This is a genomic window from Bradyrhizobium sp. GW821-FHT13H06 (genome assembly GCF_058803975.1).
This window is the reverse complement of sequence record NZ_JBXAPN010000002.1, coordinates 786,114-843,784: the sequence shown is the minus strand read 5'-3', so window position 1 is coordinate 843,784 and position 57,671 is coordinate 786,114. Positions and strand designations below refer to the sequence as shown.

Below are 57,671 nucleotides of genomic sequence, written 5' to 3'. Positions count from 1 at the left end.
GGGCGCCCTCCATGCCGGACGATCCATTTCGCCTGCTGCGCCTCGCGAGCGAACACGGCGTTACCCATCTTGGCGTCGCGCCCACGTTGGTGCGACAGTTTATGAGAAGCGATCCCGGTCCGCTGGCGCGGTACAATCTCTCCGCACTGCGCATCGTCGCTTCCACCGGCGAACCCTGGACCGAGGATGCCTGGTTCTGGCATCTGGAACACATCTGCCGCCACAGGGCGGTGCCACTCAACATCTCCGGCGGGACTGAGCTTTTTGGCGCAATCCTGACGTCGACCGTGCTGCACATGTTGCGGCCCTGCGGCTTTTCCGGCGAGGCGTTGGGCGTCGGGGCCAAGGTGCTACGACCGGATGGGTCCGAGGCCGGGGACGGCGAGGTGGGCGAGTTGGTGGTCACCAAGCCGCCGCTGGGCCTGACCCCGACGATCTGGCGGGATCGCTCGCGATATCTCGAGACCTACTGGTCCGATTACCCCGGCGTTTGGCGGCATGGCGATTGGGCGCGCCGCGATTCCGACGGAACATGGTTCATTCTCGGCCGTTCGGACGACACACTCAACATTGCCGGCAAGCGTATCGGCCCGACCGAGATCGAGGCCGCACTAACCGCCACTGATAGTGTGATCGACGCCGCTGCAATTGCGGCGCCGGATGATCTAAAGGGCCTCGCTGTGGTCTGTGTCTGCGTCCTCGCCGCCGGCGTGAAAACCGACGGTACCTTGGTGGAGCGATTGAAGGACAATGTAGCCGCCGCGGTCTCCCAATCTTTCCGCCCGCGAAATCCATTTTGTCGAGGCGCTGCCGAAGACTCGCAGTATGAAGACCATGCGCCGCGTCGTCCGCGCGGCGTTTCTGGGCGAGAACCCGGGCGACCTGTCGCCGTTGCAGAATCCCGAGGTCATTGCTCCCATCGCTGCATTGAGGAACAAAGGCCGCTGAACACCGTCTTGGAGGGGAGCGACAGGCTGCAATTCATCGACCGCCCCCGCCGAGAGGATCCGCTCGCTTTGGCATTGTCGATCGATCCATCCAGGCCCGGTGCCCCAACGGGATTCCTCTCGAAAGCTTGGATGCAATGCCGACGGCCCGCAGCGAGCGGGCTAGACTATTGACCATAGACCAATGTCAACAGCCGATATCATCCACCCTTAAAGCGATTGTGCCAGCCGGATGCCCTCGTCAATCGCGCGCAAAGCGTCCAGTTCAGCGGCCTCCTTGGCGCCTCCGACGACAGCGGCCGGAATACCGCGCTCAACCAGTACGGCATGAAGCGCGCGGTTAGATTCCTGCCCGGTGCAAAGCACGATCGTGTCGGCCGCGACGACCTGGCGACGGCCATCGATCACGATGTGTAGGCCCTCATCGCCGATCCGTTCATAGCTGACGCCGCCCAACATCTCGACGCCGTATTTGCGGAGCGCGTTGCGAAGGATCCAGCCTGTGGAAACGCCAAGCCCGTCCCCCGGCTTAGAGGTCTTACGCTGCAGCATGACGACTTTGCGGGTACCGCCCACCGGCGCCTGCGGATCAGCCTTGAGCGCGCCCGGCGCGGAGAAATTTCCATCCACGCCCCAAGTGTCGAAAAAAGCCTCGCTGCCGTTAGCCTCGGCGGCGGGAGTGACAAGAAACTCGGCCACGTCGAAGCCGATACCGCCGGCGCCCATGATGGCGACGGTCTTTCCCGCGACCCGTGCGCCGGACAGGATTTCCGCATAGGTTGCCACCTTGGGGTGATCAATGCCCGGCAGATGGGGGATGCGGGGGCTGACGCCGGTGGCGACCACCACATGATCGAAACCGCCCAGATCCTCTTCGGTGGCGCGTTGGCCCAGATGTAGCTCGACCCCGTGCTTGTCCATCTGGCGGCGGAAGTAGCGCAGGGTATCGTCGAACTCGCTCTTGCCGGGTACAGCGCGGGCGAGCGTGAGCTGTCCACCGAGCGCTTGGGTAGCCTCGAACAACATAACGGCGTGGCCGAGCCGCGCGGCTTCCGCAGCAGTAGCCATTCCCGCCGCGCCACCGCCTACCACCGCAATCTTTTTGCGGACCTCGGCGGGCGTATCGCGCAGCTCGGATTCGCGACCAGCGCGAGGATTTACAAGGCAACTTACCGTGCGGCCAGAGAAGATATAGTCCAGGCAAGCCTGATTGCAGGCGATGCAGGTGTTGATCTCGTCTACTCGTCCTTCTCTGATCTTGTTGACGAAAAACGGATCGGCGAGCATTGGCCGCGCCATAGAGATCAGATCCGCATCGCCGCTTTCGAGGATGTCCTCGGCCATGTCAGCGGTGCTGATACGGTTCGATGCAACAACGGGGATGGAGACGGCGGCGCGGACCCGCGCGGCGGCCTTGCGCCAAGCTCCTCGCGGCACCGGATAGGCTATCGTCGGCACGCGGGCCTCGTGCCAGCCAATGCCAGTGTTGATGATGTCGGCGCCGGCAGCCTCGACCTTGCGAGCAAGGGCGGCGATCTCATCCGCCGGTGCGCCGCCCTCGATCAGATCGGCAGCCGAAATACGATAGATGATCAGTAGATCCGGACCGCAGCGCTGACGCACCGCGCGTACCACCTCGACCGGAAAACGATGGCGGTTCTCAGCGCTGCCGCCCCAGGCATCTTCGCGCTTGTTGGTGTGAGTCACCGTGAATTCGTTGATGAGATAGCCCTCGGAACCCATGATTTCCACGCCGTCAAAGCCTGCTGCCTGCGCGTTCGCTGCCGCTTCGGCGAATTGGCTGATTGTGCGGAGGATGTCGCTATCAGTCATCTCGCGCGGGATGTGGCGATTGATTGGTGCTCGAATTGGGGAAGGCGCTACGCAGCCCGCAATCTTTGCATAGCGCCCTGCATGAAGGAGTTGCGCGCAGATGAGAGCGCCCTCGTGATGTACTGCATCGCAAATCGGGCGAAGCGCCTGAGCCTCTTCGGGATCGTCAAGCCGCGGTCCTTGATCGTCAAGCACGCCTTCGGCGTTAGGCGAAAACCCGCCAGTGACGATGAGCGCAACGCCGCCCCGCGCACGTTCGACATAGAAGGCAAGTTGCGCGGCGATCGGGTCGGGCTTGCACTCGAGCTTGGTGTGCATTGAACCCATGATGATCCGGTTGCGCATTTCGTGGCGCCCGACCTTGAGCGGTGAAAGCACTCTGGCGTAGGTCGACGAAACCGTCGTGTTCATAATTTTCCTCCCTTGGCACTTGCCGTCTATTCTAACGTTTGTTAGGTTTCCTGCAAAGTCGATTTAAGACGCTTCGCGGGAGGATCATTCAATGCCATTTCAGCCGACCGAAGATCAGCTCGCCTTTCGGGAGGTAGCGCGGCGCTTTGCGCGCGAACGATTGGCCGATGGCTATCAAAAACGCGCCAAAGGCCATGTCCTCGATCGGGAACTAATCCGGGAAATGGGCTCACTCGGTCTGATTGGGCCGGATCTTCCCGAGAAGCTTGGCGGAATGGGTGAAAGCTCCGTCACCGCCGGTTTGATCACCGAACAAATCGCCTATGCCGATTTCAACGTCAGCTACGTGCAACTCCTGGGCTCGCTCATGGGCGGGATGGTTGCAAAACACGCATCGGAGGACATCGCGCGCGATTGGGTGCCGCGCGTGATTGCGGGGGACGCGGTGATTGGACTTGGCCTTACCGAGCCGCGGGGCGGTTCGGATGCGGCGAATCTTCAGCTCCGCGCCGAGAAGTCCGGCAATGGCTGGCGGCTGAATGGCGAAAAGACCTCGATGAGCTTTGCCGCGCAGGCAGACGCTGCTGTTGTCTTCGCCCGCACCGGCGATCCCCAAGGCGGGTCGCGTGGCGTCAGCGCGTTTTTTGTCAACTTGGCGGAAAAAGGTATCAAGCGGACCCATTTCGACGATATCGGTACTAAGCCGGTCGGTCGCGGCTCGGTTTTCTTCGATGATGTCCCTGTGCCGGCTGAATGTCTGATGGGTGAACAGGACCGTGCCTTCGGGACCATCATGGCCGGTTTTGACTACAGCCGCGCGTTGATCGGGCTGGAGTGCATCGGTCCGGCGCAGGCCTCTGTCGACGAGACCTGGGCCTATGTGCAACAACGCGAGGCGTTCGGCGCGCCGTTGGCCCAATATCAGGGCGTCACCTTCCCGCTCGCGGAGGCCGAGACGCAACTGACGATGATGCGCCAGCTTTGTTATTACACCCTCGATCTCCGCGATCGCAACATGCCGCATACGGCCGAGGCGGCCATGTGCAAATGGTATGTGCCAAAGACGGCCTGCGAGATCATGCAGCAGTGCCTGATTTTGCACGGGCACTACGGCTACACGACGGATCTACCACACCACCAGCGTTACAACGACGTGCTCGGGCTCCAAATCGGCGACGGTACGGCCCAAATCCAGAAGCTCGTCATCGCGCGCGAGAGGGTTGGGCGTGTGGCGCTCCAATATGACAAGAGAGCGAAGGGGGCGGCGAAATGAGCGTCCCAGTCAATATCCGAACCGAAGGCAGCACCGGGATCATCGAGCTGAGCCGGCCGGAGAAGTTCAACTGTCTCTCGCTCGAGGTGCATGAGCTTATCGATATCGCGCGTGCGAAATTCGAGGCCGACCGTTCGGTCCGGGCTATCCTGATCTGCGCACAGGGCAAACATTTTTGCACCGGTGCTGACCTCGTCGAAGTCAAGGGCAAGATTGACGATCCGGTGGCGCTCGACCACTTCATTGGCTTCGGCATGGGCGTGTTGCGCCGGCTCGAGCAGAGTCCCCTACCGGTGGTCGTGGCGGTTCAGGGGCTGTGCCTGGCGGGGGGGATCGAATTGATGTTGTCGTGCGATGTCTGCTTCGCGGCCGAGACCGCCCAGTTTGGCGATCAGCATGCGCAGTTCGGCCTCATTCCGGGTTGGGGCGGCAGTCAGCGACTGGTCCGCCTCATGGGACTGCGCCGAGCGCTCGATCTGATGTTCTCGGCGCGTTGGCTGAAGGCGGAGGAGGCGAAGGGGGTCGGACTCGTGAACTACGTCGTGGCCGATGATGAACTTCGAAGCGCGGCGTTGGCCTACTGCCAGAAGATCGACACGCGCTCTCGGCAGGGCATTGCGGAGATGAAACGGCTGGGTCGCGACGGTCTGGAATTGACGCTCGATCAAAGTATGCGACTTGAGCGCGATGCTGCGTTACGCCACCTGCCGGGAGCGGACGCGACCGAGGGACTTTCGGCCTTCGCCAATCGCCGCGAGCCGAGATTCGAACAATAACGTCGCGTCGGGGTTCACCATGGATTTCAACTTGAACGATGAGCAGCGCCAGATTTACGAATACGGCGCCCAGCTGGCGCAGCGCTTCGACAACGCCTATTGGCTCGATCATGCGCGTCGGCATGCTTTTCCGCGGGAGATGTTCTCCAAGATCGCCGATGATGGGTTTCTGGGGCTCATGGTGCCTCAAGAGTACGGCGGGGCCGGCCTCGGCATGACTGAGATGGCTCTTTTCATGGAGGGCACGGCCAATCACGGTATTCCGCTTTTGATGATGGTTGTAGGACCGACCATGTCTCTGGCGCATATTGCGAACCATGGAAGCGAGTTCCAGAAGAAAGAGCTCCTGCCGCGGGCGTGTCGCGGCGAAATCCAATTCTGCTTTGCGATCACGGAGCCGGGAGCTGGATCGAACACGATCAAGGCTCGCACCTTGGCGAGGCAAAGAGGCAACCGTTTTTCACTGTCGGGCGAAAAGACCTTTATCACCGGCGCTGATATTGCGGACTACTGCCTGGTGGTGGCACGTACCAAGCCGCACGAGGAAGTCAAACGCAAGACCGATGGCTTCACACTTTTTGCCGTCGATCTGAAAAAGAAAGGCGTCAACAAGCAGCGAGTAAAGGTTTCGATTCCGCTGCCCGAGGAGCAATGGACACTGTTCTTCGACGAGGTCGATCTTGGTCCTGAGGACGTTGTGGGCCAAGTGGACGAAGGCTTCTCGATTCTCTTCGACTCGCTCAATCCCGAGCGCATCATCCTGGCGGCACTATGCTGCGGAATTGGCCGATTTGCGCTGAACAAGGGCGTCGCCTATGCGTCGGAGCGCAACGTCTTTGGCCAGCCGATCGGTGCGCACCAGGGTGTGCAACACCCGATGGCCAAGGCCTATACCGCGGTCGAAATGGCGAGCCTCATGACCCGCCGCGCGGCCTGGGAATTCGATAGCCACCTGCCCGCCGGCGCCTCGTCCAATATGGCGAAATACGCCGCGGCAGAGGCGGGCATCGAGGCAGTCGATGCGGCGCTCCAGGCTCATGGCGGCTCCGGGTTTACCGAGGATACCGGCATCTATGAGCTATACCCGCTGGTGCGCTTGCTGCGCACTGCGCCGGTCAACCGCGAGCTGTGTCTGAGTTTCATCGGCGAGAAGGTCATGGGCCTGCCACGGTCCTACTGAACGCGGCGGATCGGCAAGGAGGCTGAGCAATGAATTTTGGTATGCGATTCCGGCGGGCGGACGCTTACGCAAAGTCGAGCGCGCGCTGCTGGCACGCCATTGAAACGACCCCGCTCGACGAAATCCGGCGCATTCAGGAAGAAAAGCTCATTACGCAGATGACCTATCTGCAGGCCAACTCGGAATTCTACCAGAAGAAGCTGGGCGCGGCCGGTGTCAGCTTCAACGACGTGCGCACTATCGAGGATCTGCAGAAGCTGCCCTACACGTTCAAAGCGGAGATCCGCGACAGTCTTGCCGCTCGCAAGCCCTTCGGCCTCCACCTCGCGGCGAAGCCCGAAGACCTCATTCAGATGCAGGCGTCATCCGGTACCACAGGCAGCCCATCTTACGTGGCTCTGACCGAATCCGACGCCTTAATGTGGCATGAAATGTCCGCACGCTGTTTCTTCGCCAACGGCGTGCGGCCCGGCGACGTGGTGCTGCACGCCTTCTCGCTGGCCAAAGGCTTTGTCGGCGGCATCCCGGTCATGCAGGCTCTGCAATACATGGGCGCCATCGATATTCCAATTGGCGCCGACGGGGGAGCCGACCGGCTCGTCAGGGCCTGCGCCGACATCCGCCCGCGCTGCGTTGTCGGAGCGCCGAACTTCGTCCTGCACCTCGGCGAGAAGGTACCTGAGATCCTAGGTATCCAGGCGTCCGATCTGGGGGTCGAGCGGGTTATCGTGGGTGGCGAACCGGGTGGCGGCATCCCCACCATCCGTCGCCGCATCGAGGAACTCTGGGGTGCGAAATGCACCGAGATGCTGGGTGGCACCGACCTTGGCGTGACCTACTGGGCCGAGTGCGACGAACAATCGGGCATGCACATGGTCAACATGGACTTCATTATTACCGAGCTGCTCGACCCTGACACCGGCATAATTATCCCTTTCGAGGACGGCGCGCGTGGTGAGATGGTCTATTCGGCGATAGGCCGGAAAGCGAGCCCGCTTCTACGCTTCCGCTCCGGCGACTATATCGAGGTCCTGGGCACCAGCTGCTCGTGCGGGCGAACCGGGCCAAAGATCCGCTGTATCGGTCGTACGGACGACATGCTGATCGTCCGCGGCGCCAACGTCTTCCCCTCGGCCATCCACAGCCTCATCAACGAAATGATGCCCGAGACCAACGGGGTGGTGCGCGTTGTCGCCGATTTCGAGGGGCACACGACGCAGTCGGCGCTGAAGGTGATCGTCGAACGCGGACCGCACCGTCCGGCCAGCAAGGACGACGAACTAAAAGACAAGATCGAGATGCGCTTGCGCGATGCGCTGGTGTTCAAGGCCGACGTGCGCATCGTCAAACCCGACACATTCGAGAAGCCCGGCGCGGCGAAGGTTGCGCTTACTCTTCGCAAGTACCCCGATCTGCCATGACAATTCTTAAATCGCTTCTTGACACGAGGTCGGAGGATTTCCGGACCAATGAGGCGCACTACCGCGCGAAAATCAAAAAGCTGCACGAACTTCGGCTGTCGCAACGCGCCGGCGGACCGCTGAAAGCACGCGAGCGACATGAAGAAAGGGGCAAGGTTCTGCCGCGTGATCGCGTCGAACGGCTGCTCGATCCAGGCACGCCCTTTCTGGAACTGGGTGAGCTTGCCGGATTGAACAAATATGACGACGTCCCCCCCGGAGCCAGCATCATTACCGGCATCGGCATGATCGAGGGCCGGCACTGCATGATCATTGCCAACGACGCGACGGTAAAGGGCGGCACGTATTTCGGCATGACCTGCAAGAAACACGTGCGCGCCCAGCGCATCGCCTGGAACAACCGGCTGCCGGTGATCACGCTGGTTGACAGCGGAGGTGCCTTCCTGCCCGAGCAGGCAAACATCTTCCCCGACGAGGGACAGTTCGGCTCGATCTTCCACAACCAGGTGGGCATGTCGGGCGATGGCATTCCACAGATTGCCGTGGTGATGGGGCCTTGTACCGCGGGCGGCGCCTATATCCCAGCACTATGCGACGAGGTGGTAATCGTGCGGGGCCAAGGTTTCATGTATCTCGGCGGCCCCGAATTGACGTTTGCCGCGACTGGCGAGAAAGTCGATGCCGAGACCTTGGGCGGCGGCAAGATGCACTGCTCGATCTCCGGTGTGACCGACCACCTGGCCGAGAATGACGCCCATGCGCTCGCGATCACCCGGCAGATCGTGGCGCATCTGGGTGACAAGGCCAGTCCACGCAAGACCCCTGCCGTACCGAAGCCTCCAGCTTATCCCGTTGAGGAGATCTACGGCATCATCAGCCGCGACGCCAAAGTGCCGACCGAGAACCGCGAGATCGTCGCCCGGCTGATCGATGGCAGCGAATTGCACGAGTTCAAGCCGCTTTATGGCGACACGCTGATAACCGGCTGGGCCCGCATTCACGGCCACGAGGTCGGCATCCTGGCCAACAGCGGAGTGCTCTTTGTCGAGGCAGCTCTGAAGGCGACGCATTTCATAAATCTTTGCGTACAGCGCGACATTCCGCTGGTCTTCCTCGCTGACGTCAATGGCTTCATGGTCGGCCGCGAGGTGGAGCAGGCGGGCATCGCCAAGGCGGGCGCCAAGATGATCACCGCCATGTCGTCGGCCCGCGTGCCGAAATTCACGGTGATCACCGGCGGCTCCTACGGCGCGGGCTACCTCGCCATGTTGGGCCGGCCGTTCCAGCCCGACGCCATGTTCGCTTGGCCGAACGGTCGCGCGGCCATCATGGGACCAGAGCAGGCGGCGAGCGTGCTGGCCCAGGTGCGCGCCCAGATCAATGAACGCGAGGGCAAGAACTGGACGCCGGAAGAGGAAGAGGCGTTCAAGGCTCCAATCCGCCGTGAATACGAGACCTTTCAAGACGCCTACAACTTCGCCTCGCACCTGTGGATCGACAACGTGATCGAACCTGCCGAGACACGTGATGTGCTTGCGCTGTTGCTGGACGTAGCTTCGCGGCGCCCGAAAGCTGAGAGCCACTTTGGCGTTTTCCGGTTTTAGGGCCGAGACACCATGCGTATTAAAACCCTTCTCATTGCCAACCGCGGCGAAATCGCCTGCCGGATCGCGCGCACGGCACGTGGGCTCGGGATCATCCCGGTCGGCGTGCATTCCGATGCCGACGCCAAGGCTCTGCATGTGCGCGAAATCGGTCGGTCGCTGCGGATCGGCGCCGGGCCGGCTGCCGAAAGCTATCTGCGGATTGACGCGGTGATCGCGGCCGCCCGGCAAGCCGGCGCAGATGCAATCCATCCCGGCTATGGCTTCTTGGCGGAAAATGCCGACTTCGCTCGCGCGGTCGAAGCCGCCGGCATGATCTTCGTCGGCCCCACAGCTGGAACGCTGGAGCGGTTTGGCGACAAGGCCAGCGCCAAGAAGGCCGCGATCGAGGCGGGGGTGCCGGTGATTCCTGGCGTCGAGCGTGTAATGTCGGATCCCGTCCAGATTGCCCAAGCGGTGCGCGAAATTGGCCCGCCGGTCCTGCTAAAGGCCGTCGGTGGCGGTGGCGGGCGCGGTCAGCGCCTGGTCGAGAACGAAGTTACACTGGCTGCCGACATCGAAGGCGCGTTGCGCGAGGCAAAGTCCACCTTCGGCTCTGAGGGGCTTTTGCTGGAGCGCTTCTTGCCAGCGGCTCGCCATGTCGAGGTGCAGGTCGCGGGAGACGGCAACGGCCATGTCGTGCATCTCTTCGAACGCGATTGCACGCTTCAACGCCGCCACCAGAAGGTGATTGAAGAAGCTCCCGCCTGGGGCCTGCCGCGACCGCTTCTGGACCGGATCGCGCAGGACGCGGTCCGGCTTGCCGAGGCACTCAACTATCGCGGGCTTGGCACCATCGAATTCCTGGTGACGGGCGAGAAGTATTTTTTCCTCGAAGTCAATCCCCGGATTCAAGTTGAACATCCCGTGACGGAGGCGGTCACCGGGCTAGACCTGGTGGCGCTGCAACTGCGCATCGCAGAGGGCGCAGGTCTGGGCCTGACGCAGGATCAGATCACCTGCACCGGCCATGCCGTGGAGGCGCGGCTCTATGCCGAGGATCCGACGATGCAGTTCGCCCCCTCGACAGGGCGGATCACCGTGCTCTCGCTGCCCGGTGATCTCCGTATCGACAGCGGGGTCGAAATAGGCGACAGCGTCAGCCCATTCTACGATCCAATGATCGCAAAGCTGATCATCCACGGTCCCAATCGGAAAACCGCGCTGGCGCGCCTGGCGCGGGTGCTGGATCATGTGGCGGTGGACGGGGTTGAGACCAACCGCGCCTTCCTTGCCGCGCTGGCCCGCGACGCCGATTTCGCGCGGATGGAGGTCCACACCCGCTGGATCGACCATCGCATCGAGGCGCTGACCGCCGCGCCGCAGCGGTCGGATGCGCGCCTGTGGCAGGCGGCGGCCGGCGTCCTGTTCGTCACCCGCGGTCGCGCCAATGGCGATCCCAACCCTTGGCGCAACCGCGATCGGTTCACCGGCTGGCGGCTAGGTCTTGGTGGCGGTCTGGCAGAAGCTGGGCAGCGCGTGATGCTGGCCCGTCCGGGCGCGCAGGGCGAAGAGCTGCGTGTCAGTCCGGTGGGAAGCGATGGGCGCTTTGTCGTCTATGGGGCCGACGCGACCCCGCTGGCTCTGACCGCAGCTGAGCTTCGGTGTGGCCACTGGCAGATCACGCAGGATGGTGAAACGACGATGATCACCACGCGGATCAACGGTGAGACGATTGAGATCGACACGCCCGACGGACGTCACCTGTTCCAGGCCGCACCGCCGCTTGCCTTCGCCGAGATCGACAGCGCCGCGGACCGTACTCTCTTATCGCCTCTGACCGGCACAATCGTGAAGGTGCTGGTCCGCGAGGGCGCCCCTGTGGCGGCTGGCGAGGTCGTGGCAATCCTGGAATCGATGAAGCTCGAAATCTCAATCAAGGCGATGGTTTCGGGGGTGGCGAAAAGTATATCCATCTCGCAAGGCGCGATGGTGGACCGGGGGCAGCCAATCGCCGAGATAGCTCCCATAGATAGCGAGGGTTCATGAGCGATTTTCCGAAATTTGTCGAGTTCAGGGAAGAAGGGCCGCGTGAAGGGTTCCAGATCGAGAAGAAGATCCATCCGATCGAAGAGCGGATTGAACTAATCGATATGCTCAGCGAGACCGGGTTGAAGCGGATTCAGGTGGGCAGCTTCGTCAATCCTCAAAAGGTGCCCCAAATGGCGGATACGGCGGAGCTGTTTAAGCGCATCAAGCGGGTGCCCGGCGTGAGATACACCTCGCTCTGGCTGAACGACAAGGGTTTCCGCAAGGCGCTTGCGGCGCATCAGGTAGACATCGATCCGCGGCTATTGTTCTATCCCTCCGACACATTCTCGCGAAAGAACAACGACGCTTCGTCGATTGAGATGCGCGAAAAGCAGCGCGAATGGGTGAAGCTCTACAAGCAGGAGGGCCACGCTGTCGACACGGCGTACGTGATGACCGCATTCGGATGCAACTTCGAAGGACCGATCCCGCAGCAACGGGTCCTGGACGATTTCCGCTTTATCCTCGATCTCTGCACAGAAGAAAATATCCCGCTGCCGATCCTTGTTGTCGCCGACACGATGGGGTGGGGCAATCCCGAGGCGATCAAGCGCATGATCGGAGCGCTTAGGGATATGAAGCCCGACGCGCGCATCGGCATGCACTTGCACGACACAAGGGGCCTCGGAATAGCCAACCTCTATGCTGCGCTTTCTATGGGCGTTGACATGTTTGAGAGCTCCGTCGCCGGACTGGGCGGCTGCCCGTTTGCCGGTCACGGCCACGCGCGCGCGGCCGGAAATGTCTGCACCGAAGATGCCGTGTTTCTCTGCCATGAACTAGGCATCCGGACCGATATCGACCTCGACAAGCTGATCGCGGCTGCCGTTTGCGCCGAAAAGATCATCGGCTCGCCGCTGATGGGCCGGGTGATGCATTCCGGCGGGCTCGACAAGTACCGCAAAGCAAGCTGAGCAAGGATCGAGATGAGCAAGGTCCTCGACGGAAAAGTCGTCCTGATCACAGGGGCGGGCGGCGGCATCGGACGGGAAATCGCACTGGCAGCCGCGAAGGTCGGAGCCGCAATTGTAGTCAACGATCTGGGCGTTTCCGTGAAAGGCACTGGCCAGACCGAAACTGCGAGGCAGAAGGTGACCGACAAAGCGAACTTTATCCCGCTCGACGTCTCCGCCGCCGTCTTTTCCTGGGATCCGGTCTGATGGCAAATCGCAAGAGAAAGATCTCCTCCAAGATCGCATGGAGCACGCCTGACAGAATCTGCGTGCGCGGGCTGGATCTGCCGAACGAGATTCTCGGGCACATGAACCTTGGGGATCTTGCATTTCTCCAACTGACCGGGCGCAAACCGACGCTTGAGGAAGGCAGGGTGTTCAATGCCATTGTCATCACGCTGGTGGAACATGGCATTACGCCCTCGGCGCTGGCGGCACGGATGACCTACATGGGCGCGCCCGAGGCGCTCCAGGCCGCGGTGGCTGCGGGGCTGTGCGGACTCGGCACCGTATTCGTCGGCTCAATGGAGGGCGCCTCTAAAATGCTCTACGAGGCGCTGCCGCGCGATAAGCTCGGCAGCCGACAGGATCTCGACAAACTCGCCGACGAAACCGTGGAGGCGTTTGCTGCCCGCAGGGCCATCGTTCCGGGTCTTGGCCATCCAGTGCACAAACCTGTCGATCCGCGCACGCCGCGCCTGTTTCAGATTGCAGCAGAAAACGGCTTGTCAGGCGAATATGTCGAGCTGATCAAAAAAATCCAGACCGCGGCTGAGAAACGCTCCGGCAAGATGCTGCCGATCAACGCCACTGGGACCATCGGAGCGATCTGCTGCGAGTTCGGCTTTTCCTGGAAGATCGTGCGCGGCTTCGGCGTGATGGCACGTGCCATCGGCCTCGTGGGCCACATTCTGGAGGAGAGCGAAAACCCGATCGCCTATGAGATCTGGCAGCGCGCCGAAGAGGAAAGCCTCGAAACCAGCGGCCCGCGCGCAGATTGAGTTATTTTCAGAGGAATTCGATGAAGACATCCGCTCCCGACATCCACAACCTCGGAAGGCCGCCTCTTTCTAAGCGAACCTAATGACCAGAAAGCCCATCCGTCTTCCGTTCCTCGCTGCCGGTAGAGTGGACCGCGCTCTGCTCGAGGCGGATTTCGGCGGCGCGTATCAGGTTGCCCTTGATCTGGAGGATAGTGTCACGCCGCAGAAGACGGGGCGGCGAGCAAGATACGTTGCGGGGCGGATAGTCGATTTATGCAAGGCGCATGAATGGCTGGCAGAGTTGGAACATCTTGGTGATCTGAAATATCCTATCGGAGGAGGTTCTGACGTTGCATTTTCGGGCAACGCTTGGTCAATGGCTCTGGTCGATGCCAGATGACGTCGGGCCACTTGGCGTCCACTGACCCGGCCGGGGCGGAAATCGGTCAGCGCGCGGCTTTCCACTGCTGAAGCGATCAAGGGAGGAATCGATGCGGGATGAAGTCATGGCTGCAGGTCAGACCAGCGTCTATGGCCTGTTCAGAACCTGTGCACGAAGGCAGCCGTCCTACACCGCGATCGACTATGACGGGTTAACCGTTTCATATGGCGACCTTCTGAACCGGGTCGACCGGATCGCTTCCGCCCTTCTCGGTAAAGGAATCAATCCTGGCGACCGCATTGCGATCCTTTCGCATAACTGTCCCGAGTATGTGGAACTGCAACTGGCGGCAGCTGCGATCGGAGCGATCGTTGCTTGCCTGAACTGGCGGCTGGCGCCGGCCGAGCTCAAGCATTGCATCGAACTGGTGGAGCCGGTGATGGCTGTGGTCGAGCCGGAATTACACGCATCGTTCGCGGTCGTGTCCCAATTGCCGGTGATCGAAATCGGCCCTGAGTGGAGCCGCATGAGCACCTCGACCGCCCCCGATCCTCGTCTCGGCACCATGCTTGAAAGCGATGAGCAGGGACTGACCATTCTTTTCACCTCGGGGACCACGGGACTGCCCAAGGGCGCGCTCATCAGTCATCGCGCGCATGTGGCGCGCGCGATGGTTTTTGCCGCCGAATTGATGCTGGCCCCCCTTGATGCGTTCGTCGCCTGGGCGCCGATGTTCCACATGGCGTCGACCGACCATATGCTGGCAACACTCATGCGTGGCGGTACGGTAGTCATCATAAACGGCTTCCAGCCAGAAGCGATCAACATGGCATTGGCCAGCCGCAAGATCGGATGGCTGGTGATGATGCCGGGCGTGATCGATGCATTCATCGAGACGCGGAAAGCCCATCCGGGACCAATCAAGGGGATCAGGATTTGTGGCGCTATGGCGGATCTTGTGCCACGGCACCAAATTGCAGAGTTGACCCGCCTCCTTGACGCTCCCTATCTAAACTCCTTCGGCGCTACTGAGACCGGTCTTCCGCCCGCAAGTGGTTCTGTCATTGAGGTCGGCGTGACGCCGACCGATCTCGCCAAACGTATTTCGTCATTTTGCGAGATTGGGCTGGTCGATCCGCAGGACAATGACGTGCCCGACGGCGAGCCGGGTGAAATGGTGATCCGGGGACCCACGCTCTTTTCAGGCTATTGGAATGCGCCGGAAGCCAACGCCGTGGATTTCAGAGGCGGCATGTTCCACATGGGCGATACCTTTCGGCGCCTTCCTGACGGACGCGTGGATTTCGTCGACCGGGTAAAATACATGATCAAGAGTGGAGGCGAAAATGTTTATCCGGCCGAGATCGAGCGGGTGTTACTGGCTCATCCGGCGGTTTCAGAAGCTGCGGTAGTCAAGGTCAGTGATCCAAAATGGGGAGAAAGGCCAGTAGCGTTCGTCGCTTGTAACGATGCAAACATATTCGCCGATGAACTCATGAGGCTCTGCGGGGAGCGACTCGCCGGATACAAACGGCCGAGAGAGATCCGGTTCATTGCCTTCGAGGATTTCCCGCGTTCGACCAGCGGCAAAGTCCAGCGCCATGTCCTCGAGGATCGATTGAAAGATGAAGGCGCTGCATGACGAATATGACCTGTGATAGTCGGAGCTGACGCTGGAGGTTCAGAAGCTGAGTTTGATTTTATCTTGGGATGGATGGCGATAGCCGGAGCACCTCGGCCAACGCGGATATGAAAGCGAGCGGTGCGCACGTGGCGTCGCAGCCGATCTGACGCACCCGCTGCGGCGCGACAAACTCCCGCCAGCGCGTCGTCGAGGGGTACGTTGGTTTGGCGAACCAAGGCGAGAAAGGCCATCGCGCGCCGTAGCTCGGTGCGATGATCGCGGTCGCGGCCAACACTGCCGCAGACTGCTACCTCGCGGTGTCGAAGGAAAGCAGAACATCCGCCACACTGCGTGGCCTGGCGATCCGAAGCCGCTGCACTCCAGCTCGATTGGCAAGGCCTTGCTTGCCGCCAAGCCGCCGAAGGGGCGCACTGAGACGATGGCAAAATCGCCACTCGATGCGATGACGGGATACACGATCATTGATCGCACGCGTGTTGCCGAAGAGATGAAGCGATCAAGCTCACCCCGGCTCGTGGTTACGCGATCACGCGCGGCGAAAATGTGGCCGACGTCATGGCGGTCGTGAGGGGCGGTAAAGATCGGCGGCGGACGTATGTGGAATCGCTGTCGCCGGGCCACGCACCGGATGACCGAGCGCATCGCATTTCGCGGCCATTGGGGCGATCTATAGGTGAAAGTCTCGGCGCGCGAGGACGTGGCGCTCGCCATTCTGACCGGCTCGGAGACAAGGCGTTTGCTTCGGGGGCGACCTGAAGGAGATGGAGGAGCGGAAGTGCCGGACGGACCAGTCTCCACTCAGACCGGGCGAAGCGCCTTTGCCAGGTCGGCCTGCCGGGTCGGAAGGTTCACCGTCTCGGCGGCGACCAGCCGGTCACCGGAGAACAGACGGATCTCGCGGGCGTCGTCGTCCTCGCTCGTGCTTTCCTGAAGGCGGTCGTAGCCCGCGGCGATACCAAGGCCCTGCACCTTCATTCCCTTGAGGTCCGACCAGAAGCGCGGCGGAGCGGCGGGTGGCAGCGGCTTGCCGCAGATATGGGCCGCAGCAACCAGCGCCTGGGACATGCCATTGTGGATCGTCTCGATCCGGATGGGCGCGCCGAAGAAGGGGTTGACGGCCCTCGCGCAGTCGCCGACAGCGTAGACATGGGGATCCGTGGTGAGCATGGCGCCATCGACCACGATTCCGCCGTCACACCCCAGACCGGCCTGCACCGCAAGCCCGACATTCGGCAAGGCACCGATGCCGGCAACGACGATGTCCGCAGGCACCTGCGCCCCCGAGACCAGCCGCAGGCCGGTTGCCCGGCCGTTTCTTCCCATGATTTCTTCGACCCGCGCGTTGAAGATGAACGCGACGCCTTCTGCCTTCAGCTTCCGGGTAACATGGTTTGTCACCGCCGGCGAGGCGACGCGCGCCATCGGTCGGGCGGCGGCCTCGACCACGGTCACCTGTTTGCCCCGCGCGATCGCGGCGGATCCGACCTCGAGCCCGATCACACCACCACCAACAATGGCGACGGTCCGGCAATCGGCGCGACCGAGCGCCTCGCGCAGCGCGGCGGCATGGCCCAGATCGCGCAGGTAGAATACGTTTTTTAGACCCGCCCCGGGCACTTTGATAGGGCGCGAGCTGGCCCCCGTTGCCAGGATCAGTTTGTCGTAGCCGATCGCGCCGCGGTCGCGCATCGTCACCTGCCTGGCCTCGCGGTCCAGCCGCACGACCTTGCGGCCGCGTTCGAGCGTGATGCGGTTGTCCTGAAAGAACCCGGCCGGCCGGATCGGCGTCGGCCGCGGCGTGTCGGCCGACGTCAGCCAGGCCTTGGACAGCGGCGGGCGTTGATAGGGCAGGGCGGGTTCCTCGCCCAGCACGGTGATCTGTCCGTCGAATCCGTTCTGGCGAAGCGCCGCCGCGGCGCTGACGCCCGCCGCTCCCGCGCCGATGATGACGATTTTCTGCATGGCGATTCCATTCCTCCCGAACTGCTGCAGGGCCTCACAGAAGCCCGCGCGAGCGCGCCGCGGCGATGGCCTGAGACCGGTTAGCAACATCGAGGTCGCCGAAGATCTTTTTCAGGTGCCATTTCACTGCGTCCTCGGTCACGAGCATCTGCGAGGCGATCTGTTTGTTTGTCATTCCAGTGCTGACGCACTCCAGAACGGCGATCTGCTTGACCGACAGACGTGTGCCCCCGGCTGCCAGCGATCCGCGCCGCCGCTTCGACTCTCCGGCGGGCTGGATCTCTGTTCGGGCCGCCAGAAGCGGCGGCTGCGGAATGGCATCGAACAAGTCCTGCGCGACCGGGTGCAGCGCAATGAGTCCGTCCCGGATCCAGCGCGAGGTCGAATGACACCTCATATGGCGGGCGATCTGCTCGGCTTGGATCAGTTTGCGTTTTGCCGTCTTCTCCGATCCAAGTGCGTGGGCTGCCACAGCCTGACAATACTGCGCGATAATTTCCCCGCGCGCGTCGGAAATCGACGCGGCGGCTTGGGCGGCCAGCTTCGCATTGCGTTCGGCCAAGCCGAATCGCCCCCCGGCGAATGCCTCCATCGTCCGCAGGAACGCGATCCGTCCTTGGATCGCGCGGTTCTGATTGGGCAGGAACCGCAATGCGCTTTCATCGGGGAGCGCCAGCCGGTCGGACCGGTCGCCGTAGCACAGCGCCAGTTCGGCCTGCTGAAGCCGCGCGAGAATGTCGAGGCGCAGAAGATGCCGCTCCCGCGCCGCCGCTCGGCATTGCTCCAGCAAGGCCCAGGCCCGCTCGGGATTGCCTTGCCGGCACAACAGGGTCGTGTAGCTGGAGGTAACCCCCCAGAACACGTCGGTCACGCCGTAGTTGAGGCCAAATTCGAAGGCGGCCCCGGCAAGGGCTTCACTAACGAAGTCGGGATTGGCTTCCTGAAGGGCCTGCATTTCGAAGGCGCCGAACAACTTGTCCGAAAAGGCCGAACGCGAAACCGCGACATCCGGGCTGTTGCGGGCGTCCGAGAGGGAATCGAACGCCAGCGGGATGTCCCCCTTGAACAGAGACGCCTGGATCCTGGCCGCGGCGAGCCAGCCGAACGCGTACCGCTGGCGGGCGGAGCGATTGGCGGCAAAGGCCTTGCCGAGGACTGTCTCGTGGCGGTCGAACCGGCGGTCGCTCGCGGCGATGAAGGCAAGACAGGTGAGCGCCGCGCCCTTGCCGACCTCGTTTCGGTCACCGAACTCCCGAATCCAGTCCCGGCAGAGACCCTCGCTCAGCTCCATCTCGTCGTGGGTAGCCTTGCCGATCGCCAGCACAAGCTCGCGCCAACCCTTCCCATCTTCCACCCCGGCCGGTTCGCCCGAGCCGGCCTTCACTTGGGCGCCGAGGATATCTTCCGCTTCGGCGAATTTTTGGCAGAAATACATCGTCCAGGCGTAGCTCAGGCGAAGCGCCGGCAATTGGTGAAGCTTGCTGCGCGGCACCTCGGCGCACCATGTGCGGAGCGCCTCGATCTCACCTTGGCGCAGCGCGAGGTCCAGCATGATTTCCCCGCTCATGCCCTGCGCCCAGCGATGGTCGCGTGCCTCCAGCGCCGCGACAATGGCGTGTTGGAACTCCCGCCGCCGCCAATGCCAGAATGCGATGCGTTTTAGCACGTAGGACCGGCGCGCCCCCTGCTCGATGTCGAACCGGCGGCGCAGATAGGCGCGGAGCGCGGGATGCATCTCCATCCCGAGATCGGGAGCGCTCGACGGGATCAGCAGGCCGTGGGTCTGGCTGAGGTCGACGATGTCGCGCGCGGCATCCTTCGTCTTGAACACGTAGTCGTAGCATTCGGCTGTGATGGTCTTGAGCATGGCCGCGTTGCGCAGAACGCTCCCCGATGTGCCGGGCAGGCGCCCAAGAAGCTCTTCGCTGAAATAGGAGCAGGTTTCCGGCCAGGTCGCGGCGGGCGTATCCGGACGAGCAGTGATGCGCATGAACCCGCAAAGCGCGGGCCATCCCCCGGTGGTCGCGATCATGCCCTTGGCCGCCGGGCCATCCATGCCGGCATAGGCGCGGGCCTCGTCCTCGGTGAAGGCAAGCTCTGCGGCGCCGAACGTCCTGACGCCGGGCAGCAGCGACAACCTCACAAGCCCGTCAGCTGCCCTGGCCGCAAGCACGAGTCGCACGTGATCGGGCGTTTCGCAGATGAGATTTTGGATCAGCTCGAGGCTTTGCGCATCGCCACCGGGACCGTCGAGGCAGATGGTTACGGGACCGGCTGCGCCAGCGAGGGCATCGCGAAGCGGCCGGGTGAACGACGCGGTATCGGCCTCGCTCCGCAAAGCGCGCGGCCCTTCGATCTGGTACAGGATCGCTGCCGCCAGCAACTCTTCCTCTGGAAGGCCTATCAGTGATTCCTGAGGCAGGCAAAGATATGCGAAGGCTTCGTTTCTGGCGCAGGCATCTTCTGCGGCCGTGGCGACCAGCACGGATTTCCCGTATCCCATCGGGGCCCGATACAGGAGGGCCTTGGCTCCGGGCACTCTATCGAGGCTAAGCCGATCGCGCCGGACAGTGGCGCGCACAAGGAATTGCCGTCTTGAGCGCATCCGGTCACACAAAGCCGTGACCTGTGGCGCAATCCGGCGCCCATCCGCCTCCATGCTCCTCCCTCGCGTAACCGGTGGCCAGTCTTTTGAGGCAAGCTAGTGCAAGGTTCTGGATGCCAAAACTACACTAACGTGTAGTTGATCGCCATCGCAATTCCGAGATTTTAGGGAATTAAGTGCCTGATTGGGCGCGGTCGCGGTGTCCGTCCGCCAAGCTCGGACCAGAGCTGCGTACCTTATGATAGGGGGAGGAAGCATGTCGAAAGACATCGCAAACGATTCTGCTACAGCGATCGAGGCTGCGAAAGAACCCTACGTGGACAAGAAGCGCCATTTCTGGGTGCTTTCCGTCCTGTGGCCGGCCACGCCGCTGATCGGACTCTACTTGGTCTCGCAAACCGGCTGGAGCATCTGGTACGGACTGGTGCTGATGCTGTGGTATGGCGCCGTTCCACTTCTGGACGCCATGTTCGGCGAGGATTTCTCAAACCCGCCCGAATCGGCTGTGCCCGATCTAGAACAGGACCGTTACTACCGCGTGCTGACCTACCTGACGGTGCCGATCCATTATGCCTCGCTGATCGGCTGTGCCTGGTGGGTGTCCACCCAGCCTATGAACGCGCTCGAATTCATCGCGCTCGCCCTGTCGATGGGCATCGTGAACGGCCTCGCACTGAACACCGGCCACGAGTTAGGCCACAAGAAGGAAGCTTTTGACCGCTGGATGGCCAAGCTCGTGCTGGCCGTGGTGGGCTATGGCCACTTCTTCATCGAGCACAACAAGGGCCACCACCGCGACGTGGCGACCCCGCTCGATCCGGCGACCTCGCGCATGGGCGAAACCATCTATCAATTCGCGACCCGAGAAATCCCCGGCGCCTTCAGGCGAGCCTGGGACCTGGAGGAGGAGCGTCTGAAGCGCCGCGGGAAAAGTGTCTGGAGCCTGGACAACGAGGTGCTGCAGCCCATGATCCTGACGGTCGTGCTCTATGCCGCGCTTCTGGCGTTCTTCGGTCCAACGATGCTGCTCTTCCTGCCGATCCAGATGGCCTATGGCTGGTGGCAACTGACCAGCGCCAACTACATCGAGCACTATGGTCTGCTGCGCGAGATGCTGCCGAACGGGCGCTATGAGCACCAGAAGCCGCATCACTCCTGGAACTCCAACCACATCATGTCGAACCTGATCCTGTTCCACCTGCAGCGCCATTCGGATCATCACGCGCACCCGACCCGGTCCTACCAGTCGCTGCGCGACTTCAAGGATCTGCCGGCGCTGCCCTCGGGGTATCCGGGAATGTTCTTGGCAGCGCTCTTTCCGACTTGGTTCCGGTCGATCATGGACTCCCGGGTCGTGAGCTGGGCCAAAGGTGATCTGAACAAAATCCAGATCCAGCCCGGCATGCGCGAATACTACGGTCGCAAGTTCGGTTCGATCAGTCCCGCTGCGAACGCTGCGGTTGCGGCCGAGTAATAATGCCTCGGCCTGGTGCCACATGGCAGTTCGGCGACCGAGGATCCGCGCGAGTTCGCCGACGCGTTCCCGCGACGCGAATCTTCAGAACGTAACCGGTGTCGAAAGACCAAGCGAGGATGCCACAGATGGCAAAGTATCGGTGCCCCGACTGTGGGTATATTTACGATGAAACCGCCGGCCACCCACATGAGGGCTTTCTGCCCGGAACGCCGTGGTCCGCGGTGCCCCAAAGCTGGTGCTGCCCGGACTGCGCGGTTCGCGACAAGGTCGATTTCGAGTTGATCGAGCGATCACCGGTCGCGGCGCCGCACTCCGCGGCGATGGTAGCCACGCGGTCCGCGCCCACCACGGCGCAGGCGAGCCCAACCGTGGTCATGGAACGGCCTGTCGCCTCCGCGCAGTCCGATGCTGCGCCGGTCGCCGACGCCGCGTGGCAGCAGGTCGCCGGAGCTGAGGCGCCCGCAGGCGCACTGTACCGCAAATGGATATGCATCACCTGCGGGCATATCTACGACGAGGCGCTCGGCGACGAACGAGAAGGGTTTGCGCCCGGCACGCTGTTTGAGGACATCCCTGACGACTGGTGCTGCCCAGACTGCGGAGCCACGAAAAAAGACTACGTTCATTACGAAGAAAAGTGAGGGGTCGGTATATCGGTCCCTACAATATCCGAGGGAGGAAGAATGAACCGGATCTCCAATCTAAGGCCGGTCGAGCCTGGACAGGCCCCCGGCTCGGGGATCGATGCGGCCTTTGAGGCCCAGCGGCGTGCGCAGCTTGCGCGCCGACCAAGCTTCGACCGCAAGGCACGGATCGCGCAGCTTGACCGCCTGCGTGATACGATCAGGCGGCGCGAGGTCGACATCATCGCGGCCTGTGCCGCCGATTTCCGCAAGCCGGCGTCCGAGGTTAAGCTGACCGAGATGCTTCCTGTGCTCCAGGAAATCCAGCACACCAAGCGGCATCTGCGCAAATGGATGCGTCCCAGGCGCGCCGCTCCCACGCTGGGCGTGTTCGGAACAAGAGCCCGCGTGCGGCCGGAGGCCAAGGGCGTCTGCCTGATCATCGCGCCATGGAACTATCCGGTGAACCTGTCGCTTGGGCCGCTCGTGTCGGCGCTTGCGGCAGGCAACTCCGCCATCATCAAACCGTCCGAGCTGACGCCGCACACGTCGAAGTTAATCGCCGATATCGTGGCCGAGACCTTCTCGCCCGATCTGGTGACCGTGGCGCAGGGCGACGCAGGCGTGGCGCAGAAGTTGCTGGCCTTGCCCTTCGACCACGTCTTCTTTACCGGCAGCCCGATGGTGGGCAAGATCGTGATGGAGGCGGCGGCCAAGAACCTGACCTCGGTCACGCTGGAACTGGGCGGAAAATCGCCCACCATCGTCGGGCCTAACGCCAACATCGGGAAGGCCGCCAAGCATATCGTCTGGGGCAAGTTCGCCAACAACGGCCAGACCTGCATCGCCCCGGACCATGTGTTCGTCTACCGCGACATTGCGGCGAAGTTCAACGAGGCGGTCAGGAAGGAAATCCTCCGCGTCTACGGTAAGACGCTCGAGGCGCAGAAGGCGACGCCCGACTATTGCCGCATTGTCAACGACCGCCATTTCGGCCGCGTCCGCGGGCTGATCGAGGATGCCAAGGCCAAGGGAGCACAGATCCTGCAGGGAGGGCAGACCGACGCGTCACAGAATTTCGTGGCGCCGACGCTGATCGCCAACGTTTCCGACGACATGGAGATCACCCGCGAGGAGCTATTTGGCCCAATCCTGCCCATTATCGAATACGTCGACCTTGACAAGGTGATCGACCGGATCAACGCCAACCCCAAGCCGCTGGCGCTTTACGTTTTCGACAAGAGCAAATCCTTCGTCGAAGATATCACTACGCGCACATCGTCCGGCGGGGTCGGGATAAACTTGACCGTGGTGCATTTCCTGCACCCGAACCTGCCCTTCGGCGGAGTGAACAATTCGGGCATCGGGGCGGCGCATGGCGAATACGGTTTCCGCGCGTTTTCCCACGAAAAGGCGGTGATGGAGGAACGTCATTCCATCACCCACATGCTGTTCCCTCCCTATAGCGGCTTTGTGCAGCGCCTCATCAGCATCGTCGTTCGTGTTCTGGGCTGAACCGGCGGCAACCGACAGGAATATTTACATGTATGATTATATCATCGTGGGCGCAGGCTCGGCTGGTTGCGTCATGGCCAACCGGCTCTCGGCAGACCCCTCCAAACGCGTCGCCCTGCTGGAAGCGGGCCCGCGCGACAAGAGCCCGCTGATCCACATGCCGCTGGGCATCGCCCTGCTGGCCAACAGCAAGAAGCTGAACTGGGGCTTCGAGACCGAGCCACAGGAGCATCTGAATGGCCGGCGCCTGTTCTGGCCACGCGGCAAGACGCTGGGCGGATCGTCCTCGATCAACGCCATGGTCTATATCCGGGGTCACAAGGCCGACTATGACTACTGGAGCCAGCAGGCCGGCACCGATGTCTGGGGATGGGGGCGGGTGAGCGCGTTATTCCGGCGCCTCGAGGACAACCAGCGGTTCGGCGCCGACGAGCATCACGGTCGGGGCGGCGAGCTGAGCGTGAGCGAGCTTAACACGGTCAACCCGCTCAGTCGCGATTTCGTGCAGGCCGGTCGGGAATTGCAGATACCACACAATGGCGATTTCAACGGCGCCTCGCAGGAAGGGCTGGGCCTTTACCAGGTGACGCAGAAGGACGGGCGCCGTTGCAGTTCGGCGCAGGCCTTCCTGCGCAGGGCGGAGGAAAGGTCGAACCTCGAGGTGATGACGGACGCCCGCGTGACGCGCATTGTCATGGACGGAAGCAAGGCCATCGGTGTTACGCTGCGCCAGGGCAAGGAATACCGCCAGCTGCGGCTTAATCCGGGCGGCGAGGTGATCCTGTCCGGCGGCGCCGTCAACTCACCTCAGCTTCTGCTTTTGTCGGGCATTGGCAACGCCGAAGAGATGAAGCGGCATGGCATCCCGGTGGTTCATCACCTGCCGGAGGTCGGCAAGAACATGGCCGACCACCTGGACATAACGCTGATGCATGCCGCCAATTCGCGCCTGCCGATCGGCGTTGCGCTCAGTTTCCTTCCGCGCGGCGTTGCGGGGCTGTTTTTCTATATCTTCCGGCGGCGCGGCTTCCTGACCAGCAACGTGGCCGAGTCGGGCGGGTTCGTAAAATCTTCGCCCGACCGCGAACGGCCCAACGTGCAGTTCCATTTCCTTCCGACCTATCTGCGCGACCACGGGCGCAAGGTATCTTTCGGTTACGGCTACACGCTGCATATCTGCGACCTGCTTCCGAAAAGCCGCGGCCATATCGGGCTGACGAGCCCCGATCCGATGGACAATCCGCTGATCCAGCCGAACTACCTGAGCGATCCGGAAGACATGGAAACGATGATCGCGGCGGTGAAGCTCGGACGCCGTATCCTCGACGCGCCGGCGATGGCCGTCCACAGCAAATACGAGGTCCAGCCGGGCAACGCGGTACACTCGGACGACGAGATTGCCGCGTTCATCCGCGAAAACGCGGAAACGATCTATCACCCGGTCGGCACCTGCCGCATGGGCGCGGACGAGGCCTCGGTCGTGGATCCCGAACTGAAGGTGCGTGGCGTCGAAGGGTTGCGGGTGGTCGACGCCTCGATCATGCCGAGCCTTGTGGCCGGCAACACCAACGCGCCCACGATGATGATCGCCGAAAACGCCGCCGATATCGTACTGGGCAGGGCGCGGATCCTCCCCCGGGCAAGGGCCGTTGCGTGAGCTGTCATGACTGTGGACGCGCAATGTTGTGATGGCTGCGGCTCAACCAGCGGCAAGGAAGCGGTCGAAATACTGAACAGCCCCTGTGCTGCGGTGGTCCCGCCCGCTCCCGAAATGGAAATGGCGACGAAGACGACTGAAAGGAGCCAGGAATGCTCGGTCAGATGATGCGAATGCCGCTCACCATTCATTCCCTGATCGCCCACGGCGCACGGTATCATGGCGATACCGAAATTGTGTCGATCGAAACGGACGGCACGACCAGGCGGAGCAACTGGAGAACGGTTTCGGAACGATCGCGCCAGCTGTCCTCGGCGCTTGGCAGGATGGGGATCGCTCGTGGCAACCGCTGCGCCACGATCGCCTGGAACAACGCGCGGCATCTGGAATGCTACTTCGGCATTTCCTGTGGCGGGATGGTCTGCCACACGATCAACCCGCGGCTGTTCCCCGAACAGCTGATCTACATCATCAACCACGCCGAAGACCGCGTGGTCTTCTTCGACAAGACCTTCCTGCCGATCATCGCCAAGCTGCGCGCGCACCTGAAATCGGTGGAGGCCTTCGTGCTGCTGTCGGGCCGCGACGAAGAGGCCGCCGCGCAGGTTCCCGGTCTTCTGTTTTACGAGGATTTCATCGCGACGGGTGATGTAGATGCGGACTGGGGCGAGGTGAGCGAGAACGACGCCTCGAGCCTGTGCTACACCTCGGGCACGACCGGCAATCCGAAGGGCGTGCTCTATTCGCACCGGTCGACGGTCCTTCATTCCCTGGCCGCCGCGCTTCCCGACACGCTGAACATCTCGGCGCGCGAGGTGATCATGCCGGTGGTGCCGATGTTCCACGTCAATGCCTGGGGCGTGCCCTATGCCGCGGCGATGGTGGGCGCGAAGCTGGTCCTGCCGGGACCGGGGTTGGACGGTGAAAGCCTGGCCCGCCTGATCGACGCCGAAGGGGTGACGATGGCCCTTGGCGTGCCGACGATCTGGCAGGGCCTGCTTGCCGCGCTGAAGAAGCGCGGCTCCAAAGCCGAGACGCTGAAGCGCACGATCGTCGGGGGCAGCGCCTGCCCGCCCTCAATGATCGCGGAGTTCCGCGACAAGTACGGCACGGAGGTGGTGCACGCCTGGGGCATGACGGAAACCTCGCCGCTCGGAACTGCAAACGCGCTTCTTGAACGTCACGGCAAGCTATCTGAGGCGGAACAGGCGAAGATCCGGGAAAGTCAGGGCCGCCCGCCCTATGGCGTAGAACTGAAGATCGTGGATGACGAAGGCAATCGTCTGCCCGAAGATGGGGTGGCCCAGGGCAACCTGCGCATCCGCGGCCATTGGGTGGTGGCAGATTACTTCGGCTTCGAAGCCGGCGAAACGCTCGAAGAAGACGGCTGGTTCGAAACCGGCGACGTGGCCTCGATCAACGCCGAGGGCTTCATGACCATCCGCGACCGGTCCAAGGACATCATCAAATCCGGCGGCGAATGGATTTCAACGGTGGAGCTGGAAGGCATCGCCGTAGGCCATCCGGGCGTCGCGGATGCCGCGGCGATCGCAGCCCGACACGAGAAATGGGACGAACGCCCGATCCTTTTGGCCGTGAAGGCGCCCGGAGCGGACGTGACCGAGGAGGAGTTGATCGCCTATTACGCCGACAAGGTCGCCAAATGGCAGATCCCCGACAAGGTGATCTTTGTTGATCAACTGCCGCGCAACGCCACCGGCAAGGTTTTGAAGAACAAGCTGCGCGAGGAATACGGCGGCGTGCTGACCGGCGCCTAGTTTAGGTGCCGGCCTCGCCATCGGATTGATCCGCCCGCGGACGGATTGGTCCGATGCCGCGGAGGGTTCGAAAACGGAAGGCGGCCATGTCCGCGGCCCCTTCGTCATGGTTGTCCGTCGCTAGCGCGCGAAGGGCAATGCTACAGAAGCGTTCTCATGAGGGGCAGGAGGCGCCGATGTCGATTGTTGGCACAACGTGCATGATCATCGGCGCGGCCGTCGTCCTGGGCCTTTTTTCCGTCTATGCGAACTGGGTCACCCGTTCGATGACGATGATGCCGCCACCCGCTGGTATAGGCATTGGTGTTCAAAATAGAGAGGCAAATCATGAGCGGTTCGTGACGAGCACCAATCTAGACCAGTATTGCAATGGCTGCTTCAAGAATGAACTCTGGCTGTTCGCCGATGTAGACGGATGACAACTTACGTCGGACGACGTCTTGAAGCTTCATTCAACGCGACCACTGCGATCAAGAATGCGCGGCGCGGTTCGTGGGTTGCCTTTCAGACTTAAATCGAATTGAAGATTGCTCTGACCAAAGACAAAGACCAGAGCAGGAATCGCACTCGATTTTCGGAAGATCAGATCATCAGGTGTCTTGGAGGAGCACGAAGCCGGCGTTTCTCCGCAGCCGATATGCGCCGGAGGCACGGCGCCAGTGCCGACTTTATCCACAAAATGGAAAGCCAATTCTGGCGGCATGGAGATCACGGTGGCGACGCGATTAACACAATGATCAGCGCGGAGCAGCCGACGCCTATGACGAATTCGCCCGCGATTATCAGGGTCATGGCCCGACCATGCCTCGTTAATGCTCTGCGCCGGGCGCCTCCTCTCAACCAAAAACGTAGTTGGGCAAGAGCATGGTCAACGACGGCCAATATCTCCTTGATCGCTTCCCCGATCGCGGCGTTTGATAGTCGTCCGTGAAGAACCACTCAAGGCCTTGAGCGGGAGTCGATTTTCCGGGTTGGACGGCATTTGAGATTGCAAGCTTTCGGGCTTTGACGGCGCAATAGCTTGCAATTTCATTTTGAGGATTCCGTCGAATCGCTTGTCGTGATTCCGTCGTCGCATCGGAGGGAGCGATGCGACCCAAGGAACGACGGGACAGCGGGCAGGCCGATCTCCTGCGCTCGCGGCTGGACGCGATCATCGATATGGGCCACCCGCTGGTGAAGCTGGCGCGGACGATCGACTGGTCGTTCCTCGAGGAGCGGTTCGGGGCGGTCTATGAGGACAAGCCGGGCCGGCCGCCGCTGCCGACGCGGCTGATGGCGGGGCTGGCCATCCTCAAGCACACCTACGACCTCTCCGATGAGGTGTTGTGCGAGCGCTGGGTGGAGAACCCCTATTACCGTGTGCCTCGTAGCCGGTGCGTATCTGCCGGCATAACTGTGTTGAAGATGGGAGCTGGCCTCCCGGAGCCGGCCTGCAGGGGCAGGCTTCAAACCACTCCAGGCTGCTGCGTTTAAGAGACGTGGTGGTGAGCGCTGGGGAAAAGGCGGCGGGCTACGCCGTCAGGTGAGTGATGAGAAGATGAGCGCAAGCGAACCGCCGATGACGCATCGAAATGGGTCCAGACGCTGTCAAAACGAGCATCGTGGTAATGATGCTCGGAAGAGTGTGGGCGATACCTGCTTATGGTCCACGCGGCAGCCGGTGTATAGGCGGCATGATCTCATCACAGGCTTCAATCCGGAACGAGGGAACCTGGCTCGGGGTGTTAAGGGAAATCCGCAAGTGGCGCACACCACGAGGGAGAATACCAAAACCCGAGACAGGGGCGGAGCAGCCTGTAGTAGCGTTGAAGTGGCTGTAATGGCCATGGAGCGAAGGGGCTGCGTTATCCTGTCCGACATCGGACGCCAACCGGCTTTGTCGGGAGGAGCGTCATGACGCAGGACAAACCGTTGCCGATCACCAAGCGTATGGTCTGGGAGGCCTACCAGCTGGTGGCAGGGAATGGAAAGGCGGCGGGCGTCGATGGCCAGAGCCTGGATGAATTCGCGCAGGACCTTGGGAATAACCTCTACAAGCTCTGGAATCGCATGGCGTCGGGAAGCTATCTCCCGCCTGCGGTCAAGCGCGTGGAGATTCCCAAAGCCAACGGCGGCATCCGTCCACTGGGCATTCCGACGGTCGCGGACCGCGTCGCACAGATGGTGGTCAAGCAATATCTGGAACCGGGGTTAGATCGAGTGTTTGATCCTGACTCCTACGGCTATCGGCCGGGAAAATCAGCGCATCAGGCGATCGAGCAAACGCGCAAGCGGTGCTGGGGCTATGACTGGGCTTTGGACCTCGACATCAAAGGCTTTTTCGACACGATCGATCATGCCCTTCTGGTGAGAGCGCTTCGGAAGCATTGTCAGGAGCCCTGGGTTTTGCTGTACGTCGAGAGATGGCTGAAGGCTCCGGTGGAGATGCCGGATGGGACTATCCAGAAACGGGAAGCCGGAACACCGCAGGGTGGGGTGGTAAGCCCGTTGCTGGCGAATCTTTTTCTTCATTACGCTTTCGATGCATGGATGCGTCGGACGTTTCCGCGCATTCCGTTCGAACGCTATGCCGATGACGCAATCTGTCACTGCCGGACACGGCAGGAGGCGGAGCATCTAAAGGCGGTTTTGGAGAAGAGGTTGGCCGACTGTCATCTGACGCTGCACCCGCAGAAAACCCAAGTGGTTTACTGCAAGGACAGCAATCGACGCGGGACACATCCGCAGATCCACTTCACTTTCCTTGGCTTCACCTTCCGACCCCGCATGGCGAAGAATCATTGGGGAAAGCTCTTCACGTGCTTCCTTCCCGCAGTTAGTCCGCAGGCGCTCGCGCGCATGCGGGAGCGGATAAGGAGCTGGCGCTTGCCACAGCACGCGCCGCTTCCGTTGGCTGATATAGCTCGAATACTCAATCCGGTCCTTCAAGGGTGGTGGCAGTATTACGGGCGCTTCTATCCAACGGAGCTGTGGAAGCTGTTCACGTACTTCGACGAACGTCTCGGAGCCTGGCTCCGACGGAAGTACAAGCCGCTCAAAAGGCACCGGGGACGGAGCTTGCGGCGGCTGAACGGCATTGCGAAGCGCAACCCCTCGCTCTTCGTCCACTGGGCTCGCCTTGGACACGCAACGGTTGGGTAACAAGAGCCGGATGATGCGAGAGTATCACGTCCGGTTCTGTGAGGGGCTGAGGGTGAAACTCCCTCGGCCCACTCGACAGTTCTTCTGCGGCGAGGAGTTCTTCCAGCACCGCTTGGTGTTCGATCGCTCCTCGCTAACGCGCTGGCGCCAGCGGATGGGCGAGGAGAAGCTGCAGGCCTTGCTGCAGGAGAGCCTCTCGGTCGCCACCAGGACCGAGGCGCTCAAGCCGAGCGACCTCAACCGCGTCATCGTCGACACCACGGTGCAGCCCAAGAACGTCATGTTCCCGACCGATGCGCGGCTTCTGAATCGCGCCCGCGAGATCCTGGTGCGGCTCGCCAAGAGATACGGCGTCAAGCTGCGCCAATCCTATGCCAGGGTGGGCAAGTTCGCCCTCATCAAGCACCAGCGCTATGCCCACGCCAAGCAGTTCAAGCGCGCCAACCGGGCCCTGAAGAAGCTCAAAACCTATCTCGGCCGCATCATCCGCGACATCGGCCGCAAACTCGGTGGCAACGCCGACTTGCTCGGAGGGATCGCATTGGAGCGGATGCGGGCGCGGGCGCGACAAGTGCTCGAGCAGAAGCAGCGCCAGCGCGGCTCGAAGGTCTATTCGCTGCACGCGCCGGAGGTGGAGTGCATCGGCAAGGGCAGGGCGCACCGGCCTTACGAGTTCGGCGTCAAGGTCTCGGTGGCCACCACGCTATCGCCGGCCAAGGGCGGGCAGTTCGTGACCCATGTGAAGGCGCTGCCCGGCAACCCCTATGACGGCCACACGCTGGCAACCGTCATCCCGGAGATGGAAGCCCTCATCGGCAGCATCATCGAGCGCATGCTCCTCGACAAGGGCTACCGCGGCCACAACGCCCCGCCCGATTACAAGTTCAGGGTGTTCATCTCAGGCCAGAAGCGGCGGGTGACGCCACAGATCAAGCGCGAGCTGCGCAGGCGTTCCGCCGTCGAGCCGGTCATCGGCCACCTCAAGTCCGAGCATCGAATGGGCCGCAATTACCTCTGGCACCGCGAGGGCGACGCCGCTAATGCCGTCCTCGCTGCCGTCAGCTACAACTTCCGCCGCCTGATCCGGTGGCTGAGGCTTTTGTTGCGCCAAATCCTCGTCCGGCTCATCCTCCGGCCTCAGTTCGTCCCGAGCTGAAATCCCGGTTCTTTACGGACGACTTGATATCGTGGAGAGCACGAAAAGATTGAGTCCCACAGGCGGATGAATCAGCCCGATCTGGATAGCTTCATACTGGCGACGGTCTCGTTCGTGGTGGAAATTCCGTCGAACGTTCTCTGCGACAGAGCGAGGGGCACGTTCGGCAGTGGCGTCGTTTTCGAAATTTCCCCGACGAACCGCATTACAGTCGTCCTCGTCCTTGCTAAAAAGCCGGACCGCATCGGCTCTTAAGCTACGCCATCCACGTGGGTCCGGATTATCCGGTCGATCCTAGCTTTGGTCCATTCTTTGGCGAGCAGTTCGATGAAGAGATAGCCGTAGCCGCGAATGAAACGGAATGGATCAAGGACAATCGAGACGTCGCTCGGCTCGAATAGATGGCTAACATTCAAGCTCTTGATACTGCGGTCTCGTTCCGCGTCGTACGCCGCTCCTGATAGAATCGCTATTCCCGCGCCCTCCAGCACGAGCGACTTAATGACACTTGCATCCATTGCGCGAATTACCGGATGAATTTCGAATCCCCGACTTCGGAACACGCGGGTCACATCCCATTCGGTCGTAAGAACATTTGAGGGTCGTGTCCCCGGTGATGGTGTAGCTCGGTAGAGTAAAGCCGCCCGGACGCGCGCTCCCAAACAGCGCCGTAGCGGGCGGGCGGCTTTGCGGTGGTCACCGGCAGTTCTCCGGTAGGATCGGGTTGCGACACGCCAACGCAACCGAGGAACCACCGATGACCGACGACATGATGAACCTGCGCACGCTCGTGGAGAAGACCCCTGATGCCGATCTGTTGCGCGAGATGATCGGCTTTGCCGCCCAGCGCCTGATGGAGCTGGAGGTCGAAAGCCAGACCGGGGCGGCCTACGGCGAGAAGAGCCCCGAGCGTCTGGCCCAGCGCAACGGTTACCGTGACCGGATCTGGGAGACCCGCGCCGGCGCGGTCGAACTGCGCATCCCCAAGCTGCGCAAGGGCTCCTACTTCCCGGGCTTCCTGGAGCCGCGACGCATTGCCGAGAAGGCGCTTACCGCCGTGGTGCAGGAGGCCTATGTGCAGGGCGTCTCGACCCGCTCGGTCGACGATCTGGTGCAGGCCATGGGCATGAGCGGCATCTCCAAGAGCCAGGTGAGCCGGCTGTGCGGCGAGATTGACGACAAGGTGAAGGCGTTCCTCGGTCGCCCGATCGAGGGCGACTGGCCGTATCTGTGGATCGACGCCACCTACGTGAAGGTACGCCAGAATGGCCGCATCGTCTCGGTCGCGGTGATCGTCGCGGTCGGCGTCAACAGCGATGGACGGCGCGAGGTTCTCGGCATGGATATTGGTCCCTCGGAGGCCGAGACATTCTGGACGGCGTTCCTGCGCAAGCTCGCCCGCCGTGGCCTGCGCGGTGTCAAGCTGGTCGTGTCCGACGCCCATGAGGGCATCAAGGCTACCGTCGCCAAGGTGCTCAACGCCAGCTGGCAGCGTTGCCGCGTGCACTTCATGCGCAATGCCCTGGCCCATGCCGGCAAGAGCGGACGGCGCGTCGTCTCCGCCTTCATCGCCACCGCATTTGCTCAGGACGATGCCGACGCTGCACGAGCGCAGTGGCGGAAGGTTGCCGACCAGCTTCGCCCCAAGCTGCCCAAACTTGCCAACTTCCTCGACGAGGCCGAAACCGACGTGCTGGCCTACATGACCTTCCCGCCGCCGCATCGGACCAAGCTACACTCCACCAATCCGATCGAGCGCCTCAACGGCGAGATCAAGCGACGCACCGAGGTGGTCGGCATCTTCCCCAACGAAGACGCCATCGTCCGCCTCGTCGGCGCAATCCTGCTCGAACAGAACGATGAATGGGCCGTCCAGCGTGCCCGTTACATGACGCTGGAAACCATCGCACCAATGAGCGATGATCCAACCGTCAGCCTTCCGGCTATCGCCAGCTGACCTGCCCGGCCCTGGCCGGCGAACGCGGTGACCCGCCGCCAGCTACACCACGCCAGGGGACACGATCCATTTGAGAATACCAGCGGGTACCGCGCGATCGCTGCAAGGTCGATTTCCTTTTCAGACAGTAGCGGGTGGTCGTGAGGTAGAAGAAGTAATCGTGGCAATGCCTTTCGCGGAATGAAAGCAAACCGTGGCTGGGCGGCGGCTCCAAGACCACAGCGAAATCGACGGCACCCGCTCTTAACAAATCATAGCTACGACTGGCGGAGGCTTGTTGGATATCGATCGTGACAGATTGGTATGCCGAACGCACGCCGACGATCGCTTTTGGAAGCAGCGATTGAGTTCCAGAATGCAGAGTCGCGATACTTTTCCAGATTGCCTTCCACGAAGCGTCGCTTGGTCCGGTACGCGGTCGAGCCGCCCACGCCGACGCTCCTGGCGATCTCGTCGTCACCGGCCCCGGCATCGGCGGCCAACAAGATCTGTGCTCGCTTGAGCTTGCGGGACGCATGCTTGCCGCCGCTGAGAAGCGTCCTGAGTTCGCTGCGCTCGATTTGGCTGAGGTCGACCCGATAGCGTACATTCATGCCGTGCCTCCGTGTTTGAGGCACGCAGAAACAACTGAATCGGATGGCCGGCGTGAGTCCTTCGGCAAAAACCTTCACGCCCAAACAGGGGCAATACCTTGCCTTTATCCACCTCTATACGCGGCTGCACCGCAGGTCCCCGGCGGAAACCGACATGCAAGAGTATTTTCGCGTCAGCCCGCCTTCGGTTCACCAGATGGTGCTGACCCTGGAACGAGCGGGCCTCATCAGAAGGCAGCCAAGGACACCTCGCAGCATCGAGGTTCTCGTTGATCCCAAAAGCCTGCCGGAGCTAATCTGACCGCACCAGGAACCAACCCGTCAAAATCACTGTGCAGAGCCACTAGCTGCGGTCATTGGTTCATTCCTTCGACAAAGCTCTCACAAAACGGGTCGACTTCGATTGCGGGGCTAATCGTCGCGTGTATCGCCATTACGTTGTGATATCTGCGGTTCTCGAAAGAAACTGACGACGGCTTCAGTAAATGCATCATTTCGATCGCCAACGACCATATGACCCGCGCCGGCAATATCGGTGTACGTAGAGTGGGGAGCAAGTCGAAGAAACTCTTGCGCAGCATACACGCTTACCAAATTGCTTGATCCTCCACGTATCAGGTGAATCGGCAGCTTAAGTGTTTTGGCGGCGTCGGTCAGTCGGTTTTCGGACTGGCTCGCTTTGTCATTTGTCACGGAAGTCATGAAGCGTGGATCCCAATGCCAGCGAAGACGTCCGTCATCGCATCGTCTCAAATAGCGGTCGAGGCTCTCCGAGCCTTTCCGTCGCTGACGATTTGGCAAATAGTTGGCGATCGCCTCGGCGGCTTCATCGGGCGAAGCGAAGCCATCCGCCAAATGTGCCTCATGAAATCCAGGACCTGCGCAACGCCGATCGGCTCCATATTTGGAGTAATATCGACAAGCGTAAGCGAAGTGAAGGATCCTGAGCGAAGTTCACCTTCGGCTATCAAGCCCGCCAGGCCGCCGAGGGAAGCGCCGACGAGAGCTGGCTTCTCGTCCAGTTGATCAGACATCGCAAGGAGATCCATCGCAAAGTCGTCGAGTTGGTAAGAGCCCGATGGCGACCATGCACTTTCCCCGTGGCCACGCAAATCCATCGCAATTGCACTATATCCTGCCTGCATCAAGGCCCGTGCAGTTCGAGTCCACGCCAACCGGGTCTGGCCCCCTCCGTGCGCCAGCAAAATCGGCGAACCCTCACCAAACATGTCGGCTACAATCGCGTGTCCCTGAGCCCCGCAAAAAATCTTCTGTTTTTTCACTTGCGTCCTCAACTATCGTCACACCGCGCTCAAGTTGTTCCTTATCCTTATTGAAACGGCACCTCGAAATAACGCCCAACACCTGGCAATCGCCGAGTCCTCTCTAAGAGTTGTCGAATTTGACTGCGGCGCGATCGATTTCGCCCTTGGCGGTCCTCGGCAGTTGATCGACGAAAACAATGTGCTTTGGCTTCTTGTAGCGTGCGATCTTTCCGGCGACGAAGTCGATGAGCTCGTCGGCGGTGACATTCGCGCCAGTTCGGCGCACGCAGATCGCTTTGATGGCTTCGCTCCACTGGGGATCAGGCACGCCGATGACCACGACGTCGGCGATATCTGGATGTTGCAGAATCGCGTTTTCGACCTCCGCCGGGTAGACGTTCTCCCCACCCGTCTTGATCAGCTCTTTCTCGGGAGCACGGCCGGCATACCAGAGATAGCCATCGGCATCGAAATAGCCGATGTCGCCGGTGTGATGCCAGCCATTACGGAAGGTGTGAGCGGCATCGGCGTCGTTATTCCAGTAGCCTTTAAAAACGGTGGGACCACGCACCACGATCTCGCCGGTTTGTCCGGTGGGCCTTGGCTTGTCGGCGCTGTCGACGACCGTAATGGTGCGCCAGAACAGGGGGCGCCCAGCTGATCCTGGCCGGTTGCGGTAGGGCGACAGCGTTGCGAGGCCCGATGTCTCGGACTGTCCGAAGGCTGCCCAGAATACCGCGTGGGGGCAGGCTTTCTCGAAGCGTTCAATCGTCGCCGGGGTATCCAGTCCGGTCACAGCGCGCAACGTCTTCAATTCGTCGCCCTTGGCCTGATCCATCAGGCCCGCCAGCATCGGCGCGAACTCCGACATGACGGTCACCCTCTCGGCGGCAATGTCGCAAACCGCCTGTTGCGGGTCGAATTTCGAAGCGATGACGCTGGCGCCGCCAGCCTGCTGTACCGTCAGCATCAGGCCAAGGCCGGCGACGTGGAACAGCGGCAGCACACCAAGATTGACGTCGCGCTCGGTCAGGCTCCAGGCCTGCACCAGCGAGCTGTGCGCCGTTAGAAGGTTGGCTTGCGACAACAGCGCGCCGCGCGGCCGCCCGCCGACGGCGGCGGTGTGAATGATTACGAAGCCATCATCGGCGCTGAAGTTCACGTCAGACATCGATGCGTTCGAAGCCGCAAGATTTGCGAGCGGCGCAAACGGCGCAGTGTGCTTGCCGATGCCAAAATAGCTCCGGACCGAAGGTAGCGACGGTTTTAGAGCCGCGATAATCTCCTGGTATTCTGCCCCCGCCACAACCAGCACCGGCGCACCGTCGGCGAGGACGTAGCCGATTTCTTCGGCGTTGAGCCGGAAATTAACCGGCAGCAGGATCGCGCCGAGCCGTGCGACCGCTCCGATCATATCGATCATTTCGAGCGAGTTTTGCGAAAGGATGGCGACGCGGTCACCGGATTTTACACCCTCGCGTGCTAGGCCCGCCGCCAGCCGCTCGACCCTTTTCAGGTATTCACGATGGGTGATGCGCTGGCCTTCAAAAACGAACGCGGTGCGGTCGGGAAAAAATTCCGCATTGCGGCGGTACACGTCGAGGAAAGTAAATTCTTTCAGGGGCATCGAGTCCTCGATGTTATGCACGATCAATCTACCGCAAAGTGCTCCACTCGAAAAAGGTTTTCGAAGCCGTCGCTCGCAGCGCGCTTTGTCAACTGTCGAATTTTGGCTCACGTTTTTCGAGAAAGGCAGCGATACCTTCCTGTGCGTCTCGATGCATGAATAGGAGCGGAAAACCATCGATGGCGTGCCGTATCTCATCGCCACCGAGGCCGCGGTTGTAAAACGATTTGGCCATCTGCACCGCAAGCTTTGGTTTTGATGCAATTCGTTCGGCAAATGCCAGGGCGTCCGTGAGCAGATCGCCGTGAGGAACCACACGTAGTACGAGGCCTAGTCTGAATGCCTCATCCGCGCTGATTGGATCGCCGAGGATACTCATTTCTTTGGCCTTGGCGCGGCCGACCATATCGTGCAGGCGTACAATCGCAAAACCGGGCAGTAGTCCGAGCTTGATCTCCGGTACCGCGAAGCGTGCGCGATCCGATGCGATGATAAAGTCTGAAGCGATCGCGAGTTCAAAGCCACCGCCGAACGCAATACCATTGACGGCGGAGATTACGGGTTTGCGGCAATTTTCCGGTGCCGCTAATACCGCCAAAGCCTCGATCATAAACTTGCGTACTTTGTCCGGATCAAAGTTGAAGCCCTTAATATCGGCGCCCGCGCAAAATGCCTTGTCCCCGTTGCCGGTGATGATGGCGACGCGGACGTTGTCGTCTGCATCCACTTTCTTCAGGCCATCCAGAATACCCTCACGGATGCCTGTGCTGAGTGCGTTAAGCGAGCCCGGCTCGTCCAGCGTAAGGATGGCGATCTTCCCTTTGGTTTCATAGTTGACGCTGCCTAGTCTCATCGCAGTCTCCCTTACGTTATGGCGCCCTGTCTTTAGCGAAACGCGCTGAAATCCGGCTTGCGCTTCTCGAGGAATGCATTGGCGCCTTCCTGCTGTTCTTGTGTCGTGAAATAGGCGGGTGCGACCTCGCGGACGAGGTCATCCATGTCGCGCTCCATGATCGGCGCCATGTGATAGTAGAATGAGCGCTTGAGAATCTTCAGGCAAGTGGGGCTCAAAGCCAGGAGTTCGTCGCAATACTTCCGCACCTCGACGTCAAGTTCGGCCATCGGAACGACGGAATTGGCCAGTCCCCAGTCGAGTGCCTGTTTGGCGGTGTAGCGTCGCGCCAGCATCCAGAGCTCTCGCGCGCGCTTGTGGCCAAGCACATTGGCGCTGTGCGAGACGATGTAGCCTCCGGCCGGGGAGCCGACACGTGGACCGTTCTGGCCAAAGATCGCATGCTCCGCGGCGATGGTGAAATCGCAGAAATAGGCGATGTGGTGTCCGCCGCCAATCGCGTAACCGTTGACACGCGCGATCACCGGTTTCGGGCATTCGACGATGTGGCGGTTAAAGTTGAATTTCAGTCCTTCGAGCCCGCTCTTGCCGCCGGCGTCCTTCTCCCAGTTGACGTCGCCGCCGACGCAGAACGCGCGCTCGCCGGAGCCAGTGAGGACGATGACGCCAACTGTTTTGTCTGCGGTTGCCTCGAGGATCAGCCGCTCCATCTCTACGATGTTATCGCCGGTAAAGGCGTTGAGGGTCTTTGGCCGATTGATGGTGATGGTCGCGACGTAGTCCTTGACGTCGTACATGATCTCTTTTTCGGACACGATGGAACTCCATTTTGTTCTGGCGAAATTAACGGCCGACGTCAGCCGATCATGGTGTATCCGCCTGACACCGACAGGACCTGGCCGGTGACATGACCTGCGGCGGCGGACGAGAGAAACACTACGGCATTGGCAATATCGTTTGGGCGACCCAGCTTGCGCAGCGGCAGCGCCTTGGCAACTTTCTCGAATTGCTCCGCCGTGAACATTGAGTCTGGCTTTGTCCACATGCTGTTGGCGCCAACTTCTTCCGTATCCACGGGAACAGTGACGCCAGGACAAACGACGTTGCAGCGGATGCCATAGCGGCCGTTCTCTTTGGCAATGGTCTTCATGAAAGAATTAACGGCGGCCTTGACGCCACCATAGACCGCCTCGCGCGGCTCGCCCGAGCGGCTTGCGTCGGAACTGATCGACACGATAGCGCCGGCCCCCTTCGGAATCATGATATCGAGCGCACATTTGGTGCAGTTAAGCACGCCGACGTAGTTGATCTTGATGATCTTGTCCCAGAACTCGGGCGTTGTTTGTGTAAAGAACATCAGTTGATCCCAGCCGACGTTATTGACGAGCACGTCGACGGTGCCATGCTGAGCGGTAGCCGCCTCGTACATGGCTTTGACCTGATCGAAGTCGGTCACGTCGGTCTTGACGACCTGGACGCTGGCAGCGCCGTTCTTGCGCGCAAGTTCGGCAACCTTCTCGGCTTGCGCTTGGTCGAGATCGCCAATCGTGATGTTGGCGCCCTCAACCGCAAACCCGAGTACGATGGCCCGGCCGATATTGGAGCCGCCGCCAGTGACGACGACCGATTTGCCCTTCAGATTGAAATCCATATTCGCCACTCCCTGTTCTGTCATTGAATTATGGTTGCTGATCGACCTCCACCACCACTACAACCGCGTTGCGCTCGACGGTTTCGCCTGGCCGGCAGTTGACAGCCGTGACCACGCCATCGATTTCGCAATTGATCCGCAACTCCATCTTCATTGATTCCAGTACGGCTGCGACATCGCCCGCCTTGATCGTATCGCCGACTGCGACGTTGACCTTCAGGATCATGCCCATCATGGGCGCACGCAGCTCGCCGCTGGTTTCGGCGACCGCGCTGATGTAGGTGAGATAGGGAATAGCCGTCAGCGTATGGACGCCGCGGCGATCGTGGACGAAGATCGTCTGGTTTTCTTGATAAATGCGCACCGTCTCACGCCGCGCGCCGACAATCGCTGTGAAGGTGTCGTCTTTGAGCGGGATGAGTCTGACCGGTAGCTTCTCGTCGTTGACGCCGACAATCATCGAGCCCTCGGCCTTGAGCGGTGCGAATCGGATCTCCGCGCTTGCGCCCGCGGTTTCGAGGTGCAGGATCGGAATCGGTGACAATCCGTCGCCACCTGCGGCCATGTGCCATCCAGTCATTTCGCGCGACTGCCACGGCCCCCTTGCGAGGGGCTGTCGTTGCCGGATCATCCAGAAGTAGGCGCCCAACGCCAACGCCTCGGCGTCAAAATCCTTTGCCTTGTCGACCAACTGGTCGATTTGCTCGTCGACCAGGCGTGTGTAAAAGGTGGCACTGCGCGTCGCTGGCAGGGCGAGCAAGCGCCTGAGAAATCCCTGATTGGTCGTAATTCCGAAAATCGAGGTCTCGTCGAGAGCCCGGTCGAGTTTGTCGAGCGCCTCATTGCGCGTTTCGGCGTGGGCGATGAGTTTTGCCAGCATCGAGTCGTAATACGGCGTGACTACCGACCCGCTTTCGACGCCCGTCTCGACGCGAACCCCGTCGGCGGGAAATTTGACGTAAGCGAGGTCTCCCGTGCAAGGGAGAAAATTATTTGCCGGATCCTCCGCACAGATGCGCACCTCGACGGCATGCCCGCTACATGTCACCTCATTTTGCGTAAACGGCAGCCCTTCTCCGGCGGCGATGCGGAGCATCACCTCGACAATATCGATGCCGGTGACCATCTCGGTCACGGGGTGCTCGACCTGGAGACGTGGGTTTACTTCCAGAAAATAGTAGGTGTCTCCGCTCAGGATGAATTCGACAGTGCCGACCCCGCGATAGTTCAGGCGCTTGCCGAGCCGCACCGCGTCGGCGGCCATTTTGTCGCGAAGCGTTGCGGCGAGATTGGCGGCAGGGGCTTCCTCGATGAGCTTCTGGTGACGGCGCTGCAGGGAACATTCACGCTCGAACAGGTGAAGCACGTTGCCTTTGCCATCGCCGGCGATCTGCACTTCGATATGGCGCCCGCGTTCGACCAGTTTTTCGACGATCAGCCCGGGATAGCCGAACGAATTCTTCGCCTCACGCATGGCCGATTCGATCTCATTGGCAAGGCTATCGAGATCGGAAACGGCACGCATACCCTTGCCGCCGCCGCCGGCCGCCGCTTTCAGCATCACCGGAAGCCCGACTTCCTGCACGATCCGGGTGATCTCGGCGGCGTCCTCACTGGGCGTCTTGCTGCCGGGGATGATCGGCACGTCGGCCGCCTCAGCCTCCTTCTTGGCAGCGGCCTTGTCGCCGAGCCGTTCGATCACATCCGGTGTCGGCCCGATAAAAACCAGACCTGCCGCCTCGACTGCACGGGCGAACGTGGCATTCTCCGCGAGGAAGCCAAAGCCGGGATGGATGGCCTGGGCGCCGGTCGCTTGCGCTGCGGCAATCACCGCATCGATCCGCAGGTAGCTGTCGGACGCGGCGGCGCCTCCAATCTCTATGGATTCCCCGATCATCTTCACATGCAAGGCGTCGGCGTCGGCCGTGGAGTGAATGCCAGCAACCGCGACCCCGAGCCGATGGCAGGTTCGCGCGATCCGGCAGGCGATCTCGCCGCGATTGGCAATCAGGAGTTTCTTGAACACGGAATGATATCCTCTGTCATCACATCCTGAACACGCCGAAGTCTGTTTCCTGCTGTGGCAGACGGCCGGCGAGATCAAGCAAGAGGGCCATCACGTCGCGGGTCTCGAGCGGATCGATCACCATGTCACACCAGGTGTTGCGTGCGAAGTTGTAGGCGTTCGCGAAATCCTCAAAAGTCTTGCGAACCGGAGCGCGATAAGCCTCGCGCTCTTCGTCGGTCCAGTTCGTGCCGTCGCGCTTGTGGATATCGTCCTTGACCATCGCGAGCGTGTTGGCGGCCTGATCCGGCCCCATGATCGCGGAGCGCCCGTGCGGCCACATCATCATCGCGTGAGGTTTGAAGGCACGGCCGCACATCGCCAGATAGCCGGCTCCGTAGGAATTCCCGATGATCAGCGTGTATTTCGGCACGTTGGCGCTGGCCATTGCGGTGATCATCTTGGCGCCGTGCTTGGCGATGCCGCCTTCTTCCGCCTCGCGCCCGACCATGAAGCCGGTGACATCGGCCATGAACAGCAGCGGGATATTGCGCTTGCAGCAGAGGTCGATGAAGTGGGTCGCCTTCAGCGCGCATTCGGAAAACAGCACGCCGTTGTTACAGAGAATCCCGATCTCGAAGCCCATTATGCGGCCAAACCCGGTGATCAGAGTTTCGCCATATAGCGGCTTGAATTCGTGAAACTCGCTGCCATCGACCAACCGAGCAACAATCTCTCGATTGTTGGTGGGGATACGCGGGTCCGTGCTGATCAACCCATAAATATCCCTGGGGTCGAAGCGCGGCTCACGCCGTGGCGCCACGTTCCACCGTTGCATGGGAATGTCACCGAGATTGGCGACGATATCGCGGGTAATCGCGATCGCGTGGCTGTCGCTTTCCGCCAAATGGTCGGTGACGCCGCTAACGCGGCTATGCATTTCACCTCCGCCGAGGGCTTCGACGCCGACCTCTTCCTTGGTCGCGGCATAGACCAGTTGCGGTCCGCCCAGGAACATGGCGCCCTGATTGCGGATGATGACGGTGTCGTCGCAGAGCGCCGGCATGTAAGCGCCGCCGGCGGTCGAGGGTCCGTGGACGATTGCGATCTGCGCGATACCCTCGCTCGACATCCGGATCTGGTTGTAAAAGATCGAGCCGAACTGCCCGTCGTCGGGAAAAATGTTGGGCTGGTCCGGCAGGTTGGCGCCGCCGGATTGCACCATGGTGACGCAGGGGAGGCGGTGTTGCCAGGCGAATTTCTGTGCGCGGACGTGCTTCTTGCAGGTGATCCCGTAGTAGGTGCCGCCTTTGACCGTGGCGTCGTTGGCGATCAGCATGCAGGCGCGGCCCGACACCATTCCAACGCCGGTGACGATGCTGCCGCCGGGCGGCACGCCGTCATACATGCCTTCGCCCGCGAACTGGCAAAATTCGAGGAACGGCGAGCCGGGATCGATCAGCGCAGCGATCCGTTCGCGAGGCAGTAATTGCTTGCGCTCCTTGTGCAGCAGCCGCGCCCGTTCCGGACCGCCGACCATTGCAGCTGCCCGGCGCTCATGCAGATCGGCGATTCTCAAGCCGTAAGCGTCCCAGTTGCGGCGATACTCTTCGCTCGCAGCGGACACATCGGACTTCATGAGAGCCATTGCAGACAACCTCGTTCTTGGGGGGGTGATCTCTGAATAATTGAAGACGAATCGCCGGTAGAACCGCGCCTCACCGTTCCGGGTCTTGCTCTAATAACTGCGAGGCAAGCCCATCACGTGCTCGCCGATGTAGTTGAGGATCATTTCGCGATTGAGCGGCGCGGTCTTCAACAGCCGCACCAGCGGATAGATATCGAAGATGCCGTACTCCTTGGTGAACCCGTTGCCGCCGAAGCATTGCAGCGCGGTGTCCACGGCCTTGATGCCGGCGTCGGCTGCGGCAAGTTTTGCCATGTTGGAGAACTCGCCGGCTTCGCGGCCCTGATCGAAGATCCAGGCGGCTTTTAGTGTCATCAGCGATGCCAGCTCAACATCGGTGCGGGCGCTGGCCAGCGGATGCTGCAAGCCCTGATAAGATCCGATCGGCACGTTGTTGAAAACCCGCCGTTCCTTGGCGTATTCGACCGCGCGGTTCAGGGCATAGCGGCCGAGACCGCAGGAAATCGAACCGACGAGGATGCGTTCGGGGTTGAGGCTTTTGAACAAAATGCCGAATCCCTTGTCGACTTCGCCGACAATGTCCTCCGGCCCGAGATCGACGTCGTCGAAGAAGATCTGCCATTGCGTTTCCGGCGCCGGAATACTCACCGGAATGTATTGCTTCTGCACACCCTTGGCTTTCAGGTCGACCACAAACAGGGTAAAGCCATCGGTTTTCTTCTGAACCTCGGTATGCGCTGTCGTTCGCGTCACCACCAGGGCGTAGTCCGCGCCATCGGCATCGGTGATAAACGTCTTCTGACCGCTCAGCGCGAAGCGATTGCCACGCTTCTTTGCTATCGTAGAGGTACGAATCGTGTTGGTTCCCGCGTCAGGCTCGGTGATCGCGAAGCAAAAGCGCGTCTTGCCGCCACACGCATCGGGCAGATAGCGCATTTTCTGCGCTTCGCTGCCGTATTTGGCCATGAATCCCAAACTCATTGCCGCGCCGACGACGAGGTTTAGCAGTGGAATGCCATTGTTTGACAAGCCCTCAAGGAACAGGTGCATCTCGACCATGCCTTGTCCCGAGCCGCCGTATTCCTCAGGCACCATCGTTCCGACGAAGCCATCCTCCGCAACCTTGCGGTAAAGGGCTTGGGGGAATACGTGCTTGTCGGCGCATTCCATCCAGTATTTGCGATCGAATTGCTTCGCAACCATATCGCCGTATTCGTAGATTTGCCGCTGCTCGTGCGTAAGATCAAAGTCCATGTCGGAACTCCGCCGCCGGCCGAAACCCGCGTTGTCCTAAGTTTGAGAATTGAAACCCTCTCGGGAACGCCGTCGAGTTTGTTGTTTTCGAGGCGGCCGGCTGTCGGCCGGCAGCATCAATTGCTTGCTATCTTTAGGCAGAAGCGGCTAGGATTTCAACCTAACAATCGTTCGAAAACGAACAAATGTTAGAAAATAATGAAGACCGTCAAGCCCGCATTTGTTGGCTTGCGATCAGTTTTGGGGACGGCGAATTGACCGCGATGAAATCCACTGTCGCGACCGGGTCGGACGAGTTCAAGCTCAATCGCGCGCATTATCTGGAACGGATCGCTGATCTTCAGAAGCGCCGAATAGATGCCAACCAAGGCGGTTCCGCCAAGGCTCGCGCCTTGCATAAATCGCGCGGACAGCTGCTGCCGCGCGAACGCATCGCGGCGCTGATCGATCCCGGTTCGCCGTTTCTCGAGTTCGGTCACCTGGCGGGCGAGGGGATGTACGACGGCGTGCCGCCGGGCGCGACAATCATCACGGGCGTCGGACAGGTCTGCGGGCGCGGTTGCATGCTCATCGCCAACGACGCCACCGTGAAGGGCGGAACGCTGTTCGGCATGACAACGAAAAAGCATACCCGCGCCCAGTTGTTTGCCTGGCAACACCGGCTGCCCTGCATCACCATGGTTCAGTCAGGTGGCGGTTTCCTGCCGGATATCGCCAATATCTTTCCGGACGAAGGGCAGGCCGGATCGATCATGTACAATCAGGTGAAAATGTCGGCCGAGAACATCGCCCAGATCGCCGTCGTTCACGGCCCGTCAACCGCGGGCGGCGCCTACATCCCCGCGCTGTGCGACGAGGTGGTGATCGTGCGCAATCAGGGCGCGATGTTTCTCGGCAGTCCGCAATTGGTATTTGCCGCGACCGGTGAGACCATCGAGGTCGAACCGCTCGGCGGCGCGGAGATGCACAGCCGGATCAGCGGCGTCACCGACCATATCGCCGAGAATGACAGCCACGCGCTGGCGATCGTGCGCAACATCGTCGCCAACCTGGGAGAGCCGCAGCGATTGCGCTGGACGGTCGAGCAGGGCGAACCGCCTTGCCATGCGATCGAGGAAATCTATGGAATCGTCAGCGCCAACCGGCGCATCCCGACGGACAACCGGGAGATCGTCGCACGTCTCATCGACGGCAGCCGCTTTCAGGAGTTCAAGCATCTTCACGGCGAAACCATGATGTGCGGGTTCGCCCGCATCAATGGCTTTGAGATAGGCATTCTGGCCAACAACGGCGTGCTGTTCTCGGAAAGTGCGATCAAGGGCACACACTTCATCCAATTATGCTGCAAGCGCGATATACCGCTACTGTTCCTGGTCGACGTCTCCGGCTTTATGGTCGGGTCAGCCGTCGAGCGGCAGGGCATCGCCAAGCATGGCGCCAAGTTCATGACTGCGATGGCGTGCGCCGACGTTCCGAAATACACCATCATTACCGGCGGTTCATACGCGGCGGCCTATTTCGCAATGCTTGGCCGCGCGTTCAAACCGAACGCCACGCTGATGTGGCCAAGCGCCCACGCCGCCCTGATGGGGCCGGAGCAAGCCGCGACAACGCTGGCCATGGTGCGCGACAACATTCACCGGCGCGAAGGCACCTCCTGGACCGGCGAGCAGCGCGAGGAATTCAAGCAACCGATCCGTAGGGATTTCGAGGCGTTCGCCGATCCCTACAATTTTGCCCGCAATCTATGGTGCGACATGGTGATCGACCCGGTCGAGACCCGCGACGTCATGGCGCTGCTGCTGGATCTCGCCGGGCGGACGCCCGCGAAGAAAACGAAGTTCGGCGTATTCCGGATGTAGCCAATGGGGTCTTAAGTCAGGCCTTCCTGAAGCGGGGCAGTGTGATCCCGTCATTGACCTTTTCGCAGACGAGCATGACCTCCATGTCGAACACGACATCTTCGGGCTTGCCGCCTGTGTAGGTACTGATTATCCGCGGTCCTTCTTCAAGGTCGACCAGCAAAACCGCATAGGGAACGTCGGCCTTGAAGGCCGGTCCTGGCGCTCGATGCACAACGCTGAAGGAATGCACCTTGCCGCGTCCGCTCGCTCGGCGATGCGCAAGATCCTCGCCGCCGCATTTGCGGCACATCGCTTGCTGATAATATTGCACGTTGCCGCAATCGCCGCAGTGCTGGAGCAGCAATGCCCCGTCGCGCATGCCGCGCCAGAAGGCCGCAGAATCTGCGTCGGGCACGGGCACCGGTTTCTTCATGGCGTCCTCAGGCGAGATCACAGCGTGTTCTCCGTACCCAGAATGGTGGTGGCATTAGTTGCGAAACCCGCGCCGAGGCTGTGCACCAGCCCGAGTTCCGCACCCGGCACCTGACGCGCGCCACATTGGCCCCGCAATTGCGCGATCACCTCATGAAAATGAAACAGCGATCCGGGCATTCCCGAATGTGCGAATGACAACAACCCGCCATGGGTGTTTGACGGGATCTGGCCGCCATAGGTCATCTGTCCGTCTTCAACGAAGCGGCCGCCCTCGCCCTTGGGGCAGAAACCGAGATCTTCCAGCATCATGATAACGGTACCGGTGAAGCAGTCGTAAACGCCGGCAAGGTCCATATCGTTCGGGCCATATCCCGCCATCTCGTAAGCCCTGCGGCTCGACTCGACCGCGCCGGTGGTCGTCAGCGACGGCATCAGGAAAATATGTTCGTGGGTGTAACACTCGCCGCCGCCAAGAATGTAAATCGGGCTTTTGATGCCGAGCGCCTTGGCATGTTCGGCCGATGTCAGAATGAATGCCGCGCCGCCATCCGATATCAGCGAACAGTCAAGCTTGTGATACGGCGTCGTCACCATGCCTGAGCTTAGCACGTCGTCCACCGTGATCGGGGTAGTCTGCTGCGCACCGGGCGTGCGCATAGCATGACGCCGCTGGACCACGGCGACTTCCGCCAACTGTTCCGGTGTGGTGCCGAAATCCTTCATATGCCGGTGTGCGGTCATGGCAAAGGTGTTCGCGACAGGAATGCCGAACGGCATCTCGTATTGCTGATCACGGCTTTCCGTCATCGAGCGCAGCGCCAGATCCGGCGTCAGGCCGGTCAGTAGGCTGTCGCCGCCGACCACGAGTACGACCTCGGCGAGGCCGCCATGAATGGCAGCGGCGCCAATATTGAACATCGTCGCCGCCGTCGCGCCGGACACCTGAAGCGTGTTCGAAAAGGTCGGCTGAATACCTAAATACTCGCTGAATGCAACGCTAAAGCGATGGAAGGGAGAAGCGAACGCATGGCTCGACAGCACGCCGTCGATCCCGCTTTTCCCGATGCCGGCATCGGACAGCGCCTTCTTCGCAGCGTCGGCGGCGAGCCATAACGGGCTCTTTCCCGGCACCTTGCCAACCGGCGACATCCCGATGCCGATTACCGCGACCTTGCCGCGTAGCGTTTGTTTACGAATGGCAGGCATTTGGTCTCCGCTCGGCGTTGTGCGTGAAGGTCAGCTTCCAGCCGTCGTGCGCGCCGAAGCGGCGCCCGTACTGCTGCCGGAGAATCCGAAGAACTTGGCGTAGGTATCGACCGGCACCCGCTTGGTGACGAGCTTGTTTTCGGGCGCAGTCGTGTCCTCGTAACCCAGCGCCACGCCAGAAATCAGGATTTCGCTGTCGTCAAACGAAAGTTGCTTGCGGATGATGTCGTGATACCAGGTGAACGCTGCCTGGCCACAGGTGTGCAGGCCATGACCGCGCGCGGCGAGCAGGATGTTCTGCAAGAACATACCCATGTCGATATAACTGCCGGTGTTCAAGCGGCGGTCCATTGTCACGAAAAGTCCGACCGGGGCGTCGAAAAAAAGATAGTTGCGGTTCATCTGCGATGTGCGCGCGGCAACGTCGTCGCGAGCAATGCCAAGCTTTGCGTAAAGGTCATAGCCGAGCTCGCGCCGACGCCCGATATAGGGCTCGTGCCATTCGGTCGGATAATACTCATATTCCGGCCGATGCTTGTCCGGTTCGGTTTCGGCAGCTTTCAGGATGTCCGCGCAGAGCCGATCCTTCACCTCGCCCGCGATCGCGTAGACCTTCCACGGCTGGATGTTGTGGCCACTTGGCGCACGCGCCGAGACCTCAATGATTTTTCGCACGACCGGTTCTGGAACCGGCTTGGGAAGAAATCGCCTGACCGAGCGCCGCGTCAAAATGGCTTCTTCGACATTCATGTTTCCGTCTCCGATTGCGGTGCCTTGCCGCGAGCAGTTTTCGTTCGACGAAAATTGCGACGCGAAGAGCTAATGGGCGTGTCCGTATTAGCTGTTTACCTGTTGCCTTTCGCCCGCCAGCCTGGCTTCGAGCTCGTGGCGCTGAACCTTGCCGCTGGTGGACCGTGGAAATTCCGAAAAATCGATGAACCGGAACTGCCGGGGACATTTGTATCCGGCAAGATCGCGCCGGCACAGAGCAAGCAGGTCCGCCTCTGTGACCGTCGTGTCGCGGCGCGACACGAATGCCACGGGAACTTCACCCCATTTCACATCGGGAACACGCACGACCGCGGCCTCGGTGATCCCTGCATCACTCATCAAAACGCGCTCGATCTCGGCTGGATAAACGTTTTCGCCGCCGGTCTTGATCATGTACTTGGCGCGATCGACGAAATCGAGCGAACCGTCGTCATTGCGTCGAAACACGTCGCCCATGTGAAACCACCCGCCGCGAAAGTCGCGTGCGTTGGTATCATCAGCTTTCCAATAGCCGGAGAACAAAGTTGGGCTGCGAATAGCCAACTCTCCCGGTGCGCCAATCGGAACCTCCTTGTCGGCAGAATCGACGAGCTTGATGTCGCAGAACGCGCTTTGTTGCTTCGCCAGGCTGGCAGGTATCTCGCCTACCGGGATCAATGATCTGGTTGCCGGCGGCAAGCCGGTCTCGGTCGAACCAAAACTGTTGACGTAGGGAGCTCGCAGCAGGTCAGTGACGTCGGCGATGACATGCGGAGGGACCAGGTCGGCCATCGCGCCGCAAACACCAACGCCCTTTATGGTCGTGTTCCGCGCCTTGAAGCCAGCGATGAATGCTTCAATCATGCCCGGGATCAAGACAAACCAGCCGATCCGATGGCGCTCCAAAGCAGACAATAACGGCTCGATCTGGAAACCGTCGACCACGACGACCGTTCCGCCACGCAAGAGTGTCGCGAGACTGTGGTCCGTGGATGCCATGTGAAACAGCGGCGCCCAGGCGACAAAGGCATCGCGATGCGAAATGTTCAGCTCGGAACTGAACACCAGCGCCCGCATGATCATCGCCCGATGCGAGATGACGGCCCCTTTGGGCTGGCCGGTGGTCCCACTGGTGTAAAGGATCACCAGGCCGTCTTCGGATTCCGCGGCAATGCGCAGCGCATGACCGTTTTGTTCTTGCAATATATGCTCGTATTGCGGGCCGATCTTGATGACCTTGCGGTCCCCTACGGTTGAAAGCTCGAAATCTCCGGCCAGTTCTTCTTCAATAATCAAGAGCTTCGGTGAAACCAGATCGATGCAATAGGCGAGTTCCCGCTGCGACAATCGCCAGTTCAGGCAAGCCGTGATGACGCCGAGATTGGCGGCCGCCAGCTCCATTTCGAGATATTCCGGTCGGTTGCGTGAAAGCAATGCCACGCGGTCGCCTCGGCGAAGACCCTGGCTCGCCAGCATCGAGGTTGCGCGATGCACCCGGTCAAGGAGCTGCCCATAGCTGACATGTCTTTCCTGGTATTCGATCGCCACCGAAGATTTGCGGATCAGCGCGCTCGCGCGGAACAATTCGCCAATCGTGGGATTGGTGCCTGCGCTCATTATCAGAGCTTTTTCGTGCGCGTCTGTCACGGCAAATCCTCCGAGTCTTGCTCTCGCCGCCCCCCGCTGGCGGCCTCTACTGAGAAGTATAGGCTTGCAGCGGGTCCCATCGGTCTTAAAATTCTAACATCTGTTCGAATAAATTCAAAGCAGGTTCGCGACGAGGGCGTATCGGAAAGCAGGAGAAATCTGCCGACCGCGATATGCATCGTCAGCTCCCGTAAGGTTTAACTCGACCAAGCAAATCAACCAAGTCTTCAGAAGGGAAGCCGATGTCCAATCGTTATGCTGCTTATACCAAATTGAAGCTCGACTACCCGTCCAAGCGGGTTCTCCGGCTCACATTCGACCGGCCCGAGACCTACAATTCGGTCAACGCCGAGACCCACACTCAGCTCACCAATATCTGGCGTGATATCAATGACGATCGAGATATCAACGCGGTCATCGTGACCGGGGCGGGCAAAGCCTTTTCGGCGGGGGGCGATTTCGAGCTGATCAAGAGTATTCTCGACAACCCGGTCGCACGGATGTCGACCTGGAAGGAGGCCAAGGATCTCGTTTATAACGTTATCAATTGCAACAAGCCGATCATCTCGGCGATCAACGGCGTCGCCGTCGGTGCAGGTCTCGTCGTCGGAATCCTGGCCGATATCTCGATTTGTGGAAAGTCCGCGCGCATCGTCGATGGTCATACGCGGCTTGGCGTCGCGGCGGGCGATGTCGCTTGCATCATCTGGCCGTTATTGTGCGGCCTTGCAAAAGCAAAGTATTACCTGCTGACCTGCAAGCCATTGTCCGGCGAAGAAGCCGAGCGGATCGGTCTCGTGTCGCTATGCGTCGAAGACGCAGATTTGCAGAGGATAGCGCTCGAGACAGCCGAGGAACTTTCCAATGGTGCGCAGAGCGCGATCCGTTGGACCAAGTACGCTCTCAACAACTGGCTGCATGTCAATGGTCCGCTGTTCGATACCTCGACCGCGCTTGAGATTTTGGGTTTCACCGGCGCCGAGGCGCGCGAGGGATTGGCGTCGCATCTCGAAAAACGCAAGCCGGTGTTTCCGCAGGATTGCCCGCTCTGATTTTCGCGCGCGACGGTCATCTCAGAAGGGGGCCGAAATTTCACCCGGCCCTCTTCTTGCGGCAGCCGTTAGCCGAGAATTATTTCATCGAATTAACGATCTCGCGAAGCCTGAATTTCTGCACTTTGCCGCTCGGCGTTTTCGGCAAGGCGTCGAGCACCTCAATGCGCTCCGGCCAGTAGTTCTTGGCTACAGCGTTCTCCGCCATATACGCCATCAAGTCAACTAACGTCAGCAATGCTCCCTCGCGCAGCACGACACAGGCACAGGCCCGCTCGCCCAAGCGTTCATCTGGCACTCCGACGATTGCGACTTCCCGGACGGCTGGATGGCGATACATCAGCTGTTCAATCTCGATCACGGGAACATTCTCGCCGCCGCGGATGACGATGTCCTTGGTGCGCCCCGTGATACGAATGTAGCCGTCCTTGTCCTTGCGGGCGAGGTCGCCGGTCTCGAACCAGCCATCCTGATCGACGGCATAGAGATGCGGCCGCTTGAGGTAGCCCACAAAGGTGCCGGGGCCCCTCGCTTGTAGACGCCCTTCTTCATCGTGAGGCAGGACTTTGCCCCCGCCATCGACGATCCTGACTTCCATACCCTGGCTTGGGCAACCGTCGGTCTCGAAGACCTTTTCCGGTGGATCGTCGAGCTTGGTGGTCGTCACCAGCCCGTTTTCCGTCATCCCCCATCCTGAGACGATGTGCGCGCCAAGATTCTGTGTGGCCTGGCGTACCAAAACACGAGGAATTGGGGCGCCTGCCGATACGAAAGTGCGCAGTGAACGCAGCGCTTCAGGCCGCCGCTCCGCCTCCGCAGTCAAATCCGCCAGAAACGGCGTCGATGCCATGGTCATCGTCACGCGCTCCGTCTCGACGATGTCGACCGCCTTGGCTGGATTCCAGATGTCCTGAAGAACGACCCGTCCTCCCAGATACAGCGGCAGAAGCAGGCCGACGAGAAAACCGGTCTGATGGGCCATCGGCGAGGCCATCAGCACGACATCGTTGGCTGTGAGACGAGCGCGATCCTCAAAATATCGCACGCTGTTCAGCAACGTATTGCCTGTATGCATCACTCCCTTGGGCTCACCTGTTGTGCCCGACGTATAAAGCAATTGCACGACATCATCGGCCGAGGCAGCGGTCGCTGCCTCAACCCGCCTTCCCGGCGAATTCAGCACGGTCTCGAAGTCTCGATTGTCGCCCGAACCGATAATGACGACGTGCTCAAGTGTGGGCACCTTGGCCTTGAGGCGGTCCGCCAATGCGGCGTGATCGAAATCGCGAAATCGCTGCGGAACGATCAGCACGCGCGTCTCGGCCAAGGTCAGCATGAATTCCATTTCGCGATCGCGGAAAATTGGCATGATGGGATTTGTGACCGCGCCGATCCGCAGCAGTGCGAGGTGAAGGGCCATGAAGTGCCACCAATTCGGCAACTGATACGACACCACTTCGCCAGGCTTGACACCAATCCGCAACAAATTAGCCGCGATTCGATCGGCAGTTTGCTGCAGTTCGCCATATGTCATCGCCATACGTCGGTTGGACGCAGCTTCGTAGCCAACAACCGCGAGCCGCCCTGGATCGTTTCTGACATGCCTCGAAAAAAACTCGAGCAAGGTTTGATCGCTCCAGAATCCAGCGGCCCGCATCGCTTGCTTGCGTTGATCTGACAAGATCGGATCCATCGCCATTGTACGCCTCTCCTTATGAAATCCTTGGAGCACCGAGGTCGGGGCCCAGGGAAACGTCCGCTTCCACCTCGCCCGACAGCTCGCCATTGGTTTATGCGGCGCCAAGTTTCTCGCGAAGCCTGTCAACTGCTTCGGGATTGGCGAGTGCGGAAAGATCGCCGGGATCCTTGCTTTCGAACACTGCTCGCAGTACCCGGCGCATGATCTTCATGTTGCGGGTTCGAGGCAGATCATCCAAAAAAATGATCTTCTCCGGCCGATACGATGCTCCCATGCCATTCACGATAGCGGATGAGAGCTCGTTGGCAATATCACTCTCGACGTTCGTACCCGGCATGAGCACGCAGGCACAAACGATTGCTGAACCCTTTACCGGGTGCGGAATACCGAACACCGCGGCCTCGGAGACCTTGCCGGTGTCTATCAGAATACCTTCGAGCTCGGACGGTCCGGTCCGCTTGCCTGAAATCTTTATGGTGTCGTCGGAGCGCCCGAGAATATAGTAAAGCCCATCATGGCCGCGCATCGCAAAATCGCCATGCACCCACAGGCCGGGAAGCGTGCTCCAGTAGCTTTTGATATAGCGCGCATCGGCCTTCCACAAGCTCTTGGTCAATCCGATCGACGCATGGCGGAGCACCAGTTCGCCGACTTCGCCCGGTGGCAAACTTTTGCCGGACATATCCACGATGTCCGCGCCGACACCGAGCGCCGGACGGGAGAACGAACCGGGGTTCATCGGATGGTTCGGCGTCCCCGTGAAGATGCAACCTCCAACCTCGGTGCCGCCGGAAATGTTGATGATCGGAAGCTTTCTCTTGCAGACATACTCGAAGAACCATTGCCACGGTGCGTTGGTCCATGCCTCGCCGCCGGACGCGGTCATACGCAGGCTCGACAGATCGTGGCGCTCGACGTCCTGCGTTCCATAGCGCATCAAACTACGGACTATGGTGGGGGATACTCCGAGATAGCTTACGCGATGATCCTGGATCAGCCGCCAGAACCGTCCAGTGTCCGGAAAATCCGGCGTGCCTTCGGCGATCAGAAGGCTCGCGCCGGCGAAACTGGGAATACACGCGCACATCGCGCCGACCATCCAGCCCATGTCACTGAGGAAGAAAAAACGGTCCGACGATTTGAAATCGGCGCAGATGATCATGTCGCGTGTGACCATAGAACCGATGAAGCTGATATGGGTCCAAACGCAACCCTTCGGTTCGCCGGTAGTTCCGGAGGTATACAGTAGAATCGCGGGATCTTCCGCATTCGTTTCGACGGTCGCGATCGAGCCTTCGGTGCCGAGAAAGATATCGTGCCACCAGTGATCGCGGCCCTTTCGCATCGGGGCCACGTTAAGGCCGTCGCGATCGATGACGATCACGTGCTGCACCGTGGGCGAAGATTCCAGCGCGACGTCGAGGATCGATTTGAGCGGTGACGGCACGCCGCGTCGCCAGGTCCCGCTCGCGGTGATGACGGCCTTGGCGCCTCCATGGTTAAGCCGGGTTTGTATGGGAGCTGGACCGAAGCCGGAGAACAGCGGCATCAGGACCGCGCCCAATTTCAGCACCGCGAAAAACGCGATAAAGGTTTCCGGCAGGTTCGGCAAATAGAGAGCGACCACGTCGCCCCTACCGACGCCGAGATTACGCAGTCCCTGCGCAAGCCGTCCGACGCCGCAGTCCAATTCGCGATAGGTAAGCGCGCACTGTTCGCGCTTGTCTTCACCCTCCCAGACCAAAAATGTCTGGTCCCACACGGGCGTGCTGCGATGCTTGTCGATGCAGTTCAGCACGATGTTGGTGGTGCCGCCGACGCACCAGCGTGCCCTTGGCTGCCCGCGCGACAAATCCAACATCTGGTCGAAACTGCGATAGAATCGAACATCGCAGAACTTAAAGACTTCCTCCATTAGCCATGCCGGATCGGCCTCAGCCTTCGACGCGAGGTGATCGTAATCGTCATATCCGGTTGCGCCCAGGAAAGCGGTTAAATTACTTGCTGCAGTTAGCTCGGGCGGAGGTGTCCATGCATAGGACGTTGGATTATTCATCGACTACGTTCCCTGATTTGCAGTCAAGTTCAATTCGAGATTGACTTACCGGCCGATAGGAACGCATGCCCGATCGTACACGACACGGTGGACAGGCCCGCCCGATAAGCATGTGTCCAGCCTGGACGCCTAATGCTAACGCCCTCGTCTTGCGAGTTCAATCGATTCTAACAATTGTTTGATAAATCTATTCGTATGGAACAACAAATGAGGTATCCATCTTTGGGCGCTGGTCGCGACCCGATTTGACTTGCCCTAATTTCTAACATTTGTTAGGTGAGTGCAAGTAGCAATCGAGGCGCAAGTGACGATCAACCCGGACCTCGCGGAATTTCTCGCTCCAACGCATTACGTGGATTGCGACTCACCTGCGATTAGAGATTTTGTCTCGCGTGTGGCTGGCGACAAACAAGACTGGTCGGCCGCCGAGAAGGCAATCCTCCTATTTAACGCGGTACGAGACCAGATCAGATACGACCCCTACGCGGTGAGTTTGTCCGAAGCCGATTATCGCGCCAGCGAGATTCTCAAAATGGCTTCGGCGTTTTGTGTTCCGAAGGCAATATTGTTGACGGCCGCCATGCGCGCAGCGGGAATCCCCGCCGCGATCGGCTTTGCAGACGTTCGTAACCATCTGAATTCCCCCAAGCTGACGGAGTTAATGGGGACTGATCTCTTCATTTATCACGGCTACGTCGCGCTTTGGCTCGATGGGAAGATGTTCAAAGTTACGCCCGCGTTCAACATGGAGCTATGTGAACGATTTGGAGTCCGACCTCTTATCTTCGACGGTACGGCCGACGCCTTGTTTCACGAGTTCGACACGAGCGATCATCGCCATATGGAGTATGTCAATGACCGAGGTTGGTTCGCCGACGCTCCGATAGGCAAGATGCTTGAGGACTTCCGCATTGCATATCCCGCGCTGGTGACATTGAATACTGGTGGTGTCTCAATAGATGACGCTGCCTTCGGAGCGCCTCAATCAGGCGAGTAGGCCGGAGCGAACGAAACCACGGGATCTGACTACCCGAACCCAGGTGCGAGCTGAATACGACACCCTGGGCGCGCAGTTTATCGATGGCGCGGTCGGCATCATCCATTTGGCCCGGCCCGAAAATCTACGCACGGCGGCACAGGTTTCGCCGAGAGATGGCAACGGCGGCGATAGGTACGCTCATTTTGAGGCATGCCGCAATTCGGAAGGCTGCTTGGCGTATTGAACAGCGACACGTCCGACCTTTTCGCGCGCGATGACAAGTTTCTGAATTTGTGCGGTCCCGTCACCGATTTGTAGACCCATGACATCGAGGTAACGCTGATGAAACGGCAGATCGGTGGTGTAGCCGTAGTGGCCGTGGGTCAGCAGGCACTGGTGGATGATCTCGCAGGTTACCTTCGGAACATACCATTTGCACATCGCAGCTTCCGCGGTGTGTGCAAGCCCGCGATCTCTGAGCGAAAGCGTATAGTAACAAAGCTGCCGCATCATGGTGAGCTGAGTCTCAGCTTCCGCGAGCGGAAAGCTCACGCCCTGAAACTGCGCGATCGGCCGCTCGAAGGCGGTTCTTTCCGTCGAGTATTGCCATGCTTCGTCGACCGACGCCTGCGCCGGTCCGATGCACTCAAGGCCGATCAAGGCACGGCTATAGTCGAAGCCCGACATGATTTTGGAGAAGCCCTTGTTCTCCTCTGCCATCAGGCACTCGGCCGGAATGAAGACGTCGTCGAAGAACACCGAGCCGCGACCGACAGGCTTAGTCCCGATATCGTCGAAGTGAGTACGCGTAATTCCGCTCTGCGCCAGATCGACAAAGAATGCGCTGACGCCACGTGCGCCGTCTTCGACCTTCCCAGTGCGCGCGAAGATGATTGCTGCGTCGCATTGATCCGAGAAGCTCATCGATGTTTTTTCACCGTTGAGGCGATAGCCATTTCCTGATTTTTCGGCTCGCAGAATAAGATTGGCCGCGTCCGAACCGCCCCGCGGCTCGGTCAGGCCGAGGCCGATGATCTTCTCACCGTGGGCCACTTGCGGTAGCCACTCCTGAGCGATTTCGGGCGAGGCGTGCTCTGCGAGCATCCCGCCGAGCAGTGACGCCAGGAGTTGGACGTAGCTGGCGTTAAAGTCTCCATAAGCGATCTGCTCGACAATAATGCCCGCCGTCACGCTGCTCTCGCCAAGGCCGCCGTATTTTTCCGGCAGATCGGCGCCGATCAGGCCGAGTGACCCCATTTGTTTCAGCATGGCACGATCGATGCGGTGTTCCCTTGCTCGCCTCTGATAGTGGGGGACCAGTTTTTCCTTGGCGAAACGCTTCGCGGTTTCCTGGAAAGCCTGCTGCTGCTCGCTAAGCGCGTAATCCATCGCGACCTCTCCCATCTAGGTGATCTTGAGTGCTTGCATTCAGTCTAACAACTGTTAGAAATTTAACAACCAGCTACGGAGCCAAGTCCATGCTGACGCCAACCACCTCCGGAACACCGCTTTACCCTCATTTGCTATCTCCGTTGAAGGTCGGGCGAACCACGTTGCGAAACCGCATGGTCATGGGGTCCATGCACACCCGGCTCGATATGGAGGAGAACGGCGTGCACAAGATGGCGGTTTTCCTTGCCGAGCGCGCCAAGGGGGAGGTCGGACTCATCATCACCGGTGGTTATGCGCCCAACACCGCGGGTCTGATCGAGCCTGGGGGGCCGATTTTGACCGAACGTGCGCAAGCTCGTGAAC

The 57,671-nt window shown here is 60.6% G+C and carries 48 protein-coding genes and 3 pseudogenes (2 of these 51 cut by a window edge); 28 read left to right on the top strand and 23 right to left on the bottom strand.

The annotated features are described in order from the left end of the window. Positions 1-1,121 carry the 3' portion of an acetate--CoA ligase gene (locus AC1RQP_RS10885; protein WP_492936911.1) on the top strand. The gene continues 805 nt to the left of window position 1, outside the view, so only the last 1,121 of its 1,926 coding nucleotides appear in the window; its start codon lies beyond the left edge, outside the window; it ends in the stop codon at positions 1,119-1,121. A gap of 36 nt (positions 1,122-1,157) precedes the next feature. Here the strand turns inward: AC1RQP_RS10885 and AC1RQP_RS10880 are convergent, their stop codons facing one another. Beyond that, positions 1,158-3,191, bottom strand: a complete 2,034-nt coding sequence (locus AC1RQP_RS10880) for an oxidoreductase (protein WP_492936910.1) — start codon at positions 3,189-3,191, stop codon at positions 1,158-1,160. A gap of 91 nt (positions 3,192-3,282) precedes the next feature. On the opposite strand from AC1RQP_RS10880, the gene AC1RQP_RS10875 reads away from it, so the two are divergent. The 12 genes from AC1RQP_RS10875 to AC1RQP_RS10820 all read left to right on the top strand — a co-directional run bounded on the left by AC1RQP_RS10875 (position 3,283) and on the right by AC1RQP_RS10820 (position 16,046). Continuing rightward, entirely contained in the window at positions 3,283-4,464 is a 1,182-nt protein-coding gene (locus AC1RQP_RS10875; protein WP_492936909.1) for an acyl-CoA dehydrogenase family protein, read from the top strand. Further along, positions 4,461-5,240 carry an enoyl-CoA hydratase/isomerase family protein gene (locus tag AC1RQP_RS10870; protein WP_492936908.1) on the top strand — a complete coding sequence of 260 codons (780 nt, stop codon included), beginning with the start codon at positions 4,461-4,463 and terminating at the stop codon, positions 5,238-5,240. The genes AC1RQP_RS10875 and AC1RQP_RS10870 overlap by 4 nt, the downstream gene beginning before the upstream one ends. A 19-nt stretch (positions 5,241-5,259) precedes the next feature. Next, positions 5,260-6,420, top strand: a complete 1,161-nt coding sequence (locus AC1RQP_RS10865) for an acyl-CoA dehydrogenase family protein (protein WP_492936907.1) — start codon at positions 5,260-5,262, stop codon at positions 6,418-6,420. Positions 6,421-6,449: 29 nt separating this feature from the next. Then, positions 6,450-7,841 (top strand): phenylacetate--CoA ligase family protein, encoded by a 1,392-nt coding sequence (locus AC1RQP_RS10860; RefSeq protein WP_492936906.1) that lies wholly within the window; start codon positions 6,450-6,452, stop codon positions 7,839-7,841. Further along, positions 7,838-9,445 carry an acyl-CoA carboxylase subunit beta gene (locus AC1RQP_RS10855; protein WP_492936905.1) on the top strand — a complete coding sequence of 536 codons (1,608 nt, stop codon included), beginning with the start codon at positions 7,838-7,840 and terminating at the stop codon, positions 9,443-9,445. The genes AC1RQP_RS10860 and AC1RQP_RS10855 overlap by 4 nt, the downstream gene beginning before the upstream one ends. 12 nt (positions 9,446-9,457) lie before the next feature. Further along, complete coding sequence (locus AC1RQP_RS10850) at positions 9,458-11,473, top strand: ATP-binding protein (RefSeq protein ID WP_188108033.1); 2,016 nt, start codon at positions 9,458-9,460, stop codon at positions 11,471-11,473. Continuing rightward, entirely contained in the window at positions 11,470-12,429 is a 960-nt protein-coding gene (locus AC1RQP_RS10845) for a hydroxymethylglutaryl-CoA lyase (protein ID WP_188108032.1), read from the top strand. Before AC1RQP_RS10850 ends, AC1RQP_RS10845 begins: the two co-directional genes overlap by 4 nt. Before the next feature lie 12 nt (positions 12,430-12,441). Then, entirely contained in the window at positions 12,442-12,675 is a 234-nt protein-coding gene (locus AC1RQP_RS10840) for an SDR family NAD(P)-dependent oxidoreductase (protein WP_188108031.1), read from the top strand. Further along, on the top strand, positions 12,675-13,469 hold the full coding sequence (locus AC1RQP_RS10835; protein ID WP_188108030.1) for a citryl-CoA lyase: 795 nt from the start codon (positions 12,675-12,677) through the stop codon (positions 13,467-13,469). The genes AC1RQP_RS10840 and AC1RQP_RS10835 overlap by 1 nt, the downstream gene beginning before the upstream one ends. Positions 13,470-13,551: 82 nt before the next feature. Next, the gene (locus AC1RQP_RS10830) at positions 13,552-13,851 is read left to right on the top strand and encodes a hypothetical protein (protein ID WP_188108029.1); all 300 of its coding nucleotides are present in this window, start codon (positions 13,552-13,554) and stop codon (positions 13,849-13,851) included. A 91-nt stretch (positions 13,852-13,942) separates the two neighbouring features. Next, a complete protein-coding gene (locus AC1RQP_RS10825) occupies positions 13,943-15,475 on the top strand; it encodes a class I adenylate-forming enzyme family protein (RefSeq protein ID WP_188108028.1) in 1,533 nt (510 codons plus the stop codon). Positions 15,476-15,620: 145 nt separating this feature from the next. Next, positions 15,621-16,046 (top strand): IclR family transcriptional regulator domain-containing protein, encoded by a 426-nt coding sequence (locus tag AC1RQP_RS10820; RefSeq protein ID WP_188108041.1) that lies wholly within the window; start codon positions 15,621-15,623, stop codon positions 16,044-16,046. Between the two features lie 230 nt (positions 16,047-16,276). On the opposite strand, the gene AC1RQP_RS10815 is transcribed toward AC1RQP_RS10820, so the two are convergent. Then, positions 16,277-17,440 carry an NAD(P)/FAD-dependent oxidoreductase gene (locus tag AC1RQP_RS10815; protein WP_492936904.1) on the bottom strand — a complete coding sequence of 388 codons (1,164 nt, stop codon included), beginning with the start codon at positions 17,438-17,440 and terminating at the stop codon, positions 16,277-16,279. 34 nt (positions 17,441-17,474) lie between these two features. Continuing rightward, entirely contained in the window at positions 17,475-19,925 is a 2,451-nt protein-coding gene (locus AC1RQP_RS10810; RefSeq protein WP_492936903.1) for a helix-turn-helix transcriptional regulator, read from the bottom strand. A gap of 376 nt (positions 19,926-20,301) precedes the next feature. On the opposite strand from AC1RQP_RS10810, the gene AC1RQP_RS10805 reads away from it, so the two are divergent. The 6 genes from AC1RQP_RS10805 to AC1RQP_RS10780 all read left to right on the top strand — a co-directional run bounded on the left by AC1RQP_RS10805 (position 20,302) and on the right by AC1RQP_RS10780 (position 27,514). Beyond that, positions 20,302-21,519 (top strand): alkane 1-monooxygenase, encoded by a 1,218-nt coding sequence (locus tag AC1RQP_RS10805; protein ID WP_188108025.1) that lies wholly within the window; start codon positions 20,302-20,304, stop codon positions 21,517-21,519. Between the two features lie 128 nt (positions 21,520-21,647). After that, positions 21,648-22,163, top strand: coding sequence for a rubredoxin (locus AC1RQP_RS10800; RefSeq protein ID WP_188149250.1), 516 nt, complete (start codon positions 21,648-21,650; stop codon positions 22,161-22,163). 42 nt (positions 22,164-22,205) lie between these two features. Then, a complete protein-coding gene (locus tag AC1RQP_RS10795; RefSeq protein ID WP_188108203.1) occupies positions 22,206-23,660 on the top strand; it encodes an aldehyde dehydrogenase family protein in 1,455 nt (484 codons plus the stop codon). Positions 23,661-23,688: 28 nt separating this feature from the next. Next, a complete protein-coding gene (locus tag AC1RQP_RS10790; protein ID WP_492936902.1) occupies positions 23,689-25,317 on the top strand; it encodes a GMC family oxidoreductase in 1,629 nt (542 codons plus the stop codon). 152 nt (positions 25,318-25,469) lie between these two features. Continuing rightward, entirely contained in the window at positions 25,470-27,095 is a 1,626-nt protein-coding gene (locus AC1RQP_RS10785; RefSeq protein ID WP_492936901.1) for a long-chain-fatty-acid--CoA ligase, read from the top strand. Between the two features lie 176 nt (positions 27,096-27,271). Then, the gene (locus AC1RQP_RS10780) at positions 27,272-27,514 is read left to right on the top strand and encodes a hypothetical protein (RefSeq protein WP_492936900.1); all 243 of its coding nucleotides are present in this window, start codon (positions 27,272-27,274) and stop codon (positions 27,512-27,514) included. 29 nt (positions 27,515-27,543) lie between these two features. Here the strand turns inward: AC1RQP_RS10780 and AC1RQP_RS10775 are convergent, their stop codons facing one another. Then, positions 27,544-27,798 (bottom strand): hypothetical protein, encoded by a 255-nt coding sequence (locus tag AC1RQP_RS10775; RefSeq protein WP_492936899.1) that lies wholly within the window; start codon positions 27,796-27,798, stop codon positions 27,544-27,546. 386 nt (positions 27,799-28,184) lie between these two features. On the opposite strand from AC1RQP_RS10775, the pseudogene AC1RQP_RS10770 reads away from it, so the two are divergent. The 3 genes and pseudogenes from AC1RQP_RS10770 to AC1RQP_RS10760 all read left to right on the top strand — a co-directional run. Next, a pseudogene (locus AC1RQP_RS10770) lies at positions 28,185-28,457 on the top strand (transposase); the annotation flags it as partial. A gap of 534 nt (positions 28,458-28,991) precedes the next feature. Then, a complete protein-coding gene (ltrA, locus tag AC1RQP_RS10765; protein ID WP_492936898.1) occupies positions 28,992-30,239 on the top strand; it encodes a group II intron reverse transcriptase/maturase in 1,248 nt (415 codons plus the stop codon). Positions 30,240-30,306: 67 nt separating this feature from the next. Further along, a pseudogene (locus tag AC1RQP_RS10760) lies at positions 30,307-31,395 on the top strand (IS5 family transposase); the annotation flags it as partial. Between the two features lie 251 nt (positions 31,396-31,646). Here the strand turns inward: AC1RQP_RS10760 and AC1RQP_RS10755 are convergent. Continuing rightward, a complete protein-coding gene (locus AC1RQP_RS10755) occupies positions 31,647-32,150 on the bottom strand; it encodes a LysR substrate-binding domain-containing protein (RefSeq protein ID WP_492936897.1) in 504 nt (167 codons plus the stop codon). A 2-nt stretch (positions 32,151-32,152) separates the two neighbouring features. On the opposite strand from AC1RQP_RS10755, the gene AC1RQP_RS10750 reads away from it, so the two are divergent. Further along, positions 32,153-33,352, top strand: a complete 1,200-nt coding sequence (locus tag AC1RQP_RS10750) for an IS256 family transposase (RefSeq protein ID WP_492936896.1) — start codon at positions 32,153-32,155, stop codon at positions 33,350-33,352. Here AC1RQP_RS10750 and AC1RQP_RS10745 read toward each other — a convergent pair. Together AC1RQP_RS10745 and AC1RQP_RS10740 are read right to left on the bottom strand one after the other, a co-directional pair. Beyond that, on the bottom strand, positions 33,339-33,824 hold the full coding sequence (locus AC1RQP_RS10745; RefSeq protein WP_492936895.1) for a LysR family transcriptional regulator substrate-binding protein: 486 nt from the start codon (positions 33,822-33,824) through the stop codon (positions 33,339-33,341). The genes AC1RQP_RS10750 and AC1RQP_RS10745 overlap by 14 nt on opposite strands. Then, positions 33,727-33,945, bottom strand: a pseudogene (locus AC1RQP_RS10740) (helix-turn-helix domain-containing protein); the annotation flags it as partial. The gene AC1RQP_RS10745 and the pseudogene AC1RQP_RS10740, both read right to left, overlap by 98 nt. 43 nt (positions 33,946-33,988) lie before the next feature. Here AC1RQP_RS10740 and AC1RQP_RS10735 point away from each other — a divergent pair. Then, positions 33,989-34,246 carry a LexA family protein gene (locus AC1RQP_RS10735; protein ID WP_188108210.1) on the top strand — a complete coding sequence of 86 codons (258 nt, stop codon included), beginning with the start codon at positions 33,989-33,991 and terminating at the stop codon, positions 34,244-34,246. Positions 34,247-34,356: 110 nt separating this feature from the next. Here the strand turns inward: AC1RQP_RS10735 and AC1RQP_RS10730 are convergent, their stop codons facing one another. The 9 genes from AC1RQP_RS10730 to AC1RQP_RS10690 form a co-directional block, all read right to left on the bottom strand. Continuing rightward, positions 34,357-34,647, bottom strand: coding sequence for an alpha/beta fold hydrolase (locus AC1RQP_RS10730; protein WP_492936894.1), 291 nt, complete (start codon positions 34,645-34,647; stop codon positions 34,357-34,359). A gap of 47 nt (positions 34,648-34,694) precedes the next feature. Then, positions 34,695-35,228, bottom strand: a complete 534-nt coding sequence (locus tag AC1RQP_RS10725) for an alpha/beta fold hydrolase (RefSeq protein WP_492936893.1) — start codon at positions 35,226-35,228, stop codon at positions 34,695-34,697. 103 nt (positions 35,229-35,331) lie between these two features. Next, positions 35,332-36,837 (bottom strand): AMP-binding protein, encoded by a 1,506-nt coding sequence (locus AC1RQP_RS10720; RefSeq protein ID WP_492936892.1) that lies wholly within the window; start codon positions 36,835-36,837, stop codon positions 35,332-35,334. A gap of 88 nt (positions 36,838-36,925) precedes the next feature. Beyond that, positions 36,926-37,690, bottom strand: a complete 765-nt coding sequence (locus AC1RQP_RS10715) for an enoyl-CoA hydratase/isomerase family protein (protein ID WP_492936891.1) — start codon at positions 37,688-37,690, stop codon at positions 36,926-36,928. Between the two features lie 32 nt (positions 37,691-37,722). Further along, entirely contained in the window at positions 37,723-38,505 is a 783-nt protein-coding gene (locus AC1RQP_RS10710) for an enoyl-CoA hydratase-related protein (RefSeq protein ID WP_492936890.1), read from the bottom strand. A 41-nt stretch (positions 38,506-38,546) separates the two neighbouring features. Beyond that, positions 38,547-39,341: an SDR family NAD(P)-dependent oxidoreductase gene (locus tag AC1RQP_RS10705; protein ID WP_492936889.1), complete on the bottom strand. Its 795-nt coding sequence runs from the start codon at positions 39,339-39,341 to the stop codon at positions 38,547-38,549. A 28-nt stretch (positions 39,342-39,369) separates the two neighbouring features. Beyond that, entirely contained in the window at positions 39,370-41,367 is a 1,998-nt protein-coding gene (locus AC1RQP_RS10700; protein ID WP_492936888.1) for an acetyl/propionyl/methylcrotonyl-CoA carboxylase subunit alpha, read from the bottom strand. A gap of 19 nt (positions 41,368-41,386) precedes the next feature. Next, positions 41,387-42,994, bottom strand: coding sequence for a carboxyl transferase domain-containing protein (locus AC1RQP_RS10695; protein WP_492936887.1), 1,608 nt, complete (start codon positions 42,992-42,994; stop codon positions 41,387-41,389). A 90-nt stretch (positions 42,995-43,084) separates the two neighbouring features. After that, on the bottom strand, positions 43,085-44,248 hold the full coding sequence (locus AC1RQP_RS10690; RefSeq protein ID WP_492936886.1) for an acyl-CoA dehydrogenase family protein: 1,164 nt from the start codon (positions 44,246-44,248) through the stop codon (positions 43,085-43,087). Positions 44,249-44,511: 263 nt separating this feature from the next. Between AC1RQP_RS10690 and AC1RQP_RS10685 the strand changes: the two genes are divergently transcribed. Continuing rightward, entirely contained in the window at positions 44,512-46,110 is a 1,599-nt protein-coding gene (locus tag AC1RQP_RS10685; RefSeq protein ID WP_492936885.1) for an acyl-CoA carboxylase subunit beta, read from the top strand. A 16-nt stretch (positions 46,111-46,126) separates the two neighbouring features. Here the strand turns inward: AC1RQP_RS10685 and AC1RQP_RS10680 are convergent, their stop codons facing one another. The 4 genes from AC1RQP_RS10680 to AC1RQP_RS10665 form a co-directional block, all read right to left on the bottom strand. Continuing rightward, the gene (locus AC1RQP_RS10680) at positions 46,127-46,525 is read right to left on the bottom strand and encodes a Zn-ribbon domain-containing OB-fold protein (protein ID WP_492936884.1); all 399 of its coding nucleotides are present in this window, start codon (positions 46,523-46,525) and stop codon (positions 46,127-46,129) included. Positions 46,526-46,542: 17 nt separating this feature from the next. Then, positions 46,543-47,733 (bottom strand): thiolase C-terminal domain-containing protein, encoded by a 1,191-nt coding sequence (locus AC1RQP_RS10675; protein WP_492936883.1) that lies wholly within the window; start codon positions 47,731-47,733, stop codon positions 46,543-46,545. A 30-nt stretch (positions 47,734-47,763) separates the two neighbouring features. After that, positions 47,764-48,483 (bottom strand): nitroreductase, encoded by a 720-nt coding sequence (locus tag AC1RQP_RS10670; protein ID WP_492936882.1) that lies wholly within the window; start codon positions 48,481-48,483, stop codon positions 47,764-47,766. An 87-nt stretch (positions 48,484-48,570) separates the two neighbouring features. Then, entirely contained in the window at positions 48,571-50,130 is a 1,560-nt protein-coding gene (locus tag AC1RQP_RS10665; RefSeq protein WP_492936881.1) for a class I adenylate-forming enzyme family protein, read from the bottom strand. A gap of 242 nt (positions 50,131-50,372) precedes the next feature. Between AC1RQP_RS10665 and AC1RQP_RS10660 the strand changes: the two genes are divergently transcribed. After that, positions 50,373-51,182 (top strand): enoyl-CoA hydratase/isomerase family protein, encoded by an 810-nt coding sequence (locus tag AC1RQP_RS10660; RefSeq protein WP_492936880.1) that lies wholly within the window; start codon positions 50,373-50,375, stop codon positions 51,180-51,182. A 79-nt stretch (positions 51,183-51,261) separates the two neighbouring features. Here the strand turns inward: AC1RQP_RS10660 and AC1RQP_RS10655 are convergent, their stop codons facing one another. Then, positions 51,262-52,881 (bottom strand): AMP-binding protein, encoded by a 1,620-nt coding sequence (locus AC1RQP_RS10655; protein ID WP_492936879.1) that lies wholly within the window; start codon positions 52,879-52,881, stop codon positions 51,262-51,264. A gap of 91 nt (positions 52,882-52,972) precedes the next feature. Further along, positions 52,973-54,937, bottom strand: coding sequence for an AMP-binding protein (locus tag AC1RQP_RS10650; protein ID WP_492936878.1), 1,965 nt, complete (start codon positions 54,935-54,937; stop codon positions 52,973-52,975). Positions 54,938-55,241: 304 nt separating this feature from the next. Between AC1RQP_RS10650 and AC1RQP_RS10645 the strand changes: the two genes are divergently transcribed. Continuing rightward, the gene (locus AC1RQP_RS10645) at positions 55,242-55,934 is read left to right on the top strand and encodes a transglutaminase-like domain-containing protein (RefSeq protein ID WP_492936877.1); all 693 of its coding nucleotides are present in this window, start codon (positions 55,242-55,244) and stop codon (positions 55,932-55,934) included. Between the two features lie 180 nt (positions 55,935-56,114). Here the strand turns inward: AC1RQP_RS10645 and AC1RQP_RS10640 are convergent, their stop codons facing one another. After that, positions 56,115-57,305 (bottom strand): acyl-CoA dehydrogenase family protein, encoded by a 1,191-nt coding sequence (locus AC1RQP_RS10640; RefSeq protein WP_492936876.1) that lies wholly within the window; start codon positions 57,303-57,305, stop codon positions 56,115-56,117. Between the two features lie 89 nt (positions 57,306-57,394). Here AC1RQP_RS10640 and AC1RQP_RS10635 point away from each other — a divergent pair, with 89 nt between their 5' ends. Continuing rightward, positions 57,395-57,671, top strand: partial view of an FAD-dependent oxidoreductase gene (locus tag AC1RQP_RS10635; RefSeq protein ID WP_492936875.1) — the 5' portion only. The gene runs 1,790 nt beyond the window's last position; only the first 277 of its 2,067 coding nucleotides appear in the window; it begins with the start codon at positions 57,395-57,397; its stop codon lies off the right edge, out of view.

Coding starts and splice junctions, on each gene's coding strand:
- AC1RQP_RS10880 (WP_492936910.1), bottom strand. CDS start 3,191: ATGAACACGACGGTTTCGTCGACCTACGCCAGAGTGCTTTCACCGCTC.
- AC1RQP_RS10875 (WP_492936909.1), top strand. CDS start 3,283: ATGCCATTTCAGCCGACCGAAGATCAGCTCGCCTTTCGGGAGGTAGCG.
- AC1RQP_RS10870 (WP_492936908.1), top strand. CDS start 4,461: ATGAGCGTCCCAGTCAATATCCGAACCGAAGGCAGCACCGGGATCATC.
- AC1RQP_RS10865 (WP_492936907.1), top strand. CDS start 5,260: ATGGATTTCAACTTGAACGATGAGCAGCGCCAGATTTACGAATACGGC.
- AC1RQP_RS10860 (WP_492936906.1), top strand. CDS start 6,450: ATGAATTTTGGTATGCGATTCCGGCGGGCGGACGCTTACGCAAAGTCG.
- AC1RQP_RS10855 (WP_492936905.1), top strand. CDS start 7,838: ATGACAATTCTTAAATCGCTTCTTGACACGAGGTCGGAGGATTTCCGG.
- AC1RQP_RS10850 (WP_188108033.1), top strand. CDS start 9,458: ATGCGTATTAAAACCCTTCTCATTGCCAACCGCGGCGAAATCGCCTGC.
- AC1RQP_RS10845 (WP_188108032.1), top strand. CDS start 11,470: ATGAGCGATTTTCCGAAATTTGTCGAGTTCAGGGAAGAAGGGCCGCGT.
- AC1RQP_RS10840 (WP_188108031.1), top strand. CDS start 12,442: ATGAGCAAGGTCCTCGACGGAAAAGTCGTCCTGATCACAGGGGCGGGC.
- AC1RQP_RS10835 (WP_188108030.1), top strand. CDS start 12,675: ATGGCAAATCGCAAGAGAAAGATCTCCTCCAAGATCGCATGGAGCACG.
- AC1RQP_RS10830 (WP_188108029.1), top strand. CDS start 13,552: ATGACCAGAAAGCCCATCCGTCTTCCGTTCCTCGCTGCCGGTAGAGTG.
- AC1RQP_RS10825 (WP_188108028.1), top strand. CDS start 13,943: ATGCGGGATGAAGTCATGGCTGCAGGTCAGACCAGCGTCTATGGCCTG.
- AC1RQP_RS10815 (WP_492936904.1), bottom strand. CDS start 17,440: ATGCAGAAAATCGTCATCATCGGCGCGGGAGCGGCGGGCGTCAGCGCC.
- AC1RQP_RS10805 (WP_188108025.1), top strand. CDS start 20,302: ATGTCGAAAGACATCGCAAACGATTCTGCTACAGCGATCGAGGCTGCG.
- AC1RQP_RS10800 (WP_188149250.1), top strand. CDS start 21,648: ATGGCAAAGTATCGGTGCCCCGACTGTGGGTATATTTACGATGAAACC.
- AC1RQP_RS10795 (WP_188108203.1), top strand. CDS start 22,206: ATGAACCGGATCTCCAATCTAAGGCCGGTCGAGCCTGGACAGGCCCCC.
- AC1RQP_RS10790 (WP_492936902.1), top strand. CDS start 23,689: ATGTATGATTATATCATCGTGGGCGCAGGCTCGGCTGGTTGCGTCATG.
- AC1RQP_RS10785 (WP_492936901.1), top strand. CDS start 25,470: ATGCTCGGTCAGATGATGCGAATGCCGCTCACCATTCATTCCCTGATC.
- AC1RQP_RS10780 (WP_492936900.1), top strand. CDS start 27,272: ATGTCGATTGTTGGCACAACGTGCATGATCATCGGCGCGGCCGTCGTC.
- AC1RQP_RS10775 (WP_492936899.1), bottom strand. CDS start 27,798: ATGCCGCCAGAATTGGCTTTCCATTTTGTGGATAAAGTCGGCACTGGC.
- ltrA (WP_492936898.1), top strand. CDS start 28,992: ATGACGCAGGACAAACCGTTGCCGATCACCAAGCGTATGGTCTGGGAG.
- AC1RQP_RS10750 (WP_492936896.1), top strand. CDS start 32,153: ATGACCGACGACATGATGAACCTGCGCACGCTCGTGGAGAAGACCCCT.
- AC1RQP_RS10745 (WP_492936895.1), bottom strand. CDS start 33,824: ATGCCGGGGCCGGTGACGACGAGATCGCCAGGAGCGTCGGCGTGGGCG.
- AC1RQP_RS10735 (WP_188108210.1), top strand. CDS start 33,989: ATGGCCGGCGTGAGTCCTTCGGCAAAAACCTTCACGCCCAAACAGGGG.
- AC1RQP_RS10730 (WP_492936894.1), bottom strand. CDS start 34,647: ATGACTTCCGTGACAAATGACAAAGCGAGCCAGTCCGAAAACCGACTG.
- AC1RQP_RS10720 (WP_492936892.1), bottom strand. CDS start 36,837: ATGCCCCTGAAAGAATTTACTTTCCTCGACGTGTACCGCCGCAATGCG.
- AC1RQP_RS10715 (WP_492936891.1), bottom strand. CDS start 37,690: ATGAGACTAGGCAGCGTCAACTATGAAACCAAAGGGAAGATCGCCATC.
- AC1RQP_RS10705 (WP_492936889.1), bottom strand. CDS start 39,341: ATGGATTTCAATCTGAAGGGCAAATCGGTCGTCGTCACTGGCGGCGGC.
- AC1RQP_RS10695 (WP_492936887.1), bottom strand. CDS start 42,994: ATGGCTCTCATGAAGTCCGATGTGTCCGCTGCGAGCGAAGAGTATCGC.
- AC1RQP_RS10690 (WP_492936886.1), bottom strand. CDS start 44,248: ATGGACTTTGATCTTACGCACGAGCAGCGGCAAATCTACGAATACGGC.
- AC1RQP_RS10685 (WP_492936885.1), top strand. CDS start 44,512: ATGAAATCCACTGTCGCGACCGGGTCGGACGAGTTCAAGCTCAATCGC.
- AC1RQP_RS10680 (WP_492936884.1), bottom strand. CDS start 46,525: ATGAAGAAACCGGTGCCCGTGCCCGACGCAGATTCTGCGGCCTTCTGG.
- AC1RQP_RS10675 (WP_492936883.1), bottom strand. CDS start 47,733: ATGCCTGCCATTCGTAAACAAACGCTACGCGGCAAGGTCGCGGTAATC.
- AC1RQP_RS10670 (WP_492936882.1), bottom strand. CDS start 48,483: ATGAATGTCGAAGAAGCCATTTTGACGCGGCGCTCGGTCAGGCGATTT.
- AC1RQP_RS10660 (WP_492936880.1), top strand. CDS start 50,373: ATGTCCAATCGTTATGCTGCTTATACCAAATTGAAGCTCGACTACCCG.
- AC1RQP_RS10655 (WP_492936879.1), bottom strand. CDS start 52,881: ATGGCGATGGATCCGATCTTGTCAGATCAACGCAAGCAAGCGATGCGG.
- AC1RQP_RS10650 (WP_492936878.1), bottom strand. CDS start 54,937: ATGAATAATCCAACGTCCTATGCATGGACACCTCCGCCCGAGCTAACT.
- AC1RQP_RS10640 (WP_492936876.1), bottom strand. CDS start 57,305: ATGGATTACGCGCTTAGCGAGCAGCAGCAGGCTTTCCAGGAAACCGCG.